The sequence below is a fragment of the Plantactinospora sp. KLBMP9567 genome, from assembly GCF_033446045.1.
Taxonomy (GTDB): Bacteria; Actinomycetota; Actinomycetes; order Mycobacteriales; family Micromonosporaceae; genus Plantactinospora.
Window position 1 is genome coordinate 57,672 of sequence record NZ_JAWQRR010000027.1, and the last position, 57,671, is coordinate 115,342.

Sequence of the window (57,671 nt, forward strand, 5' to 3'; positions counted from 1 at the left end):
AGGGCGTCGAGGACACCATCGGCACCGCCGGGATGCCGCTGATCTTCTGCAACAGCGACGGCGACCAGGCCCGGGAGGACGCCTACCTCGACCTGCTCAAGGAACAGCGGGTGCAGGGCGTACTCATCACCCCGGTCGACGATGCCAGCGCCCGGCTGCTCCGACTGCGCGACCGGGGCATCCACGTCGTACTGCTGGACCGGCGGTCCCGCGACCCCGACCTCTGCTCCGTCTCCGTGGACGACCGGCTCGGCGGCGAACTGGCGGTACGCCACCTGCTGGAGGCGGGGCACCGGCGGATCGCCTTCGTCGGCGGCCCGGTCGGGCTGGAACAGGTACGCGACCGGCACGCCGGCGCGGTCCAGGCGATGACCGGCGGCGGGCTGGACGAGGCCGCTCTGCCCCGGCTGGACACCCCGGCCATGACCGTGTCCGCCGGCCGGGACGCCGCGGCCCGGCTGCTCGGCGCGCCCCGGGAGAACCGGGCCACCGCCGTGTTCTGCGCCAACGACCTGGTGGCGCTCGGCGTCCTCCAGGGGCTGACCCAGCAGCGGGTCCGGGTACCCGAGGACATCGCCCTGGTCGGCTACGACGACATCGACTTCGCCGCCGCGGCCGCCGTGCCGCTCACCTCGGTACGGCAGCCCCGGCAGCAGCTCGGCCGGACCGCCGCCGCCCTACTGCTCGGCGAGATCAACGAGCCGACCGAACACCGTCACCGGCAGGTGGTCTTCGAGCCCGAACTGGTCGTCCGGGAATCCAGCCGCCGCCCGGCCGGCCGGACCACCGGGTGACCCCACCGCAGCCCGGCCAACCGGACCTCTCAACCGTCACCGCCGCGGGCCGGCCGCCTCAGCGACCGGCCGGGGAAGCTGGCGGCGGAGCCGGCAGCGGCATCGCCCAGACGTCGGCGATGGACGGGTCGTAACCCTCGCCGGTGTCCTGGAACCGCACCCGGACCACACCGTCGGCGGTCGACTCCGGCCGGTCCACCACGAACTGGTAGCCCACCGTGCCAACCCCGCCGGCCGTACGCTGGTACGCCCGCGCGTGCACCGGCACACCGTCGACCAGTACCTCGTAGTCCTTCAACTGCGGATTGTCGTACGTCTCCACGGCCCGGAGCAGGAACGGCCGTCCCGGCTCGACGGCGAGGTCGAACTCGAACCAGCCGCCCGGCCGGGTGACGTCGGTGTAGCGGCGGGTCAGCCCGGCCTCCACGTTGGTTCCGGAGTGCTCCGAGGCGACCAGCCGGTGCGCCTGCTCCGACGCTGCCGCGCCGAGATCGACGTGGTCGAGCACCGTGCCCGGCGGGTCGTCGAACCGGACCGGCAGGTCGACCGTCCGGCGTTCCGCCTCGGTCGGCCCGGTGGCGACGGTGATCCCGGCCGCGCCCTCGGTCACCGCCAGCGGCGCGGTGACGGTGCTGTCCAGGGTGACCTCGGCACCCGGGGCCAGGGTGAACGGCCGACTGCCGGGCTCGACCCGCCAGCCGTCCGGGGCGGTGCCGGTCAGCTCGCCCGGCACCGCGACGGTGGACCGGTTGCGGAGCACGGTGTGCAGGGTGGCGGTGCCGCCGGGTGCCACCGGGGCCGGCTCGACGGTGGTCGAAACGACGATGACGGCCGGCGCCACCGGCAGCGAGCCCCCCAGCGGCAGCGTCGCGGTGCCGGACCGGTAGCGGTAGCCCGCCGATCCGGTCATCGAGACCGTGCCGACCGCCTGGCCGGCCGGGACCCGCAGCTCGTACTCGTGCCGCACCGCCCGGCCCGGCGGGACGCTGCCCGGCCGGGCGCCGACCGGGCGTACCGTCACGCCGTCGCCACCGTCCAGGATGGATTCCACCCCGCCGAGGGTGGCGTCCCCGCGGTTCTCCAGCACCACCGCCGCCCGGACCACCCCACCGGGCAGCACCTCCCCGGCCGGCAGGTCGAGCCGGGCCACCGCGCCGACCAGGGCCGACGAGGCGGCGGAGAACCGCTGGTCGAGCCGGGTCAGCGGGGCGGCGAGCCGGTCCGCGACCGCCCTCGACATCCGCCCGGCCCGCACCTGGGTCTCCAGCCAGCGCTCCAGGTCGGACCCGGTCGCCAGGGCCCGGTGTACGGCGGTGGCGGTGGCCCGCGCGTCACCCTCGCCGTACCGGTACGCCAACCGGGCGGCCGCCGCCTCCACGGTCAACCGGGCCAGCCGGAGCCGCACCTGGATCGCCAGCGGCCAGCGCAGTTCACCGGCGACCTGGTCGGCGACGGTTGCCGCCGCGGCGACCGCGTCGGCCGCCTCGCCCAGGTCGCCGAGCACCCGGTCGACCGCGAAGGCGTACCTGCCGGAGCCGATCTCGAAGACCGCGTCGCCGCCGTCGCGCCGGACGAACCGTACGCCCTCGGCCCGGTCCGCCGGCCGGCCGCCCTCGGTGACCGCGTGCCGGCTGGCCGCCGGGACCCGTACCGTGGCGGTGGTGTTGCCGGGCACGGTGACCGCCAGCCGGAGCTGCCCGTCGTCGAGTTGCCAGTCGGTGCCGACGGTCCCGTAGCTCGACCGGTACGACGCCTTCGCCGACCGGATGTCGCCGCCGGGTCGCGGTGCGATGGTCATGTGCGCGTAGCCCGGCTGCGCCGGGTCCGGCTGGATGCCGGCGACGGTGCGGTACATCCAGTCCCCCACCGCCCCGTAGGCGTAGTGGTTGAAGGAGTTCATCGAGACGTCGCCGAAGCTGCCGTCCGGCATGATCGAGTTCCACCGTTCCCAGATCGTGGTGGCGCCCTTGCCGATCTCGTAGCCCCAGGAGGGGTAGGTGTCGCTGAGCAGCAGCCGGTAGGCCACGTCGAGGTGGCCGGTGTCGGCCAGCGCCGGCAACAGGTCCGGGGTGCCGAGGAAACCGGTGGCCAGGTGCCAGTCGTGCCGTTCCAGGTTGGCGACCAGCCGGTCGGCGGCCCTGCCGCGCAGCGCGTCGGGCAGCAGGTCCATGCCGATCGCCAGCACGTACCCGGTCTGGCTGTCGCCCTGCACGGTGCCGTCGGCGCCGACGTACGCCGTGGTGAACGCCGCAGCGATCCGCTCCGAGAGCGCGGCGTACCGTTGCGCGTCGGCGGTCCGGCCGATCGCGCCGGCCATCTCGCCGAGCAGCCGGATGCTGTACGCGTAGTACGCGGTGCCGATCACCCCGGCCGGGGTCGGGTCGTCCAGGTTCAGCCAGTCCAGGTACGGGCCGGCGTTGGTCCGCCGCTGTCCCGAACTGGTGCTCTCCAGCCAGGCCGCGTAGCGGACCATCGAGTCGTAGTGCTCCTCGATCACCCGGGTGTCGCCGTAGCGCTGCCAGAGCGTGTGCGGGACGGTGATGCCGGCGTCGGCCCAGCCGGTGGCGCCGTCGCCGCAGCAGGCCCTCGGCGCCACGTCCGGGTAGGCGCCGTTCGCCGACTGGGCATCCCGCAGGTCCGCCAGCCACTTGGTCAGGAAGGTCAGGCTGTCCATGTTGAACGTCGCGGTCTCGGCGAAGACGTTGATGTCGCCGGTCCAGCCGAGCCGCTCGTCCCGGGCCGGGGTGTCGGTCGGGATGGAGAGGAAGTTGCCGCGCTGCCCCCAGGTGATGTTGCTGTGCAACTGGTTCACCATCGGGTTCGAGGTGGAGAACGTGCTGGTCAGCTCGCCGTCGGTGTGCATCACCAGGCCGGTCACGGTGCCCAGGTCGGGAGTGCCGGGGAAGCCGGTCAGCTCGACGTAGCGGAAGCCGTGGAAGGTGAAGGTCGGCTCGTACACCTCCGGGCCGCCGCCGCGCAGCCGGTAGAGGTCGGTGGCCCGGGCGGTCCGCAGGTTCGCCGTGTACGCCGTACCGTCCGGGTTGAGCACCTCGGCGTGCCGGATCCGTACCGTCGTGCCGGCCGGGCCGGCCAGCCTGAGCCGGACCTTGCCCACCATGTTCTGCCCGAGGTCGAAGATCCAGGTGCCCGGGGTGGGCTGGGTCAGCGCCAACGCCTTCAGTTCCTGGGTCACCCGGACCGGCGGGTCGACCTGGGCGACCAGCCGGCCGGTCGCCCCGCCGTCGCCGCCGACCGTCGCCGCCGACCAGCCGGAGTCGTCGAAGCCGGGCCGGTCCCAGCCGGCCGGCAACCGCCGGGCGTCGTAGGTCTCGCCGTGGATCAGGTCGGTCAGCAGGAACGGCCCCGGGGTGGCCCGCCACGAACCGTCGGTGCGGACCGTCTCGGTGCGCCCGTCCGCGTAGTCGATCACCAGCGCGGCGCTGAGCAGAGGGCGGGGACCGTAGTTGTCGGTGCCGAACCAGGCGATGCTGCCGGAGTACCAGCCGTCGCCGAGCATCGCCCCGAACGCGTTGTCGCCGGGCCGGAGCTGGCCGGTCACGTCGTAGCTCTGGTACTGCACCCGCTTGGCGTAGTCGGTCCAGCCGGGGGCCAGCTCGTGGTCGCCGACCCGTTCGCCGTTGAGCGACAGCTCGTACACGCCGAGCCCGCTGGCGTAGACCCGGGCCCGGGTTACCTCCCCGGCCACCCGGAAGCCGCGCCGCAGCAGCGGGTTCGCGTCCAGCGCGGCGAGCATCGTCTCGGTGTCGCCGCTGACCCGCAGACCGCCGGCGGTCGGCGTACCGGCGCCGAACGGGTTCTCGCCGTCGGTCAGCGGTGCGGCGTAGAGGGTCCGGTCGCCGCTGGTCACCGTGAAGTCGGCGAAGACCGCGGACTCCTGGGTGGAGGTGCGCAGCCCGACCGAGCCGGACCGGTGCGCGGTGTGCCGGGTGACGTCGACCTGCACCCCGTCGACCCAGGTGGTGAAGGTGTCACCGACCGCGGCGATCCGCAGGGTGTGCGGCGCCGTCAGCTCCTCCGGGGGTACGACCGCGGCCAGCGGCACCTCATTGAGTACCGTCCACGCCCCGTTCACCCGCACGTGCGGGCGCAGCTTCGCACTCCCGTTGGTGGTGGAGAACTGCCACATGTACGCGTTACCCGCACCGCTGGCCCGGAAGAAGATCCCGGCCGCGTCCCGTTCCACCCGCACGGTCGTCTGCACGGTGTAGTCCACCCAGGACTCGGTCGGCGGTGCCAGCCCGATCCAGTCGCCCTGCCAGCCGTCCGGCCCGCCGACCCCGGTCTCCCAGTACGCCGGCTCGCTCCAGCCGGAGGCACGGCCGGTCTCGTCCCAGATCCGCACCTGCCAGGCGTACCGGGTGCGCGGTTGCGGCGCCGGCCCGGCGTACGGGACGAGCGTGCTGTTCCGGGACGTGACCCGGCCGCTGTCCCAGACGTCGGGCCGGTCGAGCCGGCTCGCGGCGCTGGCCACCCGCACCTGGTACGCCTGCTGGAGCACACCACGCCGGCTGGACTCGATCGTCCAGCCCAGCCGGGGGCGCTCGACGTCGACTCCGATCGGATCCGTCGCCCGCTCGGTGGTCAGGCCGGCCACCGTCACCTCCGGGCCCGAGGTCCTCGCGGCGGCCGGCGCCGGCCCGGCGACCGCCGCCACCGACAGCGCCAGCAGCAGCGCGAGCACCACCGACAGTCCCGACCGGGGCAACCTGGTGAGCAACATCGCCGACTCCCCACTTCCGCCCGGCTGACGAGACGTCTCAATGGACGGACACTGAGACGATCCTGACCAGCCGCCCCGGCCGGACTCAATGGCTGGCGGTGGCCACATCCGGCCAGCCTTCCCGCCAGCACCGGCGTTACCGGGCCGCTAGGGGCGCAGCGCCACCCGCAGCTCGGTCAGCCGCCAGGTCCCGGGATCGGGTACCCGGCGGACCCCGTCCTCGACCAGCGCAAGTCCCGGGAATCGGCGCAGCAGCGCGCCGAGCGCGACCTCGATCTGCACCCGGGCCAGCGCCGCGCCGAGGCAGAAGTGCGGCCCGTGCCCGTAACCCAGGTGTGCGGGCCGGCCGGCGGGGCGCCGCAGATCGAGCCGGTCCGGCTCGGCGAACGCCCGAGGGTCCCGGTTCGCCCCGGCGAGCACCGCGGTCACCGGCTCGCCCTTGCCGATCGGCACACCGGCGATCTCGACGTCCTCCCGGGCGTAGCGGGGCAGGCTCAGCAATTGCGGGCCGCACCAGCGGGTCAGCTCCTCGACCGCGCCGGGCAGCAGGCCCGGGTCGGCGCGGAGCGCCGCGAGCTGGTCGGGATGCCGGAACAGCGCCTCGACGGCGTTGGCTATCACGTTGGTCGGGGTCTGTCCGGCGAGCACGAGATGCCAGACCAGGGTGACCAGCTCGGTCTCACTGAGCCGGTCGGAGTCCTCGGCGTGGATGCCGACCAACTCGCCGAGCAGGTCGGCACCGGACCCGCCGGTACGCCCGACGACGGCGTTCGCCGCGTCGCGCATGATCGCCGGAACGGCGGCGACGAACGCCGGGCCGTGCCCGGCGGCGACCGCGGCGCCGTACTCCCGCCACCGGCCCCGGTCGGCCGCCGGGATGCCGACCAGTTCGCAGATCACGTCCATCGGCAGCGGCCCGGCGAACCCGGGCAGCAGGTCGACCACGCCGTCCTCGGCCCGGCCGGCCAGTTCGTCGAGCAGGTTGTCGACGAGGGGGACGATCCTCGGCCGGAACTCGGCGGCCCGGCGCGCGGTGAAGGCGGGCGAGACCAGCCGGCGCAGCCGGGCGTGCTCCTCCCCCTCCATCTCCTGCATGGTCCGCAGGTATCTGCGGCAGTGCTCGGGGACGTCGAGGCGCTGGTAGGTGGAGGCGTTCAGCGCGAACCGGGGATCGGTGAGCATCGTCTTCACGTCCGCGTACCGGGTGACCGCCCACATGGTGCCGAACCCGGGCGTCACCAGCCGGGCGAGCGGGCCACGCTCGCGGGCCTGCGCGTAGGCCCCGAACGGGTCGGCCAGGGTGGCCGGGTCGGCGAGCCTGATCTCCGGGATCTCTGCCATGCCGCACTCCTCAAATCAGATGTTCGCTTCAGATGTTCTTATCATCTAGATGGCGACGGTATCCTACTCATGCCCGGTGGGCAGGAACGGCGGGCGGAGCGCCGTGTAGAGGCTGGCGAGGACGAAGGCGCCGCCGCCAACGGTCGGGCGACGAGGCGGAACGGATGAGGGGACGATGGTCCGGCGCAACAGGATCGAGATGCAGGAGCACAACCGCGCCAAGGTGCTGGCCGCCGCGCGCGACGAGTTCACCGAGCGCGGTTTCCGGGACGCCAAGATCGATCAGATCGCCGAGCGGGCCGACCTGACCCGGGGCGCCGTCTACTCCAACTTCCCCGGCAAGCGCGCCCTCTACTTCGCCGTACTGGCCGAGGCCGCCGAGGCGGCGGAGGCACCGGAGTACCCGCCGACCGCCCGGACGGCCGGCGCCGCGCTGGGCGACTTCGCGCGCGCCTGGCTGGCCCGGCTACCGCTGGCCACCGAGGACCGGCACAGCGCGTCCCGGCTCGGCCGCGACCTCGTCCCCGAGATCCTGGCCGACGAACGGACCAGCGTTCCGTTCGCCCAACTGACCGGGCTGAGCGCGATCGTGCTCGGCCTGGCCCTGGAGCGGCTCGGGCCGGGCCGGGCGTCGGCCCGGCTGGTCCGGGCGGCCGAGACCGCGCTGACCACCCTGCACGGCGCGGGCCAGCTCGCCGCCGCCGCGCCGGGCTTCGGCGAGCCGTTCGCGATCGTCCGGGCCTGCGAACAGCTCGCCGAACTGGACCTCGACGACGAGTGGGCGCCGCCGCACCTGCCGCACGTCTCCCCCGCCCGTCCGGCGGACCAACCGTGGACCCCGCCGGCCGGGACCGACGCCCTGCGGGACGAGCCGGCACGGTTGACCGGGGACGGCGTGGTCGCGATCCTCGGCCTGCACCGCCTGATCGCCGTCGAGGAGGCACGCCGCGCCGCGCCGGCCGAGGTCGACGTGACGGCCGTGCTGGTCACCGGCAACCCCGGCGAACTCGGCCCGCTGGCCCGGCTCACCGTGACCGAGCTGCGGGGCTGTCTCCGCGCGGCGGTGCCGGCGGCGGCCTGGCCCCGGATCCAGGTCGTGCACGACGAATCGGGCGCACTCGCCGCCGCCGCCGGAGTCGCCGCGTGCAGCGACGCCACCGAGAGCGCGGTACGCGTCGAAGCCGGCCGGATCGTCGCCCGGGCCGACGGCTACGGCGCCTGCCACGCGGTGGCCGCCGGCTGACGGCGGGGAGTCCGAGGACTCCGGCGCTGCCCGCGTCGGACGGCCGCCGGATTGGTGATCCGCGCTACTGGCTGACGCCGGACGGGCTCAGCTCCGGCTCGTTCGGCTCCGGCCCGCGCTCCGGCCCCGCCATGAACCGCCGGCTCAGTCGGCGGTAGGGCCGGCTACGCAGCGCCAGCCCCGTGGCGATCAGGCCGATGATCCCGGTCAGTACGAACACCAGGGCGAGCCCGCGATCGGCGCCCGTACCGAACCAGCCGCCGATCGTCCGGGCACCCGCCCCGTCCGTCATGAACGGGATGAAGACGAACTGCGCGATCGGCGAGATCAGGAACGCGGTCAGCGGCGAGGCGGCCTGCTCGACGCTCTGCGCGAAGCCGAAGACCCGGCCCTGCCGCTCGTACGGCACCACCTTCTGCAGCACCGTCTGCTCGGCGGCCTCCGCGTACGGCACGACCAGCATGTAGACGTACAGCCCGACGGTGAGCAGCACGATCGACGAGCGGAGCGGGAAGAGCAGGGTGACCGTCCAGAGCAGCAGGTTGACGAGCAGCAGCAGCCGGATGGGGTTCCTACTCAGACCGGTACGGGCGATGAGCAGCCCGCCGACGATGAAGCCGGTGCTCAACAGTCCCCAGAGCAGTCCCCAGGTCTGCACCGACACCAACGACAGCCCGTACGCGTCCATCAGCGCCATGAAGACGCCGCCCAGGAAGTTGTTGAACGCCGAGAAGAGGATCAGCGCGGTCAGCCCCGGCACCTCGCCGACCACCCGGATGGTGCCGCGCAGGTCCACCCTGCGCTTCACCGCGACCGCCGGCTCGGCGGCGACCGCCGGATCCGTCGCAACCGGCGCAGCGGCGGCCAGCGGCGGCTGACCGGTCAGCGGCGGCTCACCCGGCGGCGCCGGCCCGACGGTGCCGGCCGGTGCCGCCGGGCGATCCGGCACCGGCACCAGGGCCAGGTGCAGCAGGGCGACCGCCAGCACCCCCAACGCCAGGACCAGCACCCAGAGCATCCCGCCGATCGCCACCAGGATGCCGCTGATCACCGACGTCACCAGGAAGGTGACCCCCGATACGGTGCCGACCAGCCCGTTGGCCCGATCCCGGGTCTCCTCCTCGATGAGCACGGTCACCAGGGTCGGCAACGCGATGGTCCGGATGTTGCCGGCGATGACCCCGAACATCAGCAGGACGACCATCACCCACAGCGGAATGCTGGTCGGGTCGGTGAACGACTCCTCCGGCGTCACCCGGTAGACGGCGAAGGCCAACGCGTACAGCACCAGCGACACCAGCGCGGACGCCTGCATCACCGTCTTCTTCGAGTGGTGGTCCACGAGGCTGCCGAACCAGATGCCGGTCAACGCCGTCAGCACCAGGAAGATCCCGGAGATCACCCCGGTGGCGAAGACCGACCGCGTCTGGAGGTAGACGTAGAAGGTGATCGCGAACCACACGGTGAAGTTGATGACCGACACCAGCAGGGTGTTGACCAGTAGCTGGTAGAAGGTCTTTCGGTCCCCCCGGATCACGCTCATGTCATGACCTTATGACCTCAATCAAGGTTGACGTCGAGGCGTTTCCGAACCGGTCCGGGCCGAACGTCTCGGACGGTGTGCCGAGGACACGTGGTTGGTCCGGGGCCGGCGCCCTATGCTCGCCCGGATGGACCAGCCCACGCCGCACACCACCGGCTCCCTCGCGGCGGACCTGCGCACGCTCGGTCTGACCGCAGGCGACGTGGTACTGCTGCACTGCGCGAAGCGGAGCATCGGATTCGTCGCCGGCGGCACCCACGCGATCGTCCAAGCGCTGCTGGACGTGCTCGGCAGCGGCGGCACCCTGGTCGTGCCGACCCACACTCCCGACAACACCGATCCGGCCGGCTGGCGGCACCCGCCCGTCCCGCAGACCTGGTGGCGGACAATCCGCGACCAGACCCCCGGCTTCGACCCGGCACGCACCCCGAGCCGTTGGATGGGAGTGGTCGCCGAGGCGCTCCGTACCTGGCCCGGGGCACTGCGCAGCCACCACCCGCAGGTCTCCTTCGCCGCGCTGGGGGCACGGGCGCCGGACATCGTGCGGGACCACCGACTCGACGACGCGCTCGGCGAGAACTCTCCGCTCGGTGCTGTCTATCGACTCGACGGCAAGGTGCTGCTGCTGGGCTGCGGGCACGACTCGAACACGTCACTGCATCTGGCGGAGTACCGGCAGCAGTCGCCGCCGCGTGGCCCCACCGGCTCGTCCGTCCGGCAGGCCGACGGAAGCAGCCGCTGGACCACCTGGGTCGACGTACTCACCGACGAGAGTGACTTCACCCGGCTCGGTGCGGACTACGAGACGACCGGCGTTGCGCGCATCGGCCCGGTCGGCAGCGCCACCGCCCGCCTGATCCCGCAGCGCCACCTGGTCGACTTCGCGACCGAGTGGCTGGCCACCCACCGGTCCACGACGCCATGATCCCGAGGTCGGACCGTGGCCCGGCCCGATCTGGGTCGGGGCCGGGCCACGGCGGTGAACGAGGTCAGTGCGAACGGCCGGTCGGTTGGAAGACGGAGCGGCCGGAGCCGACCTCGAAGACGGCGCGGCCGTCCTCGATGCCGACGAAGGTCGCCCGGCTCGGCCCGGCCGCCCGGTACGACCTGCCGGGCACCACCGGCAGCGCCACCCGGGCCGTCACGTTGACCGGTACCTCCAGCTCGACCCGCAGCCCGGCACCGGTGCGGCGCCAGTCCACGGCCACCGGACCGCGCTGGGTGTGCACGGTGCCGGCGGCGTACGCCAGGCCGGTCGCCGGAGGCGCGATCTCGACCCGCCCGGCGCCCGGACTCGCGGTACGCACCCCGAGCAGGGTCTCCTGGACGTCGACCACGGCCTGCGCACCCCAGCCGTGCGACTGGCTGAAGTTGGTGCCCGGGTCGAGGGTCCAGGCCTCCCAGGTGAAGGTGCCGCCCTGGGCGAGGATGTTCGCCCAGCCCAGGTCGTCCGGGTCGGTCAGCAGGTCGAGTACGGCGTCCGCCCGACCCGCCTCGCCGAGCGCGGCCAGCAGCCAGTGCGCCGTCATCGGTCCCTGCTTCATCCCCATCGACGCCAGGTGGGCGGCCAGCGCCGGACGGTCGGCCTCCGGCGCCACCCCGTGCGCGATCGCGTACGAGGTGCTGTGCTGGCCGGCGTGCGCGCTCTGCTGGCCGGTGTCGGCGAGGCCGTCGACGTAGACGCCGTCGGGGCGGCGCAGCTTGGCGTTCATCGCGTCGACCAGCGCGTCGGCCCGGGCGTGGTAACCGGCTGCCTCCTCGGCCGGCCGGCCCAGCGCCTCGGCCATCCACCCGGCGGTACGCAGCACGTCCACGCCCTGGGCGTTGATGGTGGTCCGGGCGGCGGCGCTCATGTCGTAGCCGAACCGGCCCGGCTCCGGCCAGTCGACGATGCCGTACTGGTAGGCGCCGCTGCCGCCGGAGAGCCGGGTGACCAGGCCTGCGGTCGGCCCGTCGGCCGGGATGTGCCGGATCACGTAGTCGGCGGTGTTCCGGATCGACGGGTACGCCTCGGCGAGCAGGCCCGCGTCCCCGGTCTCGGAGTAGTAGCGCCAGACCCAGTCAACGAACATCAGCGAGTAGTCCGGGATGTCCCGCTTGCCGTCGCCGTTCGGATAGACCGCGTTGTAGCGGCCCAGGTCGTTGCCGGTGTTCCAGAAGCGCGTGGCGGAGTAGAGGAACTCCCGGATCGCCTGCTGGGTGGCGTCCCGCTCGCCGAAGGCGCCCATGGTGGCGTACGAGATGTCGGCGGCGTCACCGAGGAACTGGCCCTTCTCCCGGGTCGGGGTGTCGACGAACGCCTCCTGCACCGAATAGATCGCCGACCGCTTCAACATCTCCCACACCTCGTTCAGGGTGCGGTCGGAGCTGCGGAAGCTGCCCTCCCGGCCGGCCGGGGTGTCGGTGTGCACCAGCACCGCCGAGACGTCGTTCCGGTCGATCCGCTCGCCCGCGTCGGGGATCTCCAGATAGCGGAAGCCGAGGTGGGTGAAGGCCCGGAACTCCTGCCTCCCGTCCTTCTGGACGTAGGGGAAGCTCATGTCGGTGCCCTGGGAGAGCAGGGTGGAGGTCTCCACCCGGCCGGTGCTCGGGTTCAGGTTGTAACCGGCCCGGATCGGCACGGTCCGGCCGGCGACCCCGGCGTCGAACCGTACCGCCGGACGGGCCGGGACGACCACGCCGAAGTCCGCGACCACCGTGCCGTCGGCGGCGGTGGTCAGCGCGACCGGCTTGACGGTCCGCTCGGCGAGCCGGGTCTCCTGGCCGATGAGCCGCGGGTACGCCGCCGTCGGATGCGCCCCGACCACCACGGCCGGCGCCCAGGGCGCGGCGGAGTCGTCGTAACCGGGCGCGGTCCAGCCGACGATCTCGGCGCGGGCGTCCTGCCGCTCGATCCGGTCACCCTCGCCGTTGCGCCGGGCGGAGCCGGCCGGGAAGAAGCTGTCCCGGGCCACCCGCCACGACCCGTCGGTGACGATCACCTGCCGGGTGCCGTCGGCGTGCTCGACGACCAGCTTCAGCAGCAGTCCCGGTGCCCCGGCGGGGCGGCCCTGGCCGCTGCCGTACCAGTGGTAGCGGACCCCTATCGCGAGCGGCTTGCCGGCCCGGACCAGGTCGGTGACGTCGGCGGCCTGGTAGTAGTCCTCGCCCGGGTAGCCGAACGAGGTGCCCCGGTCGGCCCGCCGGCCGTTGAGGTAGAGCTCGTAGGTGTGGTCGGCGGCGGTGTAGGCGCGGGCCCGGACCACCCGGCCGCGCCCGATCGGGACCTCGGTGCGGGCCAGCGTGTAGTCGTCGGCGTCCCCGGTGACCCGGCGGATCCAGTTCGCCCCCTCCCACTGGGCGTCGGAGATGCCGGTCTCGAAGCTGCCGCCGCCGGCCGGCGAGCTGCGCCCGGTCCGGTCCCAGGTCCGCACCGTCCACCGGTACGCCGCCCCGGGCGCCAGCGCCGGGCCGGCGTACGGGACGTAGGACTGCTGTGCGGAGCGGACCTTGCCGGAGTCCCAGAGCAGGTCGCCGTCGGCCGCCGAGACCGTCAACCGGTACGCGGTCTGGGTCTCGCCCGGGTCGTTGTCCCGGGGCAGCCAACCGAACCGGGGCGTGCCCTCGACGTTCAACGGCCGTGCCCGGTCGTCGACGGTCAGGCCGGTGGGCGTGCCCGGCGCGTGTCCCCGGGTCGCCAGCGCCGGTGGGGCTCCGGCGAGCACACTCCCCGGCACGAGTACGGCGGTGACGACCAGGGCGGTCCTCAGCCGGGCGGATCGTCGGCGTCGTGACATGTGGCGCTCCTCTTTGCGGTGGACGGTTTCTGCCGGGACGGCTGGCCGACGCCGTAGCCGAGAGACGGGGCGAACGCGCTGCGCTGTCCAGTTGGAAATGGTCAGTGCCGGCCCGGCCAACTGAGCACGGTCGTGCCCGGCTCGACCCCGGTCAGCACGAGCCGGCCGGCGACCACCGCACGCTCCGGCGCCCGCCCGTCGGAGCGCACCCGCACCTTCCGGGCCTCGGAGACGCCGAACTGGGCGAGGTCGAGCTCGATCCGCCCGGTGACGTTCGGCGGCAGCGTGACGGACAGCAGCGGCGTGCCGGTCGAGTGCCGCGTGCCGGCCAGGGGTGACCCGGGTCCCCGGTCGAGCCGCACCTGGACCGGGCCACGTACCGTCGGGACGGTCGCGCGCAGCCAGCGCAGCGGGCCGGGTTGCGGGGCGACCAGCACCTCCCGGGCACCGGGGGCGAGTGGACGGACCCCGGCGACGAACCGGGGCACGATGTTGGCCGGCGCGGAGCCCCAGGCGTGCGAGAAAGTGGTGTTCGGCTTGATCGACGGGTCCCACGCCTCCATCACGACGGTGGCGCCGAGGTCGTCCATCATGTGCAGCCAGGAGGACTGCGCACGGCTGGTCAGCAGCGCATGCGCGGCGTCGGCCAGGCCGGCCCGGTAGAGCGCCTCCAGCAGGAACTGCGCACCGTAGACGCTGACCCGCATCCCGCCGGCCGCCAGCCCCTCCCCCAGGGCCCGGACGTGCGGCTCCTCCGCCACCCCGAGGGCCAGCGGAAACGCCGTGGCGTGCTGGGCCCGGTGGTCGGTGCCGACCCCGTCCCGGTAGGCACCGGCGACCGGGTCGAGCAGTTGGGCGTTCAGCGCGGCGCGCAGCCGGGCAGCCAGTTCGGCGTACCGCTGCTGGTCGGCGGAGCGGTCGAGCACCCCGGCGATCCGGGACAGCGCGTCGAAGGCGGCGTACTGCCAGGCGTTGATCACGGTGTTGACCCGGGTGAAGACGTACCCGTCGCGGTTGCTCGCCGGCCAGTCGACCAGGTCGGCGTTGGCCTGGCTGGAGCTGCCCGGGTTCTTCTCCACCAGGCCGCTGGCGTTGAGCGCCTCGTCGAGCTGCCGGCCGACGAAGAGGTCGTAGTCGGCGGCCAGGTTCGACGGGTCACCGGTGGCCAGATAGTCCTGCCAGGCGGTGAGTACGGTCTGCAACCGGTACTCGGCCGGCCAGGTCGGCCGCCGGACCAGGTAGGAGGTGGAGTACCGGGCCAGCGCGTACGACCGCTGGGTGGCGTACTCGGAGAGCTGGTTGATGATGGCGTCACCCTCGTACGGGCCGCGTTCCCGGGTCGGGGTGTCCTGGTAGAGGTCCTGCCGGGTCGCCTCGATCGAGTACCGGCACATCGCCCAGACCCGGTCCAGATCGGGATCGGAACTGGAGAACGCCGCGTCCCCGTCCCGCCAGGGCAGCTTCAGCACCGCCGCCTCGACCGCCCGGGACAGCTCCAGTGCCGGGTCGGCGACCAGCTCTATCCAGCGGAATCCCCGGTATCCCCAGTGTTCCAGCCGCTGCCAGCCGTCCCGCAGGGTCCAGACCTCGCGATAGGTCTGCCCGGCCCGAAGGTTGTACCGGGCGCCGGTCTCGGTGCGCTCCTCGCCGAGCCGGACCTCGACGGTCTGCCCGTCGACCCCGCGCACCGAGAGCCGGAGTCCGCCGACCACCTCCCGCCCCAGGTCGAAGAGCCAACGGCCCGGTTCGAGCCGGTGCACCGCGACCGGCCGCAGGTAGCGGTATTCCATGTTGCCGACCCAGGCCGGTGCCAGCGGCCGGGTCAGCGGGGCGGTGACCGCCGGCTGCCATCCGGAGTCGTCGAACCCGGCGCGCGTCCAGCCGACCGGCTCGCGGCGGGCGTCCAGATACTCCTGCGGCGCCTGGTAGTAGCCGCCGCCGGTGTGGCCGGCCGGTGGCCGCCACGCCCCGGCCCGGCGGGCCCGCCAGCCGTCGCCGGTGCCGAAGACCTGCCGGGTGCCGTCGGTGTAGACCACGACGAGCTGGGCGAGGAAGCCGCGCTCCTGGGTGGAGTAGCAGAGCGCGGCGAGCGCGTTGCGGCCGGGCCGCAGCAGGTCGGTGACGTCGTGGGTGGCGTAGCGGGCCTCGCCGGCCATCGCCCGGACCGGGCCCACCCCGACGATCTCGTCGTTGACCCGGAGCTGGTAGACGTACTGCCGGGTGGGCTCGGGCGACTGGCCCGTCGCGTAGACGTAGCCGGCGGCGATCCGCCTGCCCGGCAGCACCACCTCGGTACGCAGCAGCGCCCAGTCGTTGCTCTCGCCCAGCGTCGCCAGTACCGACCGGCCCCGGTCGACCACCAGGTCACCGCCGGCGACCGTGCCCGTCGGGCCGAACACCCCCGCTCCGGTCGAGAAGTCCTCGTCGACCAGGACCGCACCGGTCGGGTCGGTGAACCTGGCGGCGTGGAACCGCTGGGATTCGGTACTCCCGTTGCGGAACCCGATGCTCCCGGCGGCGTACGTTCCGTCCACAGTGGTGTCGACCAGCACGTCGTCGAGGTAGGTCCGGATCGTCGGGCCGGCGAGTTCGACCCGCAGCCGCACCGGGGTGCCCACCGGTACCGGCGCGGTGAGCGGCCGGTCCGCCAGCACGGTGTAGCTGCCGTTGCGCTGCACGTGCGTACGCAGCACCCCCGGGGTGCCGGCCCGGAGCTGCCAGAGGTAGTTGTTGGCGGTGTTCTGGGCCCGGAACCAGAGGCTGGCGGCGACCGAGGTGATGGTGACCGACACCTCGAAGCTGCCGTCGCCGAGCCGGACGGTGCCGTCCGGCGCCCAGATCGGCTCGGCCACCCAGGTGTCCCCGGCGGCGGTGACGACCCGCTGCGGCGCGGACCAGTGCGAAACCCGCCTCGGACCCACCCAGGTACGCACCCGCCAGTGGTAGACCGAGCCGGGTCGCAGCGGGGGCCCGGCGTACGGCACGGCGGTGGAGTCGGCCGAGACGATCCGGCCGCTGTCCCAGACCACCCCGCCACGGCGGGACAGTTCGGTCGTGGTGTGCGCGACCTGCACCTGGTAGGCGTGCTGCCGGGGCGCCCGGCCGAGTGCCGGCACGATCCAGCTCAGCCGGGGGTGCGTGGCGGCGATCCCCAGTGGATCGTCCAGCAGGGAGCTGAGCAGTCCGGTCGGGGCCAGGGTTTCGGTCGGCTTGCCGGCCGCCGAGGCGGCTGTGCCGACGAGGCTGGCTCCGGACGCGGTGGCGGTGGCACCGAGGGCGAGGGCACCTCCGGTGCCGAGCAGCCCTCGGCGGGACAGCCCGGGGCCTGGGTCGGTGGTGTGCTCGGCGCTGGGCTGGCTCACCCGTGCCTCCTGCCTGAATCGTTTCAGGCAGGTTAACTCCGCCAGCCGCTCCGCCGGAAGACACGGCGGTTGGCCAGATCCGGCCACTGCCTCGCCCGCCGCGCTCTGCCCGTCCCGCTCCGGCAGATCCGTCGTCGTCGGTTCGAGCGGTCATCCGACCCCGGTCACCGCCGTCGTCCGCCTCGCTCCGCACGCCGACGGCCACCCGGTCAGTCACGTGTGGCGGGTTACACCCTGACCAGCCGGGTTCGGCCGGGCTACCGCAGTACCGTGAAGCCGTGCCGACGAAAGACGTTCTCACCAGCGCAGACCTGACCGAGCTACGACAGTCCGCGCTCGGCGCGGCCGACCCGCTGGGCATCGCCGCCGAGCTGGCCGAGGCGGTCGAGCAGGGGCGGCTCGCCGATCCGGCCGACGCCGGCCGGGCGCTGACGCTGGCCGCCGAGATCGCCGAGACCAGGGCGAAACTCGACGCCGCACAGCGGTACGCGGACCGCGCCGTCGGGGCGTACCGGGACAGCACCGAGCCGGACGCCGGCTTCGCCCGGGCGCTGCACGCCCGGATCCTGTTCCGGGCCGGTCGCGCCGACGAGGCGCTCGCCGAACTCACCGCGATGCGCCCGCTCCTCGACTCCCAGCCCGACGCCGCCGCGTACCTCAGCGCCGCACTGGACGTCGGTGGCCGGACCGACCTGGCCGAGCAGTGGCTGACCGAGGCGGTCGAGACTGCCCTGCGCAACCGGACCGCCCCGGCGCAGGGCCCCGCGGAGGACAGCGCGGACGTCACGGTGACCGCCGAACCGACCGTGCAGGAAGCCTCCGGGCTGCTCTTCTTCCTGTTGCAACAGCGACACCGGGTACGCCGCGAACTCGACCTGCCGCACGACCAGAACGACAATCTGGCCGACCGGCTGGAGAACGAACTGTTCCGCAACGCGACCACGGCGGCGGCCGAGCCGGGACCGGAGGCACGGCTGTTCCTGCCACAGGGCGAGTTCGATGCGCTGCTGTCGCGCTGGCCGGACCTGGCCGAGGCGGTCGGCCGGAACTGGGCCGAGCACCGGGCCGGGGTCCAGCGGGAACTGGTCCGGCTGACCGACGCGGGTCGGGTCGGGCTCGGCCCGCTGCGCGGCTCGACCGAGGGGCTGGCCGGGTACGCTGCACGCACCGGCGCGGCGCCGACCGACGAGTCGGCCCGGTCCGGCTACGCGGCGGAGCTGGCCGAGCAGGGCGTGCAGCTTCCCTGGCCGCCGGAGCGGAACGAAGCGTGCTGGTGCGGTTCGGGCAACAAGTACAAGAAGTGCTGCCTGCCGCGTACCCGCGGCTAGCTCCCGCCGGTCCCCTGGATCGACCTGGTCGATCGCTGAACCTTTCCCACCTCCCTTGCGGTCCGTGCTGGCCGCAGGCGGAGGTCGGCGCGTGCCCGCCGCGCGGTTCGGGTGGAAAGGCTCAGTGCGGGCGTAGTCCGGCGAGGAGAACCTCCACCATGCGACGGGCGTCGTACCGGGGGTCCCGGTCCGCGCCGATGCAGAGGTTGCCGACGCCCCGCATCAGTTCGAGAGCCTCGATGTCGGGGCGGATCTCGCCCGCCCTGGTCCCGGCGTCGAGCAGCTCGGCGCAGACCGGCACGAGTCGGTCGAGAAAATAGTCGTGCAGGGTCGCGAAGGTGGCGTCGTCGGACTGCAGCGCCTCGGCGAGGCCGTGCTTGGTGACCAGGAAGTCGACGAAGAGATCGATCCACCGAGCCAGGGCGCCGTGCGCTGAGTCGCCACTCGCCAGCAGCGCCGGGCCCGCCTCGACGCACGCCTCGACCTGGTGCCGGTAGACGGCGACGACCAGATCGGCCCGGGTCGGGAAGTGGCGGTAGATGGTCGCCACCCCGACGCCGGCCTTGGCCGCGATGTCCCGCACGGGCGCGTCGACGCCGGAGGCGACGAAGGCCGCGGCGGCCGCTTCGAGCAGGGTCTCCTCGTTGCGCCGGGCGTCGGCCCGCTTCCGCCGGGCCGACGATGCCGGTCCGCTGCCGATCTCAGTCACTGCGCCGTTGCCTCCGTCACTCGCCTTGCTAACCGGAACACGGTTCCGTATGGTTGAAACGGAACACGGATCCGGTACTCATAGTGCCAGAGCGGGCGCCCCGTGACCAGGCCGCGCACCGCCCCCGTGTCACTTTCCCGTACGTCACCTCCCAAGGAGAAACTCATGCGCCACCCCGACGAACTCGTCAGCAGGCCCGTTCCCGTCGTCTCGGTACGCCCGGTGCTGCTACCCGCCCCGGGCCGCGACGAGGACCTCCAGGTGCGGGTGTCGGCTCCGGTGACCGGCGACGATTTGCCCATCATCGTCTTCTCGCACGGCTTCGGCGGGTCGCTGGACAGCTACGCCCCGCTGGTCGACTTCTGGACCGCGCACGGTTTCGCGGTCCTTCAGCCCACCCACCTCGACTCGCGGACCCTGAACGTCACGCCCGAGGACCCGCGCTACCCGGAGATCTGGCGCTTCCGGGTCGAGGACCTGACCCGCATCGTCGACCAACTGGACCGGATCGAAGCCGGCGTCCCCGGCCTCGCCGGGCGCCTCGACCACAGCCGCCAAGCCGTCGCCGGCCACTCCTGGGGCGCCCAGACGGCCAGCATGCTGTTGGGCGCGCGGGTCCTCGACACCCAAGGTGCGCCGGGCGAGGACCTGTCCGATCCGAGGATCAGTGCCGGCGTACTGCTTGCCCCGCCGGGCACCGGCGGCGCCGACCTGACGCCGTTCGCCGCCGAGCACTACTCCTTCATGAACCCGGACTTCACCGGGATGACGACACCGACTCTGGTGGTCGCGGGCGACAAGGACCAGTCCGCCCTGACCGTCCGGGGGCCCGAGTGGTTCACGGATCCGTACTTCCTGAGCCCGGGGACCAAGAGCCTGCTCACCCTGTTCGGCGCGGAACACTCGCTGGGCGGGATCTCCGGGTACGCCTCCACCGAGACGACGGACGAGAGCCCCGAGCGGGTCGCCCTGATCCAGCGACTCACCTGGGCTTTCCTCCGCAGCGCGCTGTACCCGACGGACACCGGCTGGGCCGTGGCGAGCGCCGAACTGACGGAGGACACCGACCCGCTGGGCCGCATCGAAACCAAGTGACGCTGCGGAAAGCAGGCTGCCCGTCCCCTCCGGGGCGGGCTGCCGCCGTCCGCCGTGCCGCACCGCCGGGCCGCCGCCGGGATCGGCTCGCGATCCGCACCTCGCTCGATCCAGGCGCCCTTACGGGGTTGACAACGGCCGCCGTAGGCGCCATATTCAACCTATGAGTTAATTAACCGAGCGGTTGAGAAAGGCGGAGACAGTGGACCGGCTGAGCGAGGTGTTCAGCGCCCTCGCCGACCCGACCCGGCGGGCCATCCTGGCCCGGCTGGCCGAGGGCGAGGCGACGGTCAACCAGATCGCCGAGCCGTTCCCGATCAGCCTCCAGGCCGTCTCCAAGCACCTGAAGGTGCTGGAGCGGGCCGGGCTGATCACCCGGGGCCGGGAGGCACAGTGGCGGCCGTGCCGGCTCGACGCGGAGCCGCTGCGCGAGGTGGCCGACTGGATCGCCGGTTACCAGCGGTTCTGGGAGCAGCGCTACGACCGGCTCGGCGAATACCTGCGACAGCTACAGAGCGACGGAACACGACCGACGGAGGAGTGAGATGAGCGAGAACCTGACGGTGACCCTGCCGTCCGACCTGGAGATCAAGATGGTGCGCGTGTTCGAGGCACCGCGCGCACTCGTCTTCGAGGCGCACGCGAAGTGCGAACACGTCAGGCACTGGTGGGGGCGGGGCAACCCGCTCGACTGCGAGATCGACTTCCGCCCGGGCGGCAGCTACCGCTTCGTCGAGCACGCCCCGGACGGGCAGTACGCGTTCCGCGGCGAGTACCGGGAGATCCAGGCGCCGGAGCGGATCGTGCAGACCTTCGAGTTCGAGGGCATGCCCGGGAAGGTCTGCGTGGAGACGCTGGAGTTGACCGAGCAGGACGGCAGGACGACGGTCACCAGCGTCACCCGGTTCGACACGAAGGAGGAGCGCGACGGCATGGCCGCCTCGGGCATGGCCGACGGCGCCCGCGAGTCGTACGACGCCCTGGCCGCGTACCTGACGAAGCTCTCCTGACGCGGACGGAACGGGGGAACCCGATGCGAGAACTGACAGTGGACCTGTTCAGCACCGTCGACGGCTGGCTGCGGGGGCGCGACTCCCCCGCCTACTTCGGCTACGACGGTCCCGACCTCCAGGCGTGGATCGACGAGCAGTCGGCCCGCCCGCAGGTGATGCTGATGGGCGCCAACACCTACCGGGCGTTGGCGGAATACAGCGGTGGCGACGACCCGTCGGCCAAGCGGATGGCGGAGCTGCCCAAGGTGGTCTTCTCCACGTCGTTGCGGCCGCCGCTGAGCTGGCGCAACACCTCGGTGGTGACCGAGGGCGTCGAGGTGGCCGTACCCGCCATGAAGGCCGCCCCCGGCGACCCGCTGCGGGTGATCGGCAGCATCTCGCTGGTCCGCAGCCTGTTCCGGCTCGGCCTGGTGGACCGGCTGCGCCTGCTGGTGTTCCCGCAGGTACTCGGCGAGACCGGCGAGCAGCGGATGCTGGCCGGCCTGCCCGACCTCAACCTTCGGCTCGCCGCCACCGAGGTGCTCGACCGACGGCTCGTCCTGCTCGACTACACGCTGGACAGGACTCCGACGTCGGTTGGCTAGGCCCGAACGGAGATCACCCGACGGAGCCGCACCGCCGACCGGAGAGGTGTCAGCGCAGCGTCACCCGCAGGCTGCGACCGTACGTCTGCCGGGTGCGGGCCTCGATCCGGGTGCCGCCGGGAATCCGGCGGACCCGGATCCCGTCGTCGGCCGAAACCACCCGGAGCCGGCGACCACGCAGCGTCACCGAGACCGTGTCGCGGTCCGTGGTCGGGTCCGCGATCGCGACCGCGACGGTCCGGTCGCGGGCCTGCCGGAGCAGCACCGAGGCCGGGCCGTCCACCACCAGCCGGTCGGCGGCGTGCCGACCGGGCGCGAAGGCGTTCGCGGCGACCAGCCCCAGCCCGGCGTGCCGGACGGCCTGGAACCGGGTGCTGTTGGCCAGCACCACGACCGGCCCGCCCGGGTACGCCCGCAGCCGCTGCTCCGAGGCGTTCGGCAGCAGGGCGTACGCCAGCGAGCCGAGCGGCGCTCCGGCAGCCTGCTCCACCGAGACGGCGAAGACCCGCTTCCGCACCATCGTGTCCGGGTTGGCGGTCCGGACCACCCGGCGACTCCGGGTCACCACCTCGGCGGTGACCGTCGGCGGCGGACCGGACAGGAAGGCGTAGCCGACCGAGGTCTGCGCGGCGGCGTTGGCGTAGCGCAGCCAGGCCAGCGGGGCGGTGCCGGTGCCGGTGAAACTCCGGCCGTCGCGGAGCCGCCCGGTCACCGTCACCGGATCGGACTCCTCGGCGATCCGGCTGTCGACCGTCGTGCTGACCGCCCGGCCGGCCAGGTCGCCGACCCCGGCGGCGAGCACCACGATCTCGTCGTCGAAGAGGAACCACGACTTGGTGGCCACGGCGTTGCGGTACGCGACGAAGTCGTCCGGCAGCCGGCCGGCCCGCTTCGCGGCGTACGCGGCGTCGTCGGACTGGACCAGCCCGGCGGCTCCGTAGCTGCCGAGGGTGGCGCCGCCGGAGAACCGGTTGGTGCCGCGCGGGAAGTAGACGTAGGTGTTCTGTGACTCCGACGACGAGGTGAAGCCGAGCGCCGGGTTGTCGTACCAGGCGGTGCCGTACAGCTCCGGGACGGTGTGCCGGTGCTCCACCGGGGCAGTGACCCCGGCCAGCCGGTACGGCGAGACCGTGGTGAAGTAGTCCACCCCGTACGCCTGGGTCTGGTCCTGACCGGCAAGGTAGAGGTAGTACGCCCCGTCCCCCTGGAACCAGGGCGTCAGGTTCTCGCCGCTCATGTACTCGTACTTGCTGATCCGGTCGGAGCTGCGGGCGAGCGCGAAGGCGTAGCCGGGACGGCGGTGCACCGTCCGGTCCATCGCGTTGAAGGCGACGCTGCGCCGCTCCGGATTCAGGTCCGCCGCCGGGATCGTGGCATCGGCCAGGATGTCGGCATACCGGGCGATGCTGACCGGGGAGACGAACGTGCTCGGGTTGAGCGCGGCCCGGGAGGTCTGCCGGACGAACTTGACATAGCCGGCCAGCGCCTGCGCGTCGGCGCCGGTGGCGTGGCCGGAGAGGTCGACGACGGCCTCCAGCACGCCCGCCACGTCGGCGTAGCCGGTGGCGGTCCGGGAGACCGCCCGGCCCTTGACGATCTCCATCATCCAGCCCTCGAAGATCAGCGGGGCGAACCCGTCGACCACCCAGCCCCGGACCACGTCGACCAGGTCGGCACCCTGGACGTAGCCGGTACCTTGGAGAATCTTGATGGTCTGCACCACCCGGGCCAGCAGGTTCCGGCCGTACGAGCCGGTGTAGGCGACCGAGGCGTGCTGGATGAACGAGCCGTCGGCGTAGTAGCCGTCGGTGACGCCGTGCTCCAGCGCGTACGGGTCGATGGTGGCGAAGACGGTGAGCTGGTCGGCGAGGGCCTTGCTGATCCGGGCGTCGTCGCCGAGGACGGCACCCTGGAGGATCCGGTTCGTCGCGATGTCGGCGAGGTTGGCGCCGGTGTGGAACCGCGAGTCGAGGTCGACGTCGCCGTCCTTCCCGTTGCGCAGGTACGCGTCCATCGAGGCCACAAAGCTTCCGACCAGCTCCGGCCGGTACGCCGCCACATCGGCCGCGAGCAGCACCAGGGTCCGGCTGACATGGTTCGAGATGCCGATCTCCCAGTGGTGCCAGTTGCCGTAGTAGCCGGCTGACTGGTCGCCGTAGTAGCGCTCGTGCAGCCAGCCGAGACCGTCGATGACCCGGCGTCGCAGCGCGGTGTCGCCGTCGAGGCTGCCGCCGGGGACCCGGGTGGCCAGGGCGATGTCGTAGAGGTACTGGAACGACGTGTTCAGGTTGGGGTCACTGGTGCCCAGCGGTACGCCCCGGAACAGCTCGCCCGGGCCGGCGCCCGCCAACGCGTCGAGCCGGGCCCGGGCCGTCGAGTCGATGGCCGCGAGCTTGCCGGCCACCTCGGGCCGGGCGTTCGACCCGGCGGTACCGGCGAAGATCGCGACCGTGTTGCCGAGCAGTACGGCGTGCTCGGCGGGGGCGGCGGCGACCCGCTGCGGCGGGGTCGCGGCTCTGGCCCGCAGTGGCCCGGCCAGCGCCAGCAGGCTGGCGGCGGGGATCGTCGACAGGACGGCGCGGCGGGAGACGGGCACGGCGGACGCTCCAAGATCGACAGAAAGCAATTGCCGAATTCAACCAACCCTGGTGAAACTTTTCAACCTCCCCGTGCGATCCGGGTCTCCGCGGGTGGACGTCCCGGGGGGAGGGCGCCGCACCGTGCAGGTGGAAAGGTTTGCTCTCCACACTCAACCCTCGGCCGGGTCGGACCGTGGCCGGACCGAACGGTCAGTTGGCGGTGAAGAGCAGCGAGACGTTCTGCCCGCCGAAGCCGAACGAGTTGCAGATCGCGGCGTCAAGTCGCTGCTCGCGTGGCCCGTCGCCGGCCACCTCCAACCGCACCTCGGGAGCCTTGCGGTCCAGGTTGAGCGTGGGCGGGATGACGTCGTTGGCGACCGACAGCACCGTGACGATCCCCTCCACCGCGCCGGCCGCACCGACCAGGTGACCGAGGCTCGACTTCGGCGCGGTGAGTACGACGTCGTCGCCCAGTGCCTGCTGGATCGCGCTCGCCTCTCCGACGTCGCCGACCACTGTGGAGGTGGCATGGCAGTTGACGTGCCCGACGTCGCCCGGTCGCAGCCCGGCGTCGGCCACGGCGTTGCGGATCGCCCGGATCTGTCCGGCACCGGTCGGGTCCGGGCCGGTGATGTGGTGCGCGTCGGCGGTGATGCCGTAGCCGGCGAGCCGGCCGAGCACTCGGGCATCCCGGCCGGCCGCGAAGTCCGCCCGCTCCAGGATCATCACCCCGGCCCCCTCGCCGAGCACGAAACCGTCGCGGTCCACGTCGAACGGTCGGGAGGCGCGCTCGGGCTCGTCGTTGCGCTTCGAGAGGGTGCGCGCCTGGGCAAAGCCGGCGATGGTCAGCGGGGTGATCGCCGCCTCCGCGCCACCGGCGATCACCACGTCGGCCTCGCCGGAGCGGATCAGCCGGACCGCCAGCGCGAGGGCCTCCGCGCCGGAGGCGCAGGCGGAGACGGTGGTGTAAACGCCGGCCCGGGCGTCGAACTCCAGGCTGACCCAGGCCGCCGGCCCGTTCGGCATCAGCATCGGCACGGTGAGCGGGGAGATCCGGGCGGGCCCCCTCTGTTCCAGCAGGTCGTCCTGGGCCAGCAGGGTGTTGACGCCGCCGATCCCGGTGCCGATCACCACCGCCAGGCGGAGCGGGTCGACCTCGGGACTGCCGGCGTCGGCCCAGGCCTGCCGGGCGGCGACCAGCGCGGCCTGCTGGCAGCGGTCCATCCGGCGGGCCTGCACCCGGGTCAGCGCCGAGTCCGGCGAGACGGCCATCGGAGCGGCGATCTTGGTCGGCAGGTCGTCGGTGTGCGCGAACGACGCCATCAGGTCGTCGATCCGGCGTACGCCGGAGCGCCCGGCGAGCATGCCCTGCCAGAGGGAGTCGACGTCCCCACCGAGCGGGGTGGTCGCACCGAGCCCGGTGACGACCACGTCCCGGCCGCTCATGCTCGCTTCTCCCGTCTTCGCGGTGTGCCGGCTTGTCCGCCGTTAGTTGTATCGCATACAACTATGGCATGTCCACCGAGCCGCCCCGGGCCCGTGGTCGGCGTACCCGGGCGCAGATCCTCGAACACGCCGCGGCGCTCTTCGCCGAACGCGGCTTCGACGCCGTCAGCGTGGCCGAGATCGCCACCGCCGCCTCGGCGCACCCGAACCAGATCACCTACTACTTCGGCTCGAAGGACGGACTGTTCGTGCATGCCGCGTTCATGCTGCTGCTCCGGGACGCCGAACGGCTGGAGCCGGTCGGCCGACGCCGACGCACCCCCGCCGCGTTCCGTACGGCGTTGGCCCGCAGCGCCCTGACCCTGCCCACCGTGCCGATCGCGGTGCAGGCGATGTCGATCGCCCGACGCCGGCCGGAGCTGCGACCGGTCGCCGAGCAGAGCCTCGCCGTGCTGTTCCGCAAGGCACAGAGCTACCTCGCCGCGATCCTCGACCAGCACGGCTGGGTGCTCGACCGTCCCGCCGACGTCGAGGCACGCACCTTCTGGAGCACCGTCCTCGGCGCCCGGCTGATCTCGGAGTCCGGCTTCGACGGCCGCGCCGACGATATCGACCTGGCCGGGGTGCTCACCGTCCGGAGACCGACCGACCTGACGAGACGTTGAGGACGAGGGCCCGGCGGCCCGTGCCGGACAGGGTGCTCACCGTCGGGGTGCCGGCCGACCCGACACCGTGACGGGCGGGGTCGACAGCGGCGGGCGGGTCGGGCCGCGCAGTACCCGCAGTGCCACCCCCGGACGCGCCAGCGCGGCCGGCGGCCGGACCAGGTGCTGCACGTCGGTCAGCACCCGCAGCACGTACGGGTCGCGGTCGGCCACCACGGCGGCCCGATCCAGATACCAGTGGGAGAGCCGGCCACGCCGTCCCGGCCGGACCGCCCCGGCGGAGAACCGCAGGTCGGTACCGGTGGCGATGGTCCACGCGGTGGCGCTGCACTCGGCCACCGCCGCCTGGGCGGCCCGCCCGAACCGCCCCCGGTGAGCCCGCAGGTGCTCGCCGAGCACCACGGCGGTCTGCGCGGCCACGCTCATCCCCTGGCCGTAGACCGGGTTGAAGGCGCAGGCGGCGTCCCCGACCACCAGGAACCCCTCCGGCCAGCGCGGCATCGTCTCGTAGTGCCGGCGGTGGTTGGCGGTCCGCCGGAAGCCGTGGATCGGCCCGTCCGGCTCGGCGTCCCGGATCGCCTCGTAGATCAACGGACTGCGCAGGTTACGGGTGAACTCCAGGAAGCCCGCCTCGTCGGTGGGCGGGGTCTCGTCCCCGAACCCGCCGAGGGTGACCATCCAGCGACCGTTCTCGATCGGATAGAGCACCCCGGCCCGGGTGACCTGCGGCGGTTTCGGCATCACCATGATGTTCTTCCAGCCGTCGGCGACGCCCGGGGCCAGCCGGTAGCGCCGGCTCGCGTAGCCCAGCCCGGCGTCGATCCGGGTCTCCTCCGGCCGCCCGTAGCCCAGCGCGGCCAGCCACTCCGGACTGCGGGAGCCGCGACCGCTGGCGTCGACGACCAGGTCGGCCTCGCACCGGTGGATCTCGGGTCCACCGTTGCGGACCCGCAGGTGCACCCCGGTCACCGAGCCGCCGTCCTCGCCGGGCAGCAGGCCGACCACTTCCCGGGCGGTCTCGAACCGGATCCGCCGGTCGCCGGCAAGGCGCTGCCGGATGGTCCAGTCCAGCAGTTCCCGGCTGGCCCCGACCAGCGTGTGGGTGGCCGGGAAGCGTTCCCGCCATCCGTTCGGGCTCAGCGACAGCAGGTCGGTCGGCGCGGCGACCCGGACCGCGCCGCGGTCGTACAGTTCGGCCATCAGACCGGGAAAGAGCCGGTCGAGGGCCCGCTGTCCCGAGGTGATCAGGACGTGCAGGTGGCGTGCCTGCGGAATGCCCGTACGCAGCCGCGGTCCGTCCGGAAAGCGGTCCCGGTCGAGTACGGTCACCCGCTCGACGAAATCGGCGAGGGTGCGCGCGATACAGAGGCCGGCGAAGCTCCCGCCGATGACCACGGCGTGACGGGGCTTGGACAGTGGCGAAGGCATGCCTTCATCCTTACCGACACCGCCACTCACCAGGCCAGATCTGTTCGGTAACCCACCGGACAGTCAGCATCACGACTCTCCGGCGCGTCGGCGTACCCCGGCGGCGGGGCGCCCCGCGCCGCGCCGCGGCCCCCCATCGGTCTATTCCAGGTGGAGGGTGGCGGACGCCTGCTCGGCGGTGGAGGTCACCGGCTCGACGTAGAGCAGCCCGGCCCGGTGCCGCAGGTACCGGCCGGCGACGTTCTGCGCCTCCAGCGAGATGCCGGCACTGCTGGCAAGTCCGGCACGGCGCAGGAAACTGGCGTCGGCGCGGAACTGCGCCGAGCCGTCGTCGCGCTCCACGTACACCTCGTAGTTGCGGTGCCGGAGGTAGTAGCCGGGGAAGTTGGTCGACTCCAGCGACACCGTGCCGGAACCGGCCAGGCCGGTCACGATCCGGAACTGCGAGTCGGCCAGCGGCGTCACGTTCGCCTCGACGCGGCCACGGTAGTCGTAGTGCCGCAGGTAGGAGTCGGCGAGATCGTGCGGACGCAGCCGGACCGGGGTCGCACCGTCCGGCACCGGGATGCCGAGGTCCGGGGTGCCGTCCGCGTTCCAGTACAGCTTCTGGATCCGGGTACGCCGGTTGGGGTCGTTCAGCGGGTCGCCGTTGATGTCCCGGTAGTTGCGGTCGTGGTAGACGAGGATGTCGCTCTGGCCGTCCTCGGAGACGGTGAACGAGTTGTGCCCGGGTCCGTACTGGCCGGTCGCGGCGTTGCTGGTGAAGACCGGGGTCGGGCTCTTGGTCCAGGATGCGGCGGAGAGCAGGTTCGCGGTCGCCGATGCGGTAAGCATGCCGAGGCAGTAGTTGGCGTCGGTGGCGCTGGCCGAGTAGGTCAGGAAGATCCGTCCGTTGCGCTGGATCACCGCCGGCCCCTCGGCCACCCGGTACCCCCGGGTCTCCCAGTCGTACGTCGGCACGGTCAGCCGGGTCACCGTGCCGGTGATCGTCCACGGGTTGGCACCCATCCGGGCCAGGTAGAGGTTGGAGTTGGTCGAGATGCCCGGTTCGGACTGGGCCCAGACGAGATAGCGGACGCCGTTCGCCACGAAGGTCGACGCGTCCAGGCTGAACGTGTCCCACGGGGTGCTGATCCGGCCGCGTTCGGTCCAGGACCCGGTCAGCGGGTTGGCGCCGGCGTTCTCCAGCACGTACATCCGGATCCGCCAGACGTCGTCGGTGCGGCCGGCGGCGAAGTAGACGTACCAACGGTTGTCGATGAAGTGGATCTCGGGCGCCCAGATGTGCGCACCCATCTCCCCACTGGTGTGCCGGCGCCAGATGGTCGTCTCGGTGGCGCTGGCCAGCCCCTGCAACGTGGTCGCCCGGCGCAGCACGATCCGGTCGTACTGCGGCACGGTCGCGGTCATGTAGTAGTAGCCGTCGGTGTGCTTGACAATGTGCGGGTCGGCGCGCTGGTTGACCAGCGGGTTGGTGTAGTTCACCGCCGGGGCGGCTTCGGCCGGCACTCCGGGCAGCAGACCGGCCAGCAACGCGAGCACCGTGGCCAGCGCGGTGAACACCGGGGTGGTCAGCCCCCGGCCGGGATGGCGGGCGGTCGCGGCGCTCCCCGCCGCCGGTACGGTGCCGAACGGCCGGAGCGGGTGGCGGAACATCCTGCGCGGCATCGGCTTCATGACCAGCGACCTTTCGTCGATCCCCGGGAACGTCCGGTCCGTTACCTTGGTGTTACGGGAACAGTGTGATCGCTAACATTGACGTCAGTCAAGGCCTCTTCGAGCCCTGCAAGGAAAGCGCATTCCCTCTTGACATCGACCCATGTGAGCGCGAACATCATCGATACGTCCGGGCTGGGCCACAGCGCTGAACCTTTCTCAACCCCCTTGTGGTCCGACGGACCGCAAGGTCCGACGCGGTGCCTGAGGGCCGCGCGGTCCGGGTTGAAAAAGGTTCACTGCGCCGCCGCACCGCCGGCCGCGCGCCGGCACGTGGGCACTGCGGCAAGCGCCCGCCGGCACACCCGTCCCGAGCCGGCGTCCGAGCGCCACCCGCCGGACACAGCAAGATCCACACCACCTTGACCGCCCCTGTCAGCCCGCGGGCCCGTCGTCCCACGGCACTGCGGGCTCGGCACCGTCCACCGGACGGACCGACGGAAGGAAGACCATGGAAGCTCTCGCTTCCCCACCCCCGAGGGCGCCGGGCCGGACCCGGCTCCGTATCGCCACCGTGCTCGCGGTCGCCGCCGCGCTCGTCGGCGCCGCGATCGCCGTACCGGTCCGGTCGGCCTCGGCCGCGACCGTTGACCCGAACGCCTGGTACGTCCTGGTGTCCCGGCACAGCGGCAAGGCCCTCGACGTCTACGACCGGTCCACCGCCGACGGTGGCCAGATCGTGCAGTGGGCCCGCAACGACGGCGCCTGGCAGCAGTGGCAGTTCGTCGACTCGGGGGCCGGCTACCACCGGCTCCGCTCCCGGCACAGCGGCAAGGTCCTCGACATCCGGGACTCCTCCAGCGCCGATGGCGCGGAGGTGATCCAGTGGACCGACCAGGGCAGCACCGACCAGCAGTTCCGGCTCGCCGACTCGGACGGCGGGTACGTCCGGCTGATCAACCGGAACAGCAACAAGGCCCTCGACGTCTGGGAGTGGTCCACCGCCGACGGCGGCCGGATCAGCCAGTACGCCGACCAGGGCGGCGCCAACCAGCAGTGGCAACTGGTCCGGGTCGGCTCCGGCGGGCCCGGAACTCCGCCCCCCACCGGTGGCCCGGGCACGCCGCCGGCCGCGTACCCGGCGCCGATGCGGGTGACCGGGGACATCGGGGTGCACGACCCGACCGTGGTACGCCGGCCCGGCGGCGACTACCTGGTGGCACACACCGGCAACGACATCGCGCTGAAGACCTCGACCGACCGGGTCGCGTTCCGCAACGCCGGATCGGTCTTCCCGAACGGCGCGCCGTGGACCACCAGCTACACCGGGGGGAGCCGCAACCTCTGGGCGCCAGACATCTCGTACCGGAACAACCAGTACTACCTGTACTACTCGGCCTCCACCTTCGGCTCGAACCGGTCGGCGATCTTCCTGGCCACCAGCCCGTCCGGCAACTCCGGTAGCTGGACCGACCGGGGCCTGGTGATCGAGTCGCGTACCTCGGACGACTTCAACGCGATCGACCCGAACCTGATCGTGGACGACCAGGGCCGTTGGTGGCTCGCCTTCGGCTCGTTCTGGTCCGGGCTCAAGCTGGTCGCCCTGGATCCGGCCACCGGCAAGCGCTCGGACAGCACGATCCGGAGCATCGCCGGCCGGAACGGCGGCGCGATCGAGGCGCCGACCCTGGTCAAGCGGGGCGGCTACTACTACCTGTACGTCTCCTTCGACCGCTGCTGCCAGGGCGCGTCCAGCACCTACCGGGTGATGGTCGGGCGCTCCACCAGCGTGACCGGACCCTTCGTCGACCGGAACGGCACCACGCTCACCTCCGGCGGCGGTACCCAGGTGCTCGCCTCGCACGGCGACATCCACGGGCCGGGCCACCAGACGGTGCTCTCCGACACCGACGGCGACCTGCTCGTCTACCACTACTACGCGAACAACGGCGCCTCGCTGCTCGGCATCAACCGGATCGGCTTCGACTCCGCCGGCTGGCCGTACGTCTACTGACCGCCCCCATCGACCGTAGGGAGCATTCCATGACACCCCTGCATCCGCGCCGGGTCCGCTGGCGGGCCGGACTCGCCGCCGGCGTCGCCGGCCTGGTCGCCGGCACCGGCGTCCTCGTCGGCGCTCCGCCGGCCACGGCCGCCACCGCCGACCCGAACGTCTACTACGTGCTGGTCAACCGGAACAGCGGCAAGGCCCTCGACGTCTACAACCTGGCCACCGACGACGGCGCCCCGATCAACCAGTACGCCCGCAACGACGGCAACTGGCAGCAGTGGCGGTTCCTCGACGCCGGAGGCGGCTACTACAAGGTGCAGTCCCGGCACAGCGGCAAGGTACTGGAGCTGCCGAACTCCGACGACGGCGTGCAGTTGGTGCAGAACGCCGACAGCGGCAACAGCCGGCAGCACTTCCGGCTCGCCGACTCGGCCGGCGGCTACGTACGTCTGGTCAACCGGGCCAGCGGCAAGGCACTGGACGTCTGGGAGTGGTCCACCGCGGACGGTGCGATGGTCTCCCAGTACCAGGACCTGGACGGCGCCAACCAGCAGTGGCAGATGGTCGACGTCGGTTCCGTCGGCGGCGGGAACCCGACACCCGGCACCTTCACCAACCCGATCAAGCGGAACGGGCCGGACCCGTGGCTCCAGCACCACAACGGCTACTACTACCTCGCCACCACCACCTGGAACTCGACGATCACCATGCGCCGGTCCGCCACCCTCGCCGGCCTGGCCAGCGCGCCGGACCAGGTGGTCTTCAACCTCGCCAACCGGCCGAACGGCTGCTGCAACATGTGGGCGCCGGAGTTCCACCTGATCAACGGCCGGTGGTACCTCTACTACGTGGCCGGGCAGAACGTCAGCGACTTCAACCCCACGCAGCGGCTGCACGTGCTGGAGAGTGCCGGCACCGACCCGATGGGGCCGTACACCTTCAAGGCCGACCTGGGCAACGACTGGCAACTCGACGCGAGCGTGCTGCGGGTGGGCAACAGCCTCTACCTGCTCGGCACCTACAACGCGGGCGGCAGCTACGGGCAGAGCCTGTTCATCACCCCGCTGAGCAACCCGTGGACGATCAGCGGCTCCCGGGTCCGGCTCACCTCGCCGACGTTGAGCTGGGAACGGCAGACCCATCCGGTGACGGAGGGGCCGGAGCCGCTCTACCGCAACGGGCGGACGATGATCGTCTATTCGGCGAGTGCCTGCTGGGGGCCGGACTACAAGCTCGGCCTGCTCACCCTGACCGGCAGCAATCCGCTGAGCGCGTCGTCCTGGACCAAGAGCCCCGACCCGGTCTTCCAGCGCAGCGACGCCAACGGCGTCTTCGCGCCCGGCCACAACGGCTTCTTCAAGTCACCGGACGGGACCGAGGACTGGATCGTCTACCACGGGAACGACTCGGCGAGCGGTGGCTGTGACATGAACCGCTCGACCCGGGCCCAGAAGTTCACCTGGAACAGCGACGGCACGCCCAACTTCGGCACCCCGGCACGGCTCGGCGTGCAGCTCAGCGCACCGTCGGGCGAGTAAGCCGGGTACGTCCGCCCGGGGAGTGCGATCCTCGCCAGCTCCCCGGGCGGTCGCCGCCGTACTCCGGGCCGGGCCTCGACCGGAGGGTCAGAGCGCCACCTCGACCGCTGCCGCCCCCGGCTCGTCGAGCCGGAACGTCGCGGTACGGCCACCGGCCGACACCTCGTACTCGCCGAGGAAGCCGGTGAACCCGACCCGACCCTGCTCGTCCGTGCCGAGTCGGGTCGGCGCGAGCCACCACTCGTCGCGGACCAGCGCGCGCAGTGCCTCGTACGAGGGCTTCGGCGTGCCGTCGGCCCGGACGAAGCCGCCCGGCGCGCCGAGCCAGCCGCCGTCCACCATCCCCCAGTAGGTGGTCGCCCGCACCGACGGGTGCGACAGCAGGGTCCTGTAGTGCCGGACGATCTCGTCGGCCTGCCGCTCCTCCCCCTCCGGGGTGCTGGGCCAGTCCGGGATCTGGTAGTCGTTCAGGTCGACGATGTCGGCCGGCATCAGGTGCCCGGAGAGCAGGGTCGTCTCGGTGAAGTGGATCGGCAGGCCGTACCGGGCGAACCGGTCGACGATGCCGAGCGTCTTCTCCTCGCCCCAGTAGCCCTGGTGCATGTGGCTCTGCAACCCGAGTGCGTCGATCCGGATCCCCGCCTCCAGTACCCCCTCGATCAGGCACTCGTACGCGGCGGACATGTCGAAGTCGTTGAGCAGCAGGGTGGCGCCCGGATTCGCCTCGCGGGCCGCGTCGAAGACCATCCGGACCAGCGGGATGCGCCCCTGGTCCCGGCAGATCCGGGTGAGGCCGTTGTCGTACTTGTCGAAGATCGGCATGATCACGACCTCGTTGATCACGTCCCAGGTGTCGATCAGGCCGGCGAAGTCGGTCACCTCCCGGCGGATCCGGTCCAGTTGCACCTGGGTGATCTCCGGATTGGTCAGCTCGGTCAGCCACTCGGCGCTCACCGTGTGCCAGGCCAGCGGGTGCCCCTTGACCAGGCAGCCCCGCTCGGCGAACCAGCGCGCCGTCGCCAGGAGGCGCCGGGTGTCCGGCCGACCGCGCTCGGGCTCGAAGCGTCCCCAGTAGAACGGCAGGGTGGCGAAGTTGAACAGGTCGAGCCATAGGTCGGCCAGCCGTTCGACCCGGGTGATGTCGGCCTCGCCCAGCGAGCCCGACCCGCCGTCCGGCCCGGCCTCCGGAGCCGCGGTCAGCTCGCCGTTGGCCAGCGGGATGAACTCGAATCCGGTACAGCCGAACAGGAACGCGTGGTCGCGCTGTGCGACCACCACCTCCTGCCCGGCCAGTGGGGCACCTCCGCTGGTCACGGTCAGGGTGGCGGTGGCGGTCCGGTGCTGCCGGATCAGCGCGTCGGAGTCGGACGACATCGAGCATCCTCCATCGGTGGGGTGGACGGCGCGGATGGCCCACCGTACGCCGGGCCACCGCTCGACGATCAACTCTGGCCTGCTTGGCAACTGCACATGCACGTGCATGTGGACGGCACGACGGACCGGGCCAGGAGCCCGGTGTACCGGCACCACCGCCCGGCGCGGAGGGCTGAGCACGGCGTTGCTTGTCGACCTTCCGGCCGGGGCGGCTGGCCGGGCGCGACCGGGGGCGGGCACGATGGCGGTATGCGCCTGGTCTCGTTGCTGCCCTCCGCGACGGAGATCGTCTACGCCCTCGGGCTCGGGGACGACCTCGTCGGCGTAACCTTCGAGTGCGACGAGCCGCCGTCGGCCCGGACCGACAAGACGGTCGTGGTCGGCGGTCGGGACACCCGGGGAATGACGCCGGCGGCGATCGACGACTACGTGAAGGCACAGATGTCGGCCGGGGTCGACCTCTACACCCTGCACGCCGACGCACTCGCCGGGCTGGAGCCGGAGTTGATCCTGACCCAGGACCTCTGCCGGGTCTGCGCGCTCCCCTCCGGGCACGTCGAGGACGCCCTCGACCATCTCGGCTGCCGGGCCGACGTGCTGTCGCTGGACCCGTACACGCTGGACGAGGTCTTCGGGACGATCCTGGAGGTGGGCGCGCGGACCGGCGTACCCGATCGGGCCCAGGCGCTGGTCGGCGCGTTGCGGGACCGGCTCGCGGCGGTGGCCTCGGCGGTCCGGGGCCGCCCGCGGCCCCGGGTCGCGGTCGTGGAGTGGGTCGAGCCGCCGTTCACGGCCGGGCACTGGGTGCCCGACCTGGTACGCGCGGCCGGCGGCGAGCCGGTGGCCGCCCGGCCCGGGGCACGGTCGGTGGAGACGACCTGGCGGGAGTTCGCCGACGCCGAGCCGGAGATCGTGCTCGTGACGCCGTGCGGCTTCCACCTGGACGGCGCGGCCCGACAGGCCGAGGTCGTCGCGCGCCGGCTACCCGGGGTCGCGGTGTGGGCGGTGGACGCGGACGGTCTGGTCGTCCGCCCCGGCCCGCGCCTGGTGGACGGGATCGAGGCGATCGCCGCGATCCTGCATCCGGGCGCCGTGCCCGAACCGCCCGACGGAGCCGTTGCCCGGATCGCCTGACCGACCGGTGCCCGGCCCCGTGCGCCGACCACCGCCGCCGCACCCCGTCCACCTGACCGGTCGGCGACCGGGTGCGGGTACGCCGCCGAGCAGGTCGTCGAGTTCGGCCAGGATCCGCCAGCTGGACTCGGCGAGCACGTCGGTATCGGCGGCCGCCACTACGGCGCCGAGCGCCGTGGTGACCGCCTGACGCAGGCCGGCGCCGGAGAGCCAGGCGCCCACCTGGGCGACCTGGCTCTTCCGCTCCGACCAGAAGGCGTTGCCGAGCCGCCAGGTGGTGCCGTCGAGCCGGCAGCCGCATCTCAGGAGTTCGATAAGCTGTCCCGCTGCCGTCGGCCGGGCGAGCTGCCGCTCCCACTCCGCCAGATAAGGCGTGAGGTCGGCCTCGACGTTGCCGACCGCGCAGAGCACGGTGTCGACGCCGTTCACCGCCTCCGGGTCGTCGGCCAGCGTCTGTGCCCAGAGTGCCGCGAGCAGGTCCCGGACCGCGCACCGCTCCCCGTCGGCCGGGGAGTCCCGCCGAACACCACGTAGAGCCGGTCGATCGCCTCGGCCAGAGCGGTACCCATCGGGCAACCGTAGGCCGCCGGCCCGGCGCGGGCACCCGGATATCCGAGCGCGGTTCGCAGAGTCGCCCGGCCGGCCGTACGGCGGGAAGCCGGCCCGCGCGGCAGCGCCGTACCGCGCCGACGTCCTGAGAGGATTCGGAGGCTGCCGGCGTTTCCGTCCGCTTCGTACCGCTGCCACCGATTTGATTGACAGCCCCTAGATCGGCATGTATCAAGATGACACTCTTCGAAGTCCGAAGATCTCCAACCTGAGCCACCAGGGAGGGACCAGTGACCGAATCGAATCTGCGGCGCGCCATGGACCGGCGTGCCCTCCTGCGCCTGGGCGCAGGGCTCGGCGCGGGAGCCTTCCTCGCCGGTTGCAGCGTGCAGACCGGCAACGGCGGCGACGACGGCGGATCGGGATACCCGGAACGCTCGGTCGAGCTGATCGTGCCGTTCGCCCCGGGTGGCAGCACCGACCTGATCGCCCGGACCCTCGGCAAGGCGATCGAGAAGCCGCTCGGCCAGTCGATGGTGATCATCAACCGGGACGGCGCGGCCGCCGCCGTCGGCACCAAGGAGGTGGCTTCGGCCCAGGGCGACGGCTACAAGATCGGTTTCCCGCCGAGTTCGCTGTTCACCCTCACCCCGCAACTGGGTAGGAACGCCGCCACGGTCTCGCTCGACGAGCTGCGGGTGGTGATCGGGCTGACCGTCGAGAACATCGTGCTGGTCGCGCACAAGGACTCCCCGTTCAAGACCATCGACGACGTGATCGCGCTCAAGGGCAGCGGGCGGCGGATCACGTACGGGCACTCCGGGGTGGGCACCGGGGCGTACTTCGCGCAGACCGCGTTCTACAAGCTCGCCGGGATCAACGCCACCGACGTGCCGTTCGGCGGCGGCGGTCCGGCCGTCACCGCCGTGCTGGGCAAGCAGGTCGACATCGGCGCCTCCCAACCGGCCGAGTCGATGCGGCTGGTGCAGTCCGGCGAGCTGCGCTGGCTCGGGGTGTTCAGCCAGCAGCGCAGCCCCTCGCTGCCCGACCTGCCGACCGCCGTCGAGAAGGGCTTCGACCTCACCGTCGACCAGGCCCGGTTCATCGCCGGGCCGAGGTCGATGCCGGACGACGCGGTGACCGCGCTCCAGGAGGCGTTCCGGGAGGCGGTCAAGGCACCGGAGTACGACGACTTCCTGAAGAAGAACTACATCGACCGGTTCGAGGTCGACGGCACCGAGGTGGCGAGCAAGATCAAGGGCGACTTCGACCGGTACAAGGCGCTGATCGACCGGTTCGGGCTGGGGCCGAAGTGAGTCGGATCGACGTCGACGGGGCGTCCCCGCCGGCCGGGGAGGGCGAGCCGGGGCTGCTGCCCTCCGAGGACATTCCGCCGGCCGGCCGGCTCGGACAGCTCGTCGCGGGCGTGCTGCCGGTCGCGCTCGGCCTGGCCGGTCTCGGATACTCCGTCTCGCTCTCCCTCGGTACGCCCGCCGAAGCCGGCCCGGGGCTCTGGCCGGCGCTGGCCAGCCTGCTCCTGCTCGGCGCCGGGTTGTGGTCGCTGGTCTTCGAGCGCAAGGCGGCGGCGGTCGAGCAGTTCGGCCGGGGTGGGATCGGGATCGCCCTGGGGGTCGTCAGCCTGGTCGTCTTCGTGCTGCTGATCAACCGGATCGGCTTCGAAATACCCACCCTGCTGGTGATGGCGTTCTGGCTCAGGGTGCTCGGGCGGGAGTCCTGGCGGGTCACCGCGGCGGTCAGCGTCGTCACCACGGCCGCGCTCTACCTGCTGTTCATCACGCTGCTGGACGTGAAGCTCCCGAGATTGGCCTTCTGAGTGGACTTCCTCGACCCCGTCCTGGCCGGCTTCGGGGTGGTGTTCACTCCGGTGAACCTGCTGTACGTGCTGGCCGGTGTCGTGATCGGCATGGTCATCGGGGTACTGCCCGGCCTCGGACCGGTCGCGACGATCGCACTGCTGCTGCCGATCACCTACGAGATCCCGGCCGAGTCGGCGATCATCATGCTCGCCGGTATCTACTACGGCGCCATGTACGGCGGCACCATCACCTCGGTGCTGCTGCGGCTGCCCGGCGAGGCGGCCACGGTCATCACCACCATCGACGGTTACCAGATGGCCCGGCAGGGGCGGGCCGGCTCGGCCCTGGGCATCGCCGCGATCGGGTCGTTCATCGGCGGCACGGTGAGCATCGTCGGGCTGACCCTGGTCGCCCCGGTGTTGGCCAAATTCTCGCTCGGTTTCGGCCCGCCGGAGAACGCCGTACTGGCCGCGATGGGGATCCTGCTGGTCGCCAGCCTCGGTACGGTCTCCACCGCGAAGAGCCTGGTCGCGGCGGGGCTCGGCCTGCTGCTCGCCGCCGCCGGGCCGGACCCGCTGTTCGCCTCGCCCCGGTTCACCTTCGGCAACATCAACCTGGCCGACGGCGTCGACTTCGTCGCCCTCGCGATGGGGCTGTTCGGGCTCGGCGAGATCCTCTACCTGCTCGAACACCGGGCCCGGAACCGGCTGCCGAAGCCCCGGGTCAGTAACGCCTGGCCGTCCCGGGAGGACTGGCGGCAGTCCCGGGGCGCGGTGGGGCGCGGCTCGGTGGTCGGGTTCTTCATCGGACTGCTGCCCGGTGGCGGCGGAGTGCTGTCGTCGATGGCCGCGTACGCCCTGGAGAAGCGGCGCAGCAGGACGCCGGAGCGGTTCGGTCGGGGCGCCATCGAGGGCGTGGCGGCACCGGAGACCGCGAACAACGCCGCCGCGACCTCCTCGTTCATCCCGCTGCTGACCCTGGGCATCCCGACCAACCCGGTGATGGCGCTGATCTTCGGCGCGCTGCTGCTCCAGGGCATCCCGCCCGGTCCCCGGCTGATCGACGAGAACCCCGAGGTCTTCTGGGGCGTCGTCGACTCGATGTACGTCGGCAACATCTTCCTGCTGATCCTGAGTGTCCCGCTGGTCGGCGTCTTCGTCCGGCTGGTCTCGGTCCGGGACAGCATCCTCGCGCCGGTCGTGGTGACGGTGACGATGCTCGGCGTCTACACCGTCAACAACAGCACCTTCGACATGCTGCTGGTGATCGTCTTCGGCGTCGTCGGGTACCTGATGAAGAAGACCGGCTTCGAGCCCGGCCCGCTGGTGCTGGCGTTCGTGCTGGGCAGCCTGCTGGAGACGGCGTTCCGGCAGTCGATGCGGATCTTCGACGGCAATCCGAGCGGGTTCCTGGCCCGACCGATCTCCGGCACCCTCTTCGTGGTCACCGTGCTGGCCCTGCTCGTGCCGGTCGGCGTACGGATGCTCCGGCGGCGCCGGGAGACGGCCGCCCCGGCGACCACGCCGTCCGCCGGCACGGCATCCTCGCCCGCGACCGCACCGGCGCCGGAGGCCCCGGTACCGGCCCAGCGGGAGGGCGTGGCGGCGGACCGCGATGCCGACGACGAACTGCGCCCGCCCGCCGCTCCCGGGCCGCCCGACCGGCCGTGACGGGCGACGGCTCGGCGGACGGTGCGCGGGAGCGGCGGGCGGGCGACCCGGCGGTGCGGGGCTACGGGATGGTGTCCGCGCCGGGAACCCCGGCGCCCGCCGACGGCGGACTGCTGGAGGCGGAGCCGGCCGAGTAGCTGTACGGCGGCGGCCCGACGCTGCCGTCGGCACGCAGCCAGTCCTCCATCGTCTTGCCGCTGTCGTTCGCCCGGGTGATGGTGGCGACGTCGTAGAAGTTGCTCCTGGCCCAGGTCAGACGGGCGTTGCCGAAGTCCTCGGTGATGGTCTTGGCACCCCGGACGTAGTTGCTCTCGGCGTAGATCCGGCCCTCGACCCCGAGCCCGATGAAGTAGTCGTCGATGCTGACGTAGTTGGCGTACACGTGTGCGTAGCCGAACCGGACCCGGGGATGGCGGGTGTTCGACCCGTCGAACCAGTTGTGGTGGTACGTCACGCGCAGGTAGCCGGTGTCCTGGGCGGCGTTGTTGTCGCTGTGCCCGAGCAGCATCGACTTGTCGGTACCGGCGAACCGGTTGTACGAGACGGTCGCGAGGTCCGAGCCGCGCTTGATGTCCACCGAGCCGTCGGAGGCCGGATAGAAGGTGTTGTGGTCGATCCAGACGTGGTGCGAGTAGCACTGCACGTTGATCGAGTCGTCCGGCGAGTTCCGGAACGACAGGTTGCGGATGATGACGTTCTGCACGTGGGTGAACCGGTCCCGCTCGGCGGGGTCGCAGGTGTCGCCGCCCCAGTCCACCTCCGCCGGCCCCCAGCCGTTGACGTCCAGCCCGAAGCCGCTGATCGTCGCGGACGATCCGACACCGATGATGGTCTTGTTGGAGCCGACGTCCAGCATGTCGTCGCCGCTGCCGGTGACGGTGCCGGAGACCCGGACGATCCTCGGCACGTCGTCGGCCACCGCCGCCGCCAACTGGGCGTAGTTGCTGACCGTCACCGTCGGCCCGCCGGCTCCGCCGTTGGTGCCGGTGCGGCCGTACCCGGTCAGGGTGGCGAAGCCGACCAGGCCCTCGCTGGACACGGCGCTTCCGACCGGCGCGGAGACGGCCGCGGCGGCGCTGGCGGACGGCGCGGAGACGGCCGCTGCTGCGGTGAGCAGCGCGACCGCGCCCCCGACCAGCGGCCGGCCGAGCCGGGATCTCGGGCGCGCTGGAGTACGGACACCCATGGTGGCCTCCCTGTACGGTTTCACCGGATTCCCTGTCGGGTGTGCGCCGCGGAAGCCCGGAGTGGTGGACGAGCGGACGACTAGCTGGAAAGCGCTTTCCTGATTCAGGATGGTAATGACATGATTCAGGTGCGTCAATGTCTTCCGTCCACCCCGGCCCTCCCACCTCCGCACCGGCGGAGGGGGGAGGGCCGGCGCTCGTTCAGCAGGGGCCGAGGTCACGCCACTGCGCGGTCAGTCCCGGCTCGGAGCCCTGCGTCCACCAGTTCGCCTGCCAGAGCCGGCCGTTGTGCCGGACCCGGGCACCCTCCAGGTAGACGGTCCCCCAGTCCCAGGCGGGAGCACCGGCGCAGTTGACCGGTGGCTGGGTGGTCGGCGGGGTCGTGGGCGGCTGGGTGGTGGGCGGCGTGGTCGGCGGCCGGGTGGTGGGCGGCGTGGTCGGGCAGGCACCGCCGCTGCCCACCGTGTCGACGTGGCCGGTGCCGGCCGACCGGTACGCGGCCACCCGGTTCTTCGCCTCGGCGGTGCTGATCACCTCCCGGTCGGCGTAGTAGAGGTAGTCGACCTGCTGGATGTAGCTGGCCAGCCCGGTACCGGTCCGCCCGGTGAGGTCGATGAACCAGAGGTTGAAGTTGATCGACATCGAGGTCTCCGGGTAGTACCGGTCGCCGTGGTCGGCCACCTGCTGACCGTCCACGTAGTACTTCACGCGGCCGCCGGAAACCGTGAAGACCAGGTCGTGCCAGCCGGCGAAGCTGGTCCGCTGTGCGGTGTGGGTGTTGTCGGCCTGCCACGGCTCGTTCTGGTACGTCTCCCAGGTGGTCTGGTAGAAGATCGGCCCCTGCTCGCCCCAGCCGCCGTTCGGCAGGTACTCGAAGTCGATCTCGCCGTAGTTCGGGTCGAGCGGCCGGTCCAGCGGGGTGATGGTGAAGAAGGTCTCCACCAGGTGGTCACCGTCCGGCCCGGACTGTGGCGCGTCGGTGAACCGCACCCGGCTGGCGTAGGTGCCCTCGAAGAACTTGCGCTGGTGGAAGAACTCGGCGTGGCTGGTGCCGCCGGCCGTACCGTCGGTGCGGGCGGCGAGCTGGAGCACCTTCTGCCCGCCGTCGGTGGGGAAGCTGACGTTCGACGCCGGCCAGGACGCCCCGGGCACACCCGGGCCGCCGGCGTTGGTGCGGACGGTCCAGCCCCGGGCGGCGATCGCGGGGTCGGAGGGTGACGAGTAGCCGAAGTCGTCGAAGAGGACGCCGCAGGCGGCTGCGGCGGCGGGGGCGGCGGCCGGTACGGCACCGGCGGTGGTCGCGGTGATGCCGGCGAGAGTGCCGGCGGCCAGCAGGGCCGCCGTACCGGCGGCGAGGCTTCGCGCGCTGGGTCTGGCTGACACGGGGATTTCTCCTCCCGGTGGGGGTGACAAGGGGGACCACGGCCGGCACTGGCCGGCGCGCGGGTGGTAACCGGATGGGAGGTGCGGCGGTACCGGAGCTAGCGGACCGCACCGGCGGTCAGGCCGGTCCGGATCTGGCGTTGGAAGAGCAGGTACGCGGCCAGCACCGGCAACATCGCGATGGTGAGGCCGGCGAAGAGACCGCTCCAGTCACTGCGGTAGCCCTGGCTGACCGACAGGGCCGCCAGCCCCTGGGCCAGCACGTACCGCTCGGGGTCGGGGTTGAGCACCAGCGGCAGCAGGTACTGGTTCCACAGGCCGAGGAAGTTGAAGATCGCGATGCTGGCCAGGCCCGGCCGGGCCAGCGGCAGCATCACCCGAAAGAGCACGCCCCAGTGCGAGCAGCCGTCCAGGAACGCCGCCTCGGCCAGTGCCGAGGGTAGCGAGCGGAAGAACCCGTGCAGGAAGAAGACGGTGAACGGCAGGGCGTACGCGGTGTAGACCAGGATCAGCCCCGGATAGGTGCCGAGCAGCCCGAGTTGGCGTACCACGAAGAAGAGCGGCACCAGGGCGAGGAAGACCGGGAAGAGCAGCCCGGCGACGAAGAGGTGGTAGAGCAGCCGGTTGCCCGGGAACGAATACCGCGCCAGGGCGTACGCGACCAGCGCGCCGAGCAGCATGGTCAGCACCAGCGCGCTGCCCACCACGATCGCGCTGTTCAGGAAGTAGCTGCCGATCGACGCCTCGCCCCAGGCCCGGGCCCAGTTGTCGAACCGGGGCGTCGCCGGCACCGTCCACGGGCTGGTCAGGATCTCCCGGTCGGTCTTCAGCGAGCTGAGTACCGCCCAGAGCAGCGGTACCGTGACCAGCGCGGCCCAGCCGACCAGGAACAGGTGTGCGGCCAGGTCGCCGAAGCGCCCGGTACGGCGGGCCGGAGTGCGAACGGGTGCGGCGGACGGCTGCCGGCGAGCCGGACGGTCGACCAGGGTCGTCATGAGAGTTCCACCCGCTCCCGGCGACCGACCCGCAGCGCGACGACGGCGAGCGCGAGGGTGAGGAAGAACAGCGCCACCCCCATCGCGGCGGCGTAGCCGAACCGGCCGTAGGTGAAGGCGTTGCGGTAGAGGCCGAGCCCGATCACCTCGGTGGCCCCGTCCGGGCCACCCGGCCCGACCGTCATCACCTGGACGACCGCGAAGCCGTCCAGCGCGAGTACGCCGAGGTAGACGAAGGCCACCTGCACGTTCTCCCGGACCAGCGGCAACACCACCCGGCGGAGCACGGCGAGCCGGCCGGCCCCGTCCAGTACCGCCGCCTCCAGCACGTCGCGCGGGATCGACTCCATCGCGGCGGAGAAGAGCACCATGTAGAAGCCGACCGACGACCAGACCAGCACCCCGGCCACCGCCCAGAGCGCCAGGTGCGGGTCGCCCAGCCAGGTCCGGGCCAGGAAGTCCAGCCCGACGGCCCGGAGCGCGCCGTTGAGCACGCCTTCGTTCGGGTGGTACACGAACTGCCAGAGCACCGCGATGATCGGCAGCGAGAGCAGTTGCGGGAAGAAGTAGGCGACCTTGTAGAACTCGCCGCCCCGGACCCCGCCGACCATCGTGCTGCCCCGCCGGCCGCCGAAGTTGACCAGCCCGGCGAGCAGCAGCCCGAGCCCGATGGTGACCGCCGGCACGACGAGCAGCAGCAGCCCGTTGTTGCGCAGCGCCGCCAGGAAGAGCGGATCGTCGACCAGCCGCCGGAAGTTCTCCAGCCCCACGATCTCCACCTGCCCGGAGACCCCGGTCCAGTCGGTCAGCGCGAGATAGAACGCCTGCGCGTACGGGGAGAGCACGAAGACCGCGTAGAGCAGCAGTCCGGGCAGGATCGCCCCGGCGAGGAAGCGGTACTTGCCGTGCCGCAGGGCCGCCATCGCCGGACTACCGGGTGTACTTGGTGACGGCGGAGTCGGCGGCGACCGCGTCCGCGGCCTTCTGGATCCGGTCGGCCCACTGCCCCGGGTTGATCCGGCGGCTGGCGAGTTCGCCGGTGGCGTCGTCGACCGCCTTGGCCAGCGGGGCGTACCAGGTGCGGAACCGGTAGGTGACGGTGTTCGGGCCGGCGGCCTGCACGGCGGAGCGGACCGAGCCGAGCCCGCTGCTGACGGCCAGTCCGTCGGTGGCTCCGGCGACGCTGGGCAGCGTGCTGTTCAGCTCGGCGAACCGCCGGGCGCTGCCGGAGGAGAAGAGCACCCGAAGGAACTCCAGCCCGCCGCGCGGGTTCTTGGCCCGGGCCGGGACCAGGAACGATTCGCTGCTGGCGGCCTGGATCGTCCCGTACGGCAGCTTGTCGGCCGCGCCCAGCGACGGGACCGCGCCCATCACCATGTCGAAGCCGGCCGGGGTGACACCCTTCTGCTCGGCCTCCAGCCAGGAGCCGCACGGGATGATCGCGGCCTTCCCCTGCGACCAGGCGGCCTGTGCCTCGGTGTGCGACAGCGCCTCGGAACCTGCGAGCAGGTAGCCCCGGCCGGCGAGTTCGGCGATCGCGGTCGCCGCGTCCAGCAGCGGCTGCTGCTTCCAGGCGCCCGGCTGGAGGTTGTCGACCGCCGTGACCAGCTCCGGACCGCCGGCCTTGGCCGCCATCGCCAGCAGCGGGTCGTTCAGGTATTCCGGGTATTTGCCCTGGTAGGTCCAGGGCGCGATGCCCGCCTTCTTGATCTCCGCGCAGAGCGCCAGCATCGCGTCCCAGCTCGTCGGGTACGCCCAGCCGTGCCTGTCGAAGAGCGGCTTGGAATACCAGAGTCCCCAGACGGTGTAGGTGAAGTTGAGCGTGTAGACCTTGCCGTCCAGCGTGCCGTCGGCCACCACGCCGGGCAGCAGAGTGTCCCGGACCTTGCGGCCGGGGTCGTCCAGCGACGGGGCGTCGAGCAGCTCGGTGAGGTCGGCCAGCTTGCCTGCGGCGACCAGGGTGGCCAGGTCGAGCCGGCCGGCACCGGTGTTGTCCACCACGTCCGGCGGGGTGTCGGCGACGAACCGGGGTTGCAGCGCCTCGCCGACCTTCTGGAGCGCCTTGTGGTCCACGGTCGCGCCGGGAAACCGTCCCTTGTAGATGTTCTCGGCGTTGCTGGCGTACTCGTCGCCGTAGCCGCCGTCGAAGATGACCACCTCCAGCGGGGTCGAGGCGGGCACCCCGAGCGGGTTGTCGGCGCTCGTCTCGCCCTTGGCCGCGGCGGGCTGGCCGTCGTCGCCGCCGCTGGTGACACAGCCGGCGAGCGCCGGGACGGCCAGCCCGATCGCGGCGGCCCGCAGCACGGTACGCCGTCCCGGGCCGGTGGTCGGTCCCGGCCCGGAGCGGGCCGGACGGAAAGAGTTCATGGCGCCTCGCCTTCTTCTCTTCAGGCGGTACGCCGGATGCGTCCGGCGTACCGCGCCTCTAGCTCGCTGTTCTGCTCCCGGCCGCCCGGGACGTTCGCGGACAGGTAGACCGGTGGCCGGGTACCGGCGTCGAGCAGCCGGGCGACGACCTCGGCGACGACCTGCTGGGCGAGCAACGCACCGGTGATCGAGGAGATGGCACCGACGGCACCGCCATCGGGCAGGGGCAGCGCGGCGTCGCCGTACGGCGCCCCGTTGTCGAGTACGACGTCGGCGAGGTCGGCGAGGCGCCGCCCCGACCGGTGCCCGGAGGTGACCCGGGCGGTGTGGTCGAGCGAGGTGATCCCGATCAGGGAGTGGCCGTGCTCCTTGACCAGCAGGGCGAACTCGACGATCACCCCGTTGACACCGGAGTTGGAGGTGAGCACGAAGACGTCGTCCGGCTTGATCGGCGCCAGCTCGTAGAGCCGGTGCGCCACGGTCGGATCGCGTTCCAGCAACGGATCCTCGAGTACGGTCCGGTCTGCGCCGCCGTAGAGCACGAGGTCGCGCAGGGCGATCCGGTTGCTGGGTACCAGTCCGCCGGCCCGACCGGCGATCTCCATCGAGAGCGCCTCGGAGTGCCCGCAGCCGAACGCCTGCACCACTCCGCCCCGGCCCAGCGCGGCGGTGATCAGGTCGGCTGCCCGGCGTACGCCCTCGGTCTGGGTCCGGGCGACCCGGTCGATCGCGGCGGTGACGGCGGTGAGGTAGGCGGGTGCGCCGATGTCCATGGTCAAAGCCCCTCCGTGGTCTTGAGCTGCCGGCGTGCGGCCCGCGGCGAGTCGTCCGGCATCCGGTGCGCGTCGACGGCCCGGGCGGTCACCTCGAACGCCTCGGTGGTGCGCTGGTAGGTCCGCTGGGCCACCGCGACGTAGATCAGGTCGAGCACCAGCAGTTGGGAGTGCAGCGCGGAGAGCGCGGCCAGCCGGAACGTCGTCTCCTGCACGGCGGTGGTCAGCACCACGTCGGCGACCTCGGCCAGCGGCGAGCGCCGGAACGAGGTGACCGCGACTGTCAGTGCGCCGTGGTCGGCCGCCTCGGCCAGCACCTCGATCACCTCCCGGGTACGCCCGCTGTGCGACAGCCCGATCGCCACGTCGCCCGGGCCGAGCAGCGCGGCGTTGGTCAGCGCGGTGTGCGGGTCGGCCCGGTGCCAGACCGGGATCCGGATCCGTTCCAGCCGGAACGCCATCTCCCGGGCCGCGTTGCCGGAGCTGCCGAGCCCGAACAGGTCGACCCGGTGGGCCTGCGCGACGGCCTCGGCGACCCGGTCGACGGCGGCCAGGTCGACCTGACCGGCGGTGTCCTGGATCGCCCGGGCGTCGGCGCTGGCCACCACCCCGAGCAGGTGGTCGAGCGGGTCGTCGGGGCCGATCTCCCGGTCGATGTCGGTGTCCCAGCGCGCCTGTGCGGCCCGGCCGATCTCGGTGGCCACCGCCACCCGGAGCTGGGCGTAGCCCCGGTAGCCGAAGACCCGGCAGAACCGGGTCACGGTCGCGGTGGAGGTGCCGGCCCGCTCGGCCAGATCGATGATCGTGGCCCGGGCGGTCTCCTCCGGCGCGATCAGGATCTGCTCGGCGACCCGCTGCAGGGCGACCGGCAGCGTGGCCAGCTCGGTACGCAACCGGCCCAGCAGCCCGCTCTCCTCCATCAACATTCCTTTCACGACGACCAGGTGATGAAAAAAGTTATGACCATCATGGGTCGCGAGTCAATAGGTTTGACATTATCGATCGGAAGCCCGCACCATCGGCAGCATGGTCGACGCGTTCGTGCTCGGCGCCGACTGCGGCGGCACGGCCACCCGGGTGGTACTGGCCACCGTGGACGGCCGGGTCGTGGGGCGTGGCCGCGCCCGGGCCGGTAACCCGGTCGCCACCGATCCGGCCGGGGCCGCCGCCGCGCTCGGCGAGGCCGGCCGGGCGGCGCTGCACGGGTACGACCCGAGCCGGGTGGTCGGCGCAGTGGTCGGGCTCGCCGGGGTGGCCCGGCTGGCCGAGCCGGAGGTCTCCGCCCGGTACGCCGCGCAGTGGTCACGGCTCGGCCTGAGCTGCCCGCTGCATCCGGTCGGCGACGCGGTGGTGGCGTTCGCGGCCGGCACCCCGGCCGAGTGCGGCACGGTCTTGATCGCCGGCACCGGTGCGGTCGCCGCCGAGGTCCGCGACGGCGCGGTCGGCCGGACCGCCGACGGCCTCGGCTGGCTGCTCGGCGACGAGGGCTCCGGATTCTGGCTCGGCCTGGCGGCGGCGAGGTCGACGGCCCGGGCGCTCTACCGGGGCCCACCGTCCGGACCGCTGGCCCGCGCCGTGGCCACCGAACTCGGCAGTACCGAGCCGGACGGTTTCGTCACCCGGGTCTACCAGGTCGGCCGCGACCGGCTGGCCGGGCTGGCCCCGCTGGTCGGCACGGCGGCCCGGAACGGTGACCCGGACGCGACGGCCATCCTGGAGACCGCCGCGGAACGACTCGCCGGCACACTCCTGTCGCTGCACCCGGCGCCAGGTCCGGTGGTGCTGGCCGGCGGCGTCCTCGCCGGGGTACCGGAGATCCGCACCGCCGTGCAGGACCGGCTCGTCGACCGGCTGGGCTGGCCCGGTGTGCCGGCGGGGGACGCGGCCGCCGGCGCCGCCTGGGTCGCCCTCCGCCGCTTTCTCGGGTACGCCGACCCGGCGCTGCACGCCCGGCTGCTGGCCGCCTCGTCCGGCGGCGCCGGTGTGGGTCCGGCCGGCGGCGGCCCGGCCTGACCGGCGGCGGCCGGAGGTCTGCGCGGCGGCAGCCGGAGGTCTGCGCGGCGGCGGGCCGGTCCACGGACGACGGCTGCCGGGAAGTCACGGATGCGACTTCCCGGCAGCCGTCCGGAAGGGACTACCTCGGGGTGAACTCCACCCAGTTCAGGTTCACCAGGCCGGTGGTCGGGCCACCGGTGACCGGCTGGAAGACCAGGTAGAGCCGGTGCCCGCCGGCCGGCTGGTCGACCGCCAGGGTCTGGCTGGACCAGTCGTTGTTGCCGGTCGTGGCGTTCAGCGTGGCGGTGCCGACCAGCGGACCGGTCGGCGAGTCGAGCCGCAGCTCGACGATGGCCCGCGGCGTACCGGCGGTGGCCGCCGAGCCACCGGAGACCCGGAAGGTGACCGCGCTGGCGTCACCCAGGTTGATCGGGTCGAACGCGATCGAGTCGCCCGCGTCGATCCCGTTGACGTGCTGGCCGCCACCGGCGTCGCTGCTGTTGGCGATCGTCACGTTCTGCCTGACCTGGGCGAACTCGGCCTGCTGCCGGGACGTCTGGATCACGACCTGGTTGACCGTGGTCAGCGCCGGCTGGCCGCCACCGCCGAGGTCGGTGTACGAGGCGCTGATCCCGCCGTACAGGTAGCCGCCGGCGTGGTCGGCGCCGTCGGCCGGGGACTGGAGCACCCCGGTGCAGCCGGTGGTCGAGCCGTGCTCGTGGCCGTGGGTGTCGTGCCCGAGTACGAAGCTGACCGTCACCCGGGAGCAGTCGATCGTCCCGTCCTCCGGGTCGGTGACCGTCACCGTGTACGGGACCGGGTCGCCCCAGTTGAAGAAGGACCCCGGGATCGGGCTGGTCACCGTCACCGCCGGGGCGGTGTTGCCGACCGTGATGGTCCGGGTCAGCACCCCGGTCTTGCCGCTGGAGTCGGTCACCGTCAACCGCGCCGTGTACGTGCCGTTCGCGGTGTACGTGAACGAGGTGCTCGGGTCGGCCGAGTCGACCGTACCGTCGCTGGTGAAGTCCCAGGCGTACGAGATCGACTCACCCGGGTCCGGGTCGTGCGAGCCGACGGCCGAGAAGTTCACCGTCAGCGGGGCCTGCCCGGAGGTCGGGCTGGCGTTCAGCACCGCCACCGGCGACCGCTTGCCCTTGACATAGCGGATCACCGAGAGCTGGGCGTCCGGGTTGGCGGTGAAGAAGCCGTCGCCGTACTCCAGCAGGTAGAGGCTGCCGTCCGGGCCGAACTCCAGCTCCATCGGGTTGTCGAAGACGAAGCCGGGCAGCAGTTGCTCGACGCCGGCCAGGTTGCCCTTGCCGTCGGTCCGCATCATGAAGATCTTGTCCCGGGTGAATTCGCCGAACGCCACCGCGTTGTCGTAGTACTCCGGGAACTTCGTCTCGGAGGTCGACTCCGGGTCGTAGGAGTAGATCGGTCCGCCGTGCGGGCCGACCCCGCCGGTCCCGATCACCGGCCAGGTGAAGTCGCAACTACGCGGCGGCGTCTCCAGGTACGTCCCCGGGCACGGGGTACGCGCCTCGTAGGTGTACCAGAACTGCGGGTCCTGCACCGGTGGCAGCACCGTCCGGCCGGTGTTCCGGGGCGAGTCGTTCACCGGGGCACCGCAGTTGAACGGCTCCCCGGAGGTACGGGTGGCGAAGTCGTAGTCGACGTAGGGCAGGGCCGGCGAGTAGCAGTACGGCCAGCCGTAGTTGCCGGCCTTGTTGGTGGAGAACCACCGGCCGGTCCCCTCCGGTCCCCGGGCCGGGTTCGAGGTCCGGCTGTCCGGCGAGTAGTCGCCGACGTAGACCCGCCCGGAGGCGTCCACGTCGAACCGGAACGGGTTGCGCAGTCCCATCAGGAAGATCTCCGGACGGGTCCTCTTGTCGTGGTCCTGCGCCTCCGGGAAGAGGTTCCCGGCCGGGATCGTGTACGTCCCGTTCGGCCGTACCCTGATCCGCAGCAGCTTGCCGCGCAGGTCGTTGGTGTTGCCGGAGGAGCGCTGGGCGTCGTAGCCCGGGCCCTGGGTCGGCGACTCGTTGATCGGGGCGAACCCGTCCGAGCCACCCGCGTTGGTGTCGTCACCGGTAATCAGATAGAGGTTGCCCTTGCCGTCGAACTTCACCTTGCCGGCGACGTGGCAGCAGATGCCCCGGTCCACGTCCACCCGCAGGATCTGCTGCTCGGTACTCATGTCCAGGTGCGGGGTCGGGCCGTCGACGAACTTGACCCGGGAGAGCTGGTTGTAGCCCTTGAACTTGTCCCAGACCGTCGGGTCGGCGCTGGTGGCCGGCGCGTCGCCCTCGTTGACCCCCGGGGTCGCCGGGTTGTCGACGGGCGTGTTCAGCGGCGGCGAGTAGTAGAGGTAGACCCACTTGTTGGTGGCGAAGTCAGGGTCGATCGAGATGGTCTGCAGCCCGTCCTCGTCGTGGCTGTAGACCGGGACGGTGTTGATCACCGGGCTGGCGCCGCTGGCCGGGTCGTAGAGCCGGACCTGACCGCCCCGGGTGTTGTGCAGCACCCGGCCGTCGGGCAGTACGGCGAGCGACATGGGCTCGCCCGGCTCGTCGTTGAGGGTCACCTTCTCGTAGTTGCCGGTCACGGTCGCGCCGCAGTCGCCCTCGACCACGCCGGCCGCCCACTGGATGCCGCCGAGCAGGTGCCGGGTGAACGGCTTCGAGCGATAGGTCTCGATGGAGTGGCCGAGCCCGGTGTACCAGGAGCGACCGCCCTGGTAGTCCTTGCACCAGGCGACCGGGTGGTCGAAGCCCATCGCGCCACCGGCGAAGCTGCGCTCGTCGGCGGTGGCCAGCACGTGCGAGACGCCCCGGACGTTGGCGGAGAAGTTGTACCACTCCTCGGTCAGGGTCAGGGTGCGCGGCACGGTCTCGGTGGACGGGTGCGCCCGGTCGGCGACGTCGATGTTGCCCGGCTCGACCGGGGAGGCGCCGGTGGCCTTCGCGCCGAGCAGGCTCTGGTAGAAGGCCCAGTCCGGTTCGGTCTCGGCCGCCGCGTGCACCCCGGCGTAGCCGCCGCCAGCCCGGACGTACTTCTCGAACGCCGCCTCCTGGCTGGCGTTCAGGATGTCGCCGGTGGTGTTGAGGAAGACCACCGCGCGGTACTTTCCGAGGTTCTGCTCGGTGAACGCCGCCGCGTCCTGGGTGACGGTGACCCGGAAGCCGTGCTCCTTGCCGAGGTCCCGGATCGCCCGCACACCGTCCGGAATGGATGCCCGCCGCGCCCCCGCCGTCTTGGTGAAGACCAGTACGCCGTAGTCGCGCGGCGCCCGGACGTCCGAGCGGAGCGCGGCCGGACCGTTCTCCTCGGCCACCAGTTGCTCGGTGGGTACGCCGCCGGAACCCGCTCCCGGGTCCGGTACGGCTGCCGCCGGGGCCTGGACCGTCAGCGGGACGATCGTCGCGGTCGCCGCCAGCACGGTCAGCCAGCGGCGCATGGTTCGCTTCATCTCTCCTCCGTCTGCACGTCGGGGGTCACGGAAGGTGGGCGGGGCACGCGCCGCCGCGCCCCGCCCGGACGCCTCACCGGCGGTAGATGGTCAGCTCCGACATGTTGGTGTGGCTGAGCGCGGCGAAGTCGAGCGACTGGCCGGGGTTGGCCGCGCCGCCGGGCGCGGTGTCCTGCTCCCAGTTGGCGTGCCGGAAGTCGGGGTCGCCGATGGTCTGGAAGAACTGCTGGAAGTTGATGTCGCCCTCGCCGAGCGGGGTCATCTCGTAGCCGTTGGCCAGCGCGCTGTTCCGGTTACCGTCCTTGGCGTGGAAGAGCGGGAACCGCTTGCTCTGCGAGACCACGTTGAGGATCGGGTCGAACAGGTCGGTCTTCTCCCGGCCCCACCGGTCGACGTACCTCTGGTGCTTGAACCGGGCGACGTAGGCCCAGTAGATGTCCAGTTCGAAGAAGACGTACCTCGGGTCGGTCTTCCGGAAGAAGTACTCCAGCCGGCGGGTACCGGAGGAGCGGGTGGGCCGGCCGTTCGCGTCCAGCGGCCCCGCGTCGAGCAGGAAGGAGTACGCGGCGTCGTGGTTGTGCGTGTAGAGCCGGAGTCCGCGCCTGCGGGCCTGCCGGCCGAGTTCGTTCCAGACGTCCGCCGCCGCGTCCCAGTCCGAGGTGTACGCCGAGTTCGTCGGGTCACTGCCGGTGCCGATGTTCTTCATGCCGAGCGTCTCGGCGATGTCCATCTGCTGCTCGAAGGTGGCCGGGTTGATCGAGGCGTGCGTACCGTTGGCGACCAGCCCGTTGTCGTCGAGAATCTTGCGGATCTCCTCCGGGGTGATCTGCCGGCCCAGGATCTGGGTGTTCTGGGTGTAGCCGGCGAACTCCACCTCCTGGTAGCCGAGTTCGGCGATCCGGGCGAGCACCCGCTCGAAGCCGTACGGCACACCGCTGTCGTCCGGGGCGGCGGAGATCCGGTCCCGGACGCTGTAGAGGATGATGCCCCGGTTGCGGCCCGGGATCAGCGGCTCGGCCCGCAGTTGCCCGTGCGCGACGGCGGGGGTCTCGGTCCGGACCACGTTGGCGCCGACCGCACTGAGCGCGGCGGCCGCGCCCGCCGAGGCGGCCAGGATGCTGCGCCGGGTGAGCCGGCGGCGTTCCGCCGGATCCATCGGTTCGCGCTGCGTCTTCCCCATTGTCCTGCACCTTCCCGGGCGGCGACGCCTCCGCCACCCATGCTTGGATCGATTCAAGAGGTCTTCGGTGAGCAGCTCGGATGCCCGGTGAGTGCCCGCGCGAAGAAAGTCGACGGGTACGGGCGCGCTCACGTGCCACTCGTGGCGCGCGGGGACGATGTCGCGGCCGTGGCCGGGCCGGACGCTTCCGGGTTCCCGCTCCAGGCGGCCACCTGGGCGGATATGACGATCAGCGGTCGTCTCTGTTACGAATGAACACACGCTAAGGGCTGCACAGCCAGAAGAAAAGAGCAGGGCGCGGCAACTTTGGTCGTGGTTTACAAAAGTTCGTCGTACCCAGCGGAAAGTTTCCGTCGATGAGCCGTCGGCCGAGTCGGGCATGTCACTGCCGGAGACTGTCGAGCTGGGCGCAGAAGCGGGGCGCGACAATTCCGGCGACGCGCCGCCTTCCCTGGCGGGAGCACAAGCGGGGCAGCTCGACAGTCTCCGTCCGGAACACTGTCTCGACACCGCGCCTCGGCAGCACCGGACGGGCCGGACCGGACCGCGCCCTCAGAAGTAGGTCCGCAGCACGTCCACGATGGTGTGGTCGTCGTCGACCACCGGCAGCGCCCGCCACTTGTCGAAGGCGGTGCACGGGTGCGAGATGCCGAAGCAGATTAGGTCACCCGGGGCCAGCTCGACGCCGGGCGGGACCGAGAGATAGCCGTGGTGGTCGTTGAGCCGGCCGACGGTCACCCCGGTGCCGGGACGCAGCTCGCCGGAACGGCGCCGGATCCACAGTGGCACCGGCAGGCCCTCGTCGTACGGGGCGTCCCGCTTGCCCATGCCGACGATCGCCAGCCCCGGCTCCGGAGTGGAGATGACCTGCGCCCAGAGCTCCAGAGCCGCGTCCAGGGCACCCTCGCCGGGGATTCGCCGGAACGGCGTGTGCTCGGCGTAGAAGCCGTGGTCGTGGGTGACGTAGGCACCGCTGCGCAGCACCACCCGCAGGTCGTGCCCGGTCAGCCAGGCACCGCCGAGTTCCTCGGCCACCAGGTCGAACCACGCGCTGCCACCGGCGCTGACCAGCACCTCCCGGCCGACCAGCCCTCGGCGGGCCAGCTCGGTCGCCGCCGACCGGAGCCGCCGAAGGTACGCCGACACGGCCGCGCCGTCCGGCAGCCCGCCCTCGTAACCGGCGACGCCGTCGAGGCGTACCCGGTGGGTCGCGGCGACCGCCTCGGCAACCTCGACCACCTGCTCGACGCTGCGGCAGCCGGCCCGCCCACCGGCGAAGCCGAGTTCGACCAGGACCCGTAACGGGGCACCGGCCGGCTGGTCGGCGAGCGCCGCGTCGATCGCCTCGACCCCGGCGACCGAGTCCACGAAGAAGGGTGCCTCGAAACCCCGCTCGACCTCGCGAGCCAGCCAGCGCAGCGGCACCGGATCGAGCAGCTCGTTGGCGAGCAGCACCCGGGGTGCCCCGAGGGCGCGGCAGGCGAGCACCTGGTTCGCGGTGGCCATGGTGATCGCCCAGGCACCGGCGGACAACTGGGCGTCGAGCAGCGACGGCGCCATGCTGGTCTTGCCGTGCGGGGCGAACGAGAAGCCGTGCCGGGCGCAGAACCCGGCCATCGTGGCGACGTTGTGCGCGACGGCGGAGCGCCGGACGGCCAGTACCGGCCACGTCACGGCGCCCCCGAACAGGGAGTGCCCGGCGGCGGCGAACGCCGCGTCCGGGACCGGCGTCTCGGGCTGCCAGAACCCCTTGGCGCGCCAGTCGAGCGCGGGCTCGTCGAGTTGGTGGCGCACCGACTCTCCCCGGACAGGTTCGGATGTGGCTCGCTGTTGACTGCCAGCCTGCCGCATGTGTTCCTTCCTCGTCAACGACTTGACGAGGGTGGCCGGCGGGGCCCAGGCTAACGACGCCACCGTTAACGGACTACTTTCGAACCTGGAGAGCCGGATGGTGATCGGTCTCGTCATCCACGCCAGCCACCGCACCGTCTTCGAGGACGCGGCCCGCACGCTGGCCGGGGTGACGCTGGAGTGGGTCGTCTACCAGCACGAGGATGCGGTCCGGGGACTCGTCGACGGCCTGCTCGCCCGGCAACGCGTCGACGGCCTGCTGCTCGGCCCGGTCCCGTACGCGAAGTGCCGTGACCTGCTCCCGGCGGACCTGCCGGTGGCGATCCTGCGCTCGGCCGGACTGGACCTGTCGCTGGCGCTGTTCAAGGCGCTGTCCCGGGGCTGGCGACCCACACCGGTGAGCATCGACACCTACGACACCCAGACCGTGGACGAGGTGGCCCGGGCACTGGAGCTGGACCGCTCGCAGATCAGTTGCCTGCCCTACGACCCGGAGCAGAGCGTGGCCGAGATCGTCGCGTTCCACCGGGCGGCGCTGGCCCGGACCGGCGCCGACTACGTGATCAGCCTGCGCACGGCGGTCGCGGCACAGCTCCAGGGCGGCACGCCGGTGCTCGGCGGCCTGCCCGGGCCGGCCACCCTGCGGGCCCAACTGCACGAGCTGGCCCTCCAGGTACAGTCCAAACAGGCCAGTGCGCTGCGCTTCGCCGCCGGCATCTTCCTGGTCGGCCGGGCCGGCCCGCAGCTCGACCTGGACCGGGCCCGGGTGGGGCTGATGAACCTGCTGCTCAACACGCCGGAGTTCGGCGACGCCTGGATCGAGAACCGGGGCCGGCGCGGGGTGGTGGTCTTCGCCCACCAGGCCCTCTTCGAGCAGGCGACCAACAGTTGGGTGTCGCTGCCCGCGCTCGGCCAGGCTCAGGAGACCCTCGGCATCCGGGTCGCCGCCGGGTTCGGGGTCGGTGTCTCGGCCCGGAGCTGCCTGCACCTGGCCGAGCGGGCGGTCGCCCGGGCCGAGCAGGAGGAGTCGCCGAGCGCGTACCTGGTCGAGGACGGTGGCGTCATCATCGGGCCGATGAGCCCGGCCGGGGCCGCGCTCGCCTTCACCTACCGGGAGCACGGCGTCGAACTCGAACGGCTGGCCGGCGAGGTGGGACTGAGCGCCGCGACGCTGTCCCGGCTCTCCGCCATCGAACGGGCCCTGGAGGGCCGGGCCATCTCCCCCAGCGACCTGGCCCAGCAGCTCGGCATCACCGATCCCAGCGGCCGCCGGCTGATCCGCAAGCTGAGCGAGTCGGGCCTGGTCGAGGTGGAGGGGAGCACGCAGGTGCACCGCAAGGGACGCCCGGCCCGACTCTACCGGCTCCGCATCGCCGGCGGAGCCGGGCCGGCGCCCGCCCCGGTGGAGGCGGCACCGTGACCGGACCCGCCGCCGAGTCCGGTCGGGAGGGCTGGGACCTGCTGTTCACCAGTGGGGACCTGCTCGATCCGGGTACCGGCCGGACGGGGCGGCACGACGTCGCCGTCCGGGACGGCCGGATCGCGGCTGTCGCACCGGTGCTGCCCCGGGAGCGGGCCGCCGAGCTGGTCGACCTGGCCGGCCGGCTGGTCACACCCGGCCTGGTCGACCTGCACACGCACGTACACGCCGGTGCGACGTACTGGGGAATCGACCCCGACCCCGTGGCCTGGCGGTCCGGCGTGACGACCTGGGTGGACGCGGGCTCGGCCGGGGCGTACGGGTTCGCCGCCTTCGCCGCCGCCTCGGCCCGGTACACCGTCCGGGTGCCCGCGCTGCTGAACATCTCCGCGGTGGGGCTGGTCGCCCCGGTCGGCGAGTCCCGGGAACTGGCCAACTGCGACGTCGACCTGGCGGTGGCGACCGTGCGGGCGCACCGGGACAGCATCGTCGGGATCAAGGTACGGATGGACCGGCACAACGTCGGTACGCACGGCCTGGCCCCGTTGCGCCGGGCGATCGAGGCGGCGCAGGCGTGCGGGCTGCCGGTGATGGTGCACATCGGCGCGGCGCCGCCGACGGTGGCACAGATGCTGCCGCTGCTGCGCCCAGGTGACCTGATCACGCACTGCGCCAGTGGAATCGCGGCCGGCCCGGACGGCTTCGACCCGGCGGCGAAGGAGGCGTACCAGGCGGGGGTGCGCTTCGACCTCGGCCACGGCTCCGGCGGCTTCGCCTTCGACGTGCTGGAGGCGCAGTTGGCGGCCGGCATGCCGCCGCACGCCGTCTCCACCGACCTGCACAGCCGGTCGCTGCACGGCCCGGTCTTCGACCTGCCGACCACGATGGCCAAGATGCTGGCGGTCGGGATGAGCCTGCCCCAGGTGGTGGCCGCGGCGACCGTCGGACCGGCCCGCGCGCTCGGCCTGCCGGGCGGGGTCGGCACGCTCGCAGTCGGCGCACCGGCCGACATCGCGGTCTTCACGATCGAGCCCGGCCGGTACGAGCTGGTCGACGTGCACGGGCAGCGCCGGTACGCACCGCTGCGGCTGGTCAACGAGCTGACCTACCGGGCGGGCCGACTGCTGCCACCCCGGCAGACCGAGCCGGTGCCGCCGTGGATCACGCTCACCGACCCGCAACGCGCCGCGCTGGCCCACCGGGACCGGGCGGTACGCCGACTTCTCACCCCACCCCTGGTGGGCCCGGACGGGCTCGCCGAACAGTTCCCCCGACACGGAGGTTGACCCATGCCCAAGCAGATCGTCGTGGCCGACCAGGCGGCACCGGCCGCCCGGCAGCACTCGCACGCGGTGCTCTACCTGGGCGACTGAGCCGCTCCGGGGGTTGCCGTCCGGCCTGGCCGGACGGCGGCTCCGGCCTGTCCTGATAGGGCCTCTGAGCAGGGAAATTGTTACTTGACGGGCGACTGGCGGAACCCCAGCCTGGATGACATCCATATCGACCTAATTACGAACCTAGCTCGTTATTCGAGGAGGAAGCCCGTGCGGAAACTCCTGGCACTTCCCGCGCTGCTCGCGCTGGCGCTCGGCGCCGGTGCCTGCGCGCCCGCCACCGACGCACCCGCCGAGAGCTCCGACAGCCGGACCGGCACC

40 protein-coding genes (2 of these 40 cut by a window edge) are annotated in these 57,671 nt (G+C 72.2%); 19 read left to right on the plus strand and 21 right to left on the minus strand.

The window, feature by feature from the left end; translation table 11 throughout:
* Positions 1 to 794 carry the 3' portion of a LacI family DNA-binding transcriptional regulator gene (locus R6Y94_RS22200; protein ID WP_318397816.1) on the plus strand. Its footprint begins 250 nt before the window's first position, so only the last 794 of its 1,044 coding nucleotides appear in the window; its start codon lies beyond the left edge, outside the window; the stop codon is at positions 792 to 794.
* A gap of 58 nt (positions 795 to 852) precedes the next feature.
* Here R6Y94_RS22200 and R6Y94_RS22205 read toward each other — a convergent pair whose 3' ends face one another.
* Positions 853 to 5,535: a family 78 glycoside hydrolase catalytic domain gene (locus R6Y94_RS22205; RefSeq protein WP_318397817.1), complete on the minus strand. Its 4,683-nt coding sequence runs from the start codon at positions 5,533 to 5,535 to the stop codon at positions 853 to 855.
* Positions 5,536 to 5,682: 147 nt separating this feature from the next.
* A complete protein-coding gene (locus tag R6Y94_RS22210) occupies positions 5,683 to 6,876 on the minus strand; it encodes a cytochrome P450 (RefSeq protein ID WP_318397818.1) in 1,194 nt (397 codons plus the stop codon).
* A gap of 175 nt (positions 6,877 to 7,051) precedes the next feature.
* Here R6Y94_RS22210 and R6Y94_RS22215 point away from each other — a divergent pair, with 175 nt between their 5' ends.
* Positions 7,052 to 8,119: a TetR/AcrR family transcriptional regulator gene (locus R6Y94_RS22215; RefSeq protein WP_318397819.1), complete on the plus strand. Its 1,068-nt coding sequence runs from the start codon at positions 7,052 to 7,054 to the stop codon at positions 8,117 to 8,119.
* 64 nt (positions 8,120 to 8,183) lie between these two features.
* Here the strand turns inward: R6Y94_RS22215 and R6Y94_RS22220 are convergent, their stop codons facing one another.
* Positions 8,184 to 9,662, minus strand: a complete 1,479-nt coding sequence (locus tag R6Y94_RS22220) for an MFS transporter (RefSeq protein WP_318397820.1) — start codon at positions 9,660 to 9,662, stop codon at positions 8,184 to 8,186.
* 127 nt (positions 9,663 to 9,789) lie between these two features.
* Between R6Y94_RS22220 and R6Y94_RS22225 the strand changes: the two genes are divergently transcribed.
* A complete protein-coding gene (locus R6Y94_RS22225) occupies positions 9,790 to 10,587 on the plus strand; it encodes an AAC(3) family N-acetyltransferase (protein ID WP_318397821.1) in 798 nt (265 codons plus the stop codon).
* Positions 10,588 to 10,651: 64 nt separating this feature from the next.
* On the opposite strand, the gene R6Y94_RS22230 is transcribed toward R6Y94_RS22225, so the two are convergent.
* Positions 10,652 to 13,438, minus strand: a complete 2,787-nt coding sequence (locus R6Y94_RS22230) for a family 78 glycoside hydrolase catalytic domain (RefSeq protein ID WP_318397822.1) — start codon at positions 13,436 to 13,438, stop codon at positions 10,652 to 10,654.
* A gap of 101 nt (positions 13,439 to 13,539) precedes the next feature.
* A complete protein-coding gene (locus tag R6Y94_RS22235) occupies positions 13,540 to 16,800 on the minus strand; it encodes a family 78 glycoside hydrolase catalytic domain (RefSeq protein ID WP_318397823.1) in 3,261 nt (1,086 codons plus the stop codon).
* 278 nt (positions 16,801 to 17,078) lie between these two features.
* Here R6Y94_RS22235 and R6Y94_RS22240 point away from each other — a divergent pair, with 278 nt between their 5' ends.
* On the plus strand, positions 17,079 to 18,128 hold the full coding sequence (locus R6Y94_RS22240) for an SEC-C metal-binding domain-containing protein (RefSeq protein ID WP_318397824.1): 1,050 nt from the start codon (positions 17,079 to 17,081) through the stop codon (positions 18,126 to 18,128).
* A gap of 121 nt (positions 18,129 to 18,249) precedes the next feature.
* On the opposite strand, the gene R6Y94_RS22245 is transcribed toward R6Y94_RS22240, so the two are convergent.
* On the minus strand, positions 18,250 to 18,837 hold the full coding sequence (locus tag R6Y94_RS22245) for a TetR/AcrR family transcriptional regulator (RefSeq protein WP_412102841.1): 588 nt from the start codon (positions 18,835 to 18,837) through the stop codon (positions 18,250 to 18,252).
* Positions 18,838 to 19,002: 165 nt separating this feature from the next.
* Between R6Y94_RS22245 and R6Y94_RS22250 the strand changes: the two genes are divergently transcribed.
* From R6Y94_RS22250 to R6Y94_RS22265, 4 genes are all read left to right on the plus strand, one after another.
* Positions 19,003 to 19,932 (plus strand): chlorophyllase, encoded by a 930-nt coding sequence (locus R6Y94_RS22250; protein ID WP_318397825.1) that lies wholly within the window; start codon positions 19,003 to 19,005, stop codon positions 19,930 to 19,932.
* Positions 19,933 to 20,134: 202 nt separating this feature from the next.
* On the plus strand, positions 20,135 to 20,476 hold the full coding sequence (locus R6Y94_RS22255; RefSeq protein ID WP_318397826.1) for a metalloregulator ArsR/SmtB family transcription factor: 342 nt from the start codon (positions 20,135 to 20,137) through the stop codon (positions 20,474 to 20,476).
* Between the two features lies 1 nt (position 20,477).
* A complete protein-coding gene (locus tag R6Y94_RS22260) occupies positions 20,478 to 20,942 on the plus strand; it encodes an SRPBCC family protein (protein WP_318397827.1) in 465 nt (154 codons plus the stop codon).
* A 23-nt stretch (positions 20,943 to 20,965) separates the two neighbouring features.
* The gene (locus R6Y94_RS22265; protein WP_318397828.1) at positions 20,966 to 21,529 is read left to right on the plus strand and encodes a dihydrofolate reductase family protein; all 564 of its coding nucleotides are present in this window, start codon (positions 20,966 to 20,968) and stop codon (positions 21,527 to 21,529) included.
* A 49-nt stretch (positions 21,530 to 21,578) separates the two neighbouring features.
* Here R6Y94_RS22265 and R6Y94_RS22270 read toward each other — a convergent pair whose 3' ends face one another.
* Both R6Y94_RS22270 and R6Y94_RS22275 read right to left on the minus strand, forming a co-directional pair.
* Complete coding sequence (locus R6Y94_RS22270; RefSeq protein WP_318397829.1) at positions 21,579 to 24,125, minus strand: polysaccharide lyase family 8 super-sandwich domain-containing protein; 2,547 nt, start codon at positions 24,123 to 24,125, stop codon at positions 21,579 to 21,581.
* Positions 24,126 to 24,318: 193 nt separating this feature from the next.
* The gene (locus R6Y94_RS22275; RefSeq protein WP_318397830.1) at positions 24,319 to 25,554 is read right to left on the minus strand and encodes a beta-ketoacyl-ACP synthase II; all 1,236 of its coding nucleotides are present in this window, start codon (positions 25,552 to 25,554) and stop codon (positions 24,319 to 24,321) included.
* Positions 25,555 to 25,622: 68 nt separating this feature from the next.
* On the opposite strand from R6Y94_RS22275, the gene R6Y94_RS22280 reads away from it, so the two are divergent.
* Positions 25,623 to 26,219: a TetR/AcrR family transcriptional regulator C-terminal domain-containing protein gene (locus tag R6Y94_RS22280; protein ID WP_318397831.1), complete on the plus strand. Its 597-nt coding sequence runs from the start codon at positions 25,623 to 25,625 to the stop codon at positions 26,217 to 26,219.
* A 36-nt stretch (positions 26,220 to 26,255) separates the two neighbouring features.
* Here the strand turns inward: R6Y94_RS22280 and R6Y94_RS22285 are convergent, their stop codons facing one another.
* Together R6Y94_RS22285 and R6Y94_RS22290 are read right to left on the minus strand one after the other, a co-directional pair.
* Positions 26,256 to 27,647 (minus strand): FAD-dependent oxidoreductase, encoded by a 1,392-nt coding sequence (locus tag R6Y94_RS22285; RefSeq protein WP_318397832.1) that lies wholly within the window; start codon positions 27,645 to 27,647, stop codon positions 26,256 to 26,258.
* 141 nt (positions 27,648 to 27,788) lie between these two features.
* Positions 27,789 to 29,324, minus strand: coding sequence for a family 43 glycosylhydrolase (locus R6Y94_RS22290; protein WP_318397833.1), 1,536 nt, complete (start codon positions 29,322 to 29,324; stop codon positions 27,789 to 27,791).
* Positions 29,325 to 29,814: 490 nt separating this feature from the next.
* On the opposite strand from R6Y94_RS22290, the gene R6Y94_RS22295 reads away from it, so the two are divergent.
* Positions 29,815 to 31,317 carry a family 43 glycosylhydrolase gene (locus tag R6Y94_RS22295; RefSeq protein ID WP_318397834.1) on the plus strand — a complete coding sequence of 501 codons (1,503 nt, stop codon included), beginning with the start codon at positions 29,815 to 29,817 and terminating at the stop codon, positions 31,315 to 31,317.
* Between the two features lie 29 nt (positions 31,318 to 31,346).
* Positions 31,347 to 32,852, plus strand: coding sequence for a family 43 glycosylhydrolase (locus tag R6Y94_RS22300; protein ID WP_318397835.1), 1,506 nt, complete (start codon positions 31,347 to 31,349; stop codon positions 32,850 to 32,852).
* Positions 32,853 to 32,939: 87 nt separating this feature from the next.
* On the opposite strand, the gene R6Y94_RS22305 is transcribed toward R6Y94_RS22300, so the two are convergent.
* Positions 32,940 to 34,226 carry an endo-1,4-beta-xylanase gene (locus R6Y94_RS22305; RefSeq protein WP_318397836.1) on the minus strand — a complete coding sequence of 429 codons (1,287 nt, stop codon included), beginning with the start codon at positions 34,224 to 34,226 and terminating at the stop codon, positions 32,940 to 32,942.
* Between the two features lie 249 nt (positions 34,227 to 34,475).
* Here R6Y94_RS22305 and R6Y94_RS22310 point away from each other — a divergent pair, with 249 nt between their 5' ends.
* From R6Y94_RS22310 to R6Y94_RS22325, 4 genes are all read left to right on the plus strand, one after another.
* Positions 34,476 to 35,360, plus strand: coding sequence for an ABC transporter substrate-binding protein (locus R6Y94_RS22310; protein WP_318397837.1), 885 nt, complete (start codon positions 34,476 to 34,478; stop codon positions 35,358 to 35,360).
* An 839-nt stretch (positions 35,361 to 36,199) separates the two neighbouring features.
* Positions 36,200 to 37,225, plus strand: a complete 1,026-nt coding sequence (locus tag R6Y94_RS22315) for a tripartite tricarboxylate transporter substrate binding protein (RefSeq protein WP_318397838.1) — start codon at positions 36,200 to 36,202, stop codon at positions 37,223 to 37,225.
* Positions 37,222 to 37,743, plus strand: a complete 522-nt coding sequence (locus R6Y94_RS22320; RefSeq protein ID WP_318397839.1) for a tripartite tricarboxylate transporter TctB family protein — start codon at positions 37,222 to 37,224, stop codon at positions 37,741 to 37,743. Before R6Y94_RS22315 ends, R6Y94_RS22320 begins: the two co-directional genes overlap by 4 nt.
* Positions 37,744 to 39,396, plus strand: a complete 1,653-nt coding sequence (locus R6Y94_RS22325; RefSeq protein WP_318397840.1) for a tripartite tricarboxylate transporter permease — start codon at positions 37,744 to 37,746, stop codon at positions 39,394 to 39,396. It begins immediately after the preceding gene.
* Positions 39,397 to 39,457: 61 nt separating this feature from the next.
* Here R6Y94_RS22325 and R6Y94_RS22330 read toward each other — a convergent pair whose 3' ends face one another.
* The 7 genes from R6Y94_RS22330 to R6Y94_RS22360 all read right to left on the minus strand — a co-directional run bounded on the left by R6Y94_RS22330 (position 39,458) and on the right by R6Y94_RS22360 (position 47,027).
* The gene (locus R6Y94_RS22330; protein WP_318397841.1) at positions 39,458 to 40,582 is read right to left on the minus strand and encodes a pectate lyase; all 1,125 of its coding nucleotides are present in this window, start codon (positions 40,580 to 40,582) and stop codon (positions 39,458 to 39,460) included.
* A 202-nt stretch (positions 40,583 to 40,784) separates the two neighbouring features.
* Complete coding sequence (locus R6Y94_RS22335) at positions 40,785 to 41,966, minus strand: carbohydrate-binding protein (protein ID WP_318397842.1); 1,182 nt, start codon at positions 41,964 to 41,966, stop codon at positions 40,785 to 40,787.
* 98 nt (positions 41,967 to 42,064) lie between these two features.
* Positions 42,065 to 42,961, minus strand: a complete 897-nt coding sequence (locus tag R6Y94_RS22340) for a carbohydrate ABC transporter permease (RefSeq protein ID WP_318397843.1) — start codon at positions 42,959 to 42,961, stop codon at positions 42,065 to 42,067.
* Positions 42,958 to 43,884: a sugar ABC transporter permease gene (locus tag R6Y94_RS22345; protein WP_318397844.1), complete on the minus strand. Its 927-nt coding sequence runs from the start codon at positions 43,882 to 43,884 to the stop codon at positions 42,958 to 42,960. The genes R6Y94_RS22340 and R6Y94_RS22345 overlap by 4 nt, the downstream gene beginning before the upstream one ends.
* A 7-nt stretch (positions 43,885 to 43,891) precedes the next feature.
* Positions 43,892 to 45,328, minus strand: coding sequence for an N-acetylglucosamine/diacetylchitobiose ABC transporter substrate-binding protein (ngcE, locus tag R6Y94_RS22350; protein WP_318397845.1), 1,437 nt, complete (start codon positions 45,326 to 45,328; stop codon positions 43,892 to 43,894).
* Positions 45,329 to 45,348: 20 nt separating this feature from the next.
* Positions 45,349 to 46,101: an SIS domain-containing protein gene (locus tag R6Y94_RS22355; RefSeq protein WP_318397989.1), complete on the minus strand. Its 753-nt coding sequence runs from the start codon at positions 46,099 to 46,101 to the stop codon at positions 45,349 to 45,351.
* 2 nt (positions 46,102 to 46,103) lie between these two features.
* A complete protein-coding gene (locus tag R6Y94_RS22360; RefSeq protein ID WP_412102842.1) occupies positions 46,104 to 47,027 on the minus strand; it encodes a MurR/RpiR family transcriptional regulator in 924 nt (307 codons plus the stop codon).
* Between the two features lie 100 nt (positions 47,028 to 47,127).
* Here R6Y94_RS22360 and R6Y94_RS22365 point away from each other — a divergent pair, with 100 nt between their 5' ends.
* Positions 47,128 to 48,114, plus strand: a complete 987-nt coding sequence (locus R6Y94_RS22365; protein WP_318397847.1) for an N-acetylglucosamine kinase — start codon at positions 47,128 to 47,130, stop codon at positions 48,112 to 48,114.
* A gap of 121 nt (positions 48,115 to 48,235) precedes the next feature.
* On the opposite strand, the gene R6Y94_RS22370 is transcribed toward R6Y94_RS22365, so the two are convergent.
* From R6Y94_RS22370 to R6Y94_RS22380, 3 genes are all read right to left on the minus strand, one after another.
* A complete protein-coding gene (locus tag R6Y94_RS22370; RefSeq protein WP_318397848.1) occupies positions 48,236 to 51,565 on the minus strand; it encodes a ThuA domain-containing protein in 3,330 nt (1,109 codons plus the stop codon).
* A 73-nt stretch (positions 51,566 to 51,638) separates the two neighbouring features.
* Positions 51,639 to 52,745, minus strand: coding sequence for a sugar phosphate isomerase/epimerase (locus R6Y94_RS22375; protein ID WP_318397849.1), 1,107 nt, complete (start codon positions 52,743 to 52,745; stop codon positions 51,639 to 51,641).
* A 552-nt stretch (positions 52,746 to 53,297) separates the two neighbouring features.
* Positions 53,298 to 54,539, minus strand: a complete 1,242-nt coding sequence (locus R6Y94_RS22380; RefSeq protein WP_318397850.1) for an alanine racemase — start codon at positions 54,537 to 54,539, stop codon at positions 53,298 to 53,300.
* Between the two features lie 154 nt (positions 54,540 to 54,693).
* Between R6Y94_RS22380 and R6Y94_RS22385 the strand changes: the two genes are divergently transcribed.
* From R6Y94_RS22385 to R6Y94_RS22395, 3 genes are all read left to right on the plus strand, one after another.
* A complete protein-coding gene (locus tag R6Y94_RS22385) occupies positions 54,694 to 56,016 on the plus strand; it encodes a MarR family transcriptional regulator (RefSeq protein ID WP_318397851.1) in 1,323 nt (440 codons plus the stop codon).
* The gene (locus R6Y94_RS22390; protein ID WP_318397852.1) at positions 56,013 to 57,302 is read left to right on the plus strand and encodes an amidohydrolase/deacetylase family metallohydrolase; all 1,290 of its coding nucleotides are present in this window, start codon (positions 56,013 to 56,015) and stop codon (positions 57,300 to 57,302) included. The genes R6Y94_RS22385 and R6Y94_RS22390 overlap by 4 nt, the downstream gene beginning before the upstream one ends.
* Before the next feature lie 258 nt (positions 57,303 to 57,560).
* Positions 57,561 to 57,671 carry the 5' portion of an extracellular solute-binding protein gene (locus R6Y94_RS22395; protein ID WP_318397853.1) on the plus strand. The gene runs 1,176 nt beyond the window's last position, so 111 of the gene's 1,287 nt are visible here — the first part of the coding sequence; the start codon lies at positions 57,561 to 57,563; the stop codon falls past the right edge of the window.

Bases quoted from the DNA above. Each gene is read 5' to 3' on its own strand.
- R6Y94_RS22260 (WP_318397827.1), top strand. From the start codon at position 20,478: ATGAGCGAGAACCTGACGGTGACCCTGCCGTCCGACCTGGAGATCAAG.
- R6Y94_RS22355 (WP_318397989.1), bottom strand. From the start codon at position 46,101: ATGGACATCGGCGCACCCGCCTACCTCACCGCCGTCACCGCCGCGATC.
- R6Y94_RS22330 (WP_318397841.1), bottom strand. From the start codon at position 40,582: ATGGGTGTCCGTACTCCAGCGCGCCCGAGATCCCGGCTCGGCCGGCCG.
- R6Y94_RS22230 (WP_318397822.1), bottom strand. From the start codon at position 13,438: ATGTCACGACGCCGACGATCCGCCCGGCTGAGGACCGCCCTGGTCGTC.
- R6Y94_RS22385 (WP_318397851.1), top strand. From the start codon at position 54,694: ATGGTGATCGGTCTCGTCATCCACGCCAGCCACCGCACCGTCTTCGAG.
- R6Y94_RS22310 (WP_318397837.1), top strand. From the start codon at position 34,476: ATGCGCCTGGTCTCGTTGCTGCCCTCCGCGACGGAGATCGTCTACGCC.
- R6Y94_RS22210 (WP_318397818.1), bottom strand. From the start codon at position 6,876: ATGGCAGAGATCCCGGAGATCAGGCTCGCCGACCCGGCCACCCTGGCC.
- R6Y94_RS22340 (WP_318397843.1), bottom strand. From the start codon at position 42,961: ATGACGACCCTGGTCGACCGTCCGGCTCGCCGGCAGCCGTCCGCCGCA.
- R6Y94_RS22295 (WP_318397834.1), top strand. From the start codon at position 29,815: ATGGAAGCTCTCGCTTCCCCACCCCCGAGGGCGCCGGGCCGGACCCGG.
- R6Y94_RS22280 (WP_318397831.1), top strand. From the start codon at position 25,623: ATGTCCACCGAGCCGCCCCGGGCCCGTGGTCGGCGTACCCGGGCGCAG.
- R6Y94_RS22285 (WP_318397832.1), bottom strand. From the start codon at position 27,647: ATGCCTTCGCCACTGTCCAAGCCCCGTCACGCCGTGGTCATCGGCGGG.
- ngcE (WP_318397845.1), bottom strand. From the start codon at position 45,328: ATGAACTCTTTCCGTCCGGCCCGCTCCGGGCCGGGACCGACCACCGGC.
- R6Y94_RS22360 (WP_412102842.1), bottom strand. From the start codon at position 47,027: ATGTTGATGGAGGAGAGCGGGCTGCTGGGCCGGTTGCGTACCGAGCTG.
- R6Y94_RS22365 (WP_318397847.1), top strand. From the start codon at position 47,128: ATGGTCGACGCGTTCGTGCTCGGCGCCGACTGCGGCGGCACGGCCACC.
- R6Y94_RS22215 (WP_318397819.1), top strand. From the start codon at position 7,052: ATGGTCCGGCGCAACAGGATCGAGATGCAGGAGCACAACCGCGCCAAG.
- R6Y94_RS22265 (WP_318397828.1), top strand. From the start codon at position 20,966: ATGCGAGAACTGACAGTGGACCTGTTCAGCACCGTCGACGGCTGGCTG.
- R6Y94_RS22250 (WP_318397825.1), top strand. From the start codon at position 19,003: ATGCGCCACCCCGACGAACTCGTCAGCAGGCCCGTTCCCGTCGTCTCG.
- R6Y94_RS22300 (WP_318397835.1), top strand. From the start codon at position 31,347: ATGACACCCCTGCATCCGCGCCGGGTCCGCTGGCGGGCCGGACTCGCC.
- R6Y94_RS22275 (WP_318397830.1), bottom strand. From the start codon at position 25,554: ATGAGCGGCCGGGACGTGGTCGTCACCGGGCTCGGTGCGACCACCCCG.
- R6Y94_RS22205 (WP_318397817.1), bottom strand. From the start codon at position 5,535: ATGTTGCTCACCAGGTTGCCCCGGTCGGGACTGTCGGTGGTGCTCGCG.
- R6Y94_RS22290 (WP_318397833.1), bottom strand. From the start codon at position 29,324: ATGAAGCCGATGCCGCGCAGGATGTTCCGCCACCCGCTCCGGCCGTTC.
- R6Y94_RS22225 (WP_318397821.1), top strand. From the start codon at position 9,790: ATGGACCAGCCCACGCCGCACACCACCGGCTCCCTCGCGGCGGACCTG.
- R6Y94_RS22370 (WP_318397848.1), bottom strand. From the start codon at position 51,565: ATGAAGCGAACCATGCGCCGCTGGCTGACCGTGCTGGCGGCGACCGCG.
- R6Y94_RS22220 (WP_318397820.1), bottom strand. From the start codon at position 9,662: ATGAGCGTGATCCGGGGGGACCGAAAGACCTTCTACCAGCTACTGGTC.
- R6Y94_RS22305 (WP_318397836.1), bottom strand. From the start codon at position 34,226: ATGTCGTCCGACTCCGACGCGCTGATCCGGCAGCACCGGACCGCCACC.
- R6Y94_RS22345 (WP_318397844.1), bottom strand. From the start codon at position 43,884: ATGGCGGCCCTGCGGCACGGCAAGTACCGCTTCCTCGCCGGGGCGATC.
- R6Y94_RS22375 (WP_318397849.1), bottom strand. From the start codon at position 52,745: ATGGGGAAGACGCAGCGCGAACCGATGGATCCGGCGGAACGCCGCCGG.